43 protein-coding genes and 1 other RNA gene are annotated in these 45,805 nt (G+C 37.5%); 19 read left to right on the forward strand and 25 right to left on the reverse strand.

The annotated features are described in order from the left end of the window. Positions 1–118: 118 nt before the first annotated feature. The 3 genes from ESU54_RS18290 to ffs form a co-directional block, all read right to left on the reverse strand. A complete protein-coding gene (locus ESU54_RS18290; RefSeq protein WP_111845707.1) occupies positions 119–346 on the reverse strand; it encodes a helix-turn-helix domain-containing protein in 228 nt (75 codons plus the stop codon). A 484-nt stretch (positions 347–830) separates the two neighbouring features. Further along, complete coding sequence (locus ESU54_RS16575) at positions 831–1,637, reverse strand: SDR family oxidoreductase (RefSeq protein WP_111845713.1); 807 nt, start codon at positions 1,635–1,637, stop codon at positions 831–833. 181 nt (positions 1,638–1,818) lie between these two features. Beyond that, positions 1,819–1,916, reverse strand: an RNA gene (ffs, locus tag ESU54_RS16580) — signal recognition particle sRNA small type. Positions 1,917–2,002: 86 nt separating this feature from the next. On the opposite strand from ffs, the gene ESU54_RS16585 reads away from it, so the two are divergent. From ESU54_RS16585 to ESU54_RS16595, 3 genes are all read left to right on the forward strand, one after another. Next, positions 2,003–3,049, forward strand: coding sequence for a glutaminyl-peptide cyclotransferase (locus ESU54_RS16585; RefSeq protein ID WP_111845705.1), 1,047 nt, complete (start codon positions 2,003–2,005; stop codon positions 3,047–3,049). A gap of 135 nt (positions 3,050–3,184) precedes the next feature. Next, entirely contained in the window at positions 3,185–4,261 is a 1,077-nt protein-coding gene (locus ESU54_RS16590) for a carboxypeptidase-like regulatory domain-containing protein (protein WP_111845704.1), read from the forward strand. Between the two features lie 124 nt (positions 4,262–4,385). Continuing rightward, positions 4,386–5,900, forward strand: coding sequence for a right-handed parallel beta-helix repeat-containing protein (locus ESU54_RS16595; RefSeq protein ID WP_111845703.1), 1,515 nt, complete (start codon positions 4,386–4,388; stop codon positions 5,898–5,900). A 71-nt stretch (positions 5,901–5,971) separates the two neighbouring features. On the opposite strand, the gene ESU54_RS16600 is transcribed toward ESU54_RS16595, so the two are convergent. The 8 genes from ESU54_RS16600 to glyA all read right to left on the reverse strand — a co-directional run bounded on the left by ESU54_RS16600 (position 5,972) and on the right by glyA (position 12,375). Further along, positions 5,972–6,196 (reverse strand): lipocalin-like domain-containing protein, encoded by a 225-nt coding sequence (locus ESU54_RS16600; RefSeq protein ID WP_111845702.1) that lies wholly within the window; start codon positions 6,194–6,196, stop codon positions 5,972–5,974. Between the two features lie 33 nt (positions 6,197–6,229). Further along, entirely contained in the window at positions 6,230–6,478 is a 249-nt protein-coding gene (locus tag ESU54_RS16605; protein ID WP_146744045.1) for a hypothetical protein, read from the reverse strand. Positions 6,479–6,488: 10 nt separating this feature from the next. Beyond that, on the reverse strand, positions 6,489–6,968 hold the full coding sequence (locus tag ESU54_RS16610; RefSeq protein WP_111845700.1) for a nucleoside deaminase: 480 nt from the start codon (positions 6,966–6,968) through the stop codon (positions 6,489–6,491). Positions 6,969–6,982: 14 nt separating this feature from the next. Continuing rightward, positions 6,983–7,678, reverse strand: a complete 696-nt coding sequence (locus ESU54_RS16615; RefSeq protein WP_160113305.1) for an alpha/beta fold hydrolase — start codon at positions 7,676–7,678, stop codon at positions 6,983–6,985. 21 nt (positions 7,679–7,699) lie between these two features. Further along, on the reverse strand, positions 7,700–8,200 hold the full coding sequence (locus tag ESU54_RS16620) for a GNAT family N-acetyltransferase (protein ID WP_111845698.1): 501 nt from the start codon (positions 8,198–8,200) through the stop codon (positions 7,700–7,702). A gap of 114 nt (positions 8,201–8,314) precedes the next feature. After that, positions 8,315–9,577 carry a membrane lipoprotein lipid attachment site-containing protein gene (locus ESU54_RS16625; RefSeq protein ID WP_146848151.1) on the reverse strand — a complete coding sequence of 421 codons (1,263 nt, stop codon included), beginning with the start codon at positions 9,575–9,577 and terminating at the stop codon, positions 8,315–8,317. Positions 9,578–9,703: 126 nt separating this feature from the next. After that, the gene (locus ESU54_RS16630; RefSeq protein ID WP_146744044.1) at positions 9,704–10,966 is read right to left on the reverse strand and encodes a hypothetical protein; all 1,263 of its coding nucleotides are present in this window, start codon (positions 10,964–10,966) and stop codon (positions 9,704–9,706) included. A gap of 134 nt (positions 10,967–11,100) precedes the next feature. Continuing rightward, positions 11,101–12,375, reverse strand: coding sequence for a serine hydroxymethyltransferase (glyA, locus tag ESU54_RS16635; RefSeq protein ID WP_111845695.1), 1,275 nt, complete (start codon positions 12,373–12,375; stop codon positions 11,101–11,103). 283 nt (positions 12,376–12,658) lie between these two features. Here glyA and fahA point away from each other — a divergent pair, with 283 nt between their 5' ends. After that, positions 12,659–13,939 (forward strand): fumarylacetoacetase, encoded by a 1,281-nt coding sequence (fahA, locus tag ESU54_RS16640; RefSeq protein WP_111845694.1) that lies wholly within the window; start codon positions 12,659–12,661, stop codon positions 13,937–13,939. A 194-nt stretch (positions 13,940–14,133) separates the two neighbouring features. After that, positions 14,134–15,315 carry a hypothetical protein gene (locus ESU54_RS16645; protein ID WP_111845693.1) on the forward strand — a complete coding sequence of 394 codons (1,182 nt, stop codon included), beginning with the start codon at positions 14,134–14,136 and terminating at the stop codon, positions 15,313–15,315. A 3-nt stretch (positions 15,316–15,318) separates the two neighbouring features. On the opposite strand, the gene ytxJ is transcribed toward ESU54_RS16645, so the two are convergent. Continuing rightward, complete coding sequence (gene ytxJ / locus ESU54_RS16650; protein ID WP_111845692.1) at positions 15,319–15,711, reverse strand: bacillithiol system redox-active protein YtxJ; 393 nt, start codon at positions 15,709–15,711, stop codon at positions 15,319–15,321. Between the two features lie 226 nt (positions 15,712–15,937). Here ytxJ and clpB point away from each other — a divergent pair, with 226 nt between their 5' ends. Beyond that, positions 15,938–18,538 (forward strand): ATP-dependent chaperone ClpB, encoded by a 2,601-nt coding sequence (gene clpB / locus ESU54_RS16655; RefSeq protein WP_111845691.1) that lies wholly within the window; start codon positions 15,938–15,940, stop codon positions 18,536–18,538. Between the two features lie 111 nt (positions 18,539–18,649). Here the strand turns inward: clpB and ESU54_RS16660 are convergent, their stop codons facing one another. The 4 genes from ESU54_RS16660 to ESU54_RS16675 all read right to left on the reverse strand — a co-directional run bounded on the left by ESU54_RS16660 (position 18,650) and on the right by ESU54_RS16675 (position 22,055). Then, the gene (locus ESU54_RS16660) at positions 18,650–19,234 is read right to left on the reverse strand and encodes an aspartyl/asparaginyl beta-hydroxylase domain-containing protein (RefSeq protein ID WP_111845690.1); all 585 of its coding nucleotides are present in this window, start codon (positions 19,232–19,234) and stop codon (positions 18,650–18,652) included. Positions 19,235–19,372: 138 nt separating this feature from the next. Beyond that, on the reverse strand, positions 19,373–20,014 hold the full coding sequence (locus tag ESU54_RS16665; RefSeq protein WP_111845688.1) for an alpha/beta hydrolase: 642 nt from the start codon (positions 20,012–20,014) through the stop codon (positions 19,373–19,375). Positions 20,015–20,909: 895 nt separating this feature from the next. Continuing rightward, positions 20,910–21,695 carry a T9SS type A sorting domain-containing protein gene (locus tag ESU54_RS16670; protein WP_146848152.1) on the reverse strand — a complete coding sequence of 262 codons (786 nt, stop codon included), beginning with the start codon at positions 21,693–21,695 and terminating at the stop codon, positions 20,910–20,912. 174 nt (positions 21,696–21,869) lie between these two features. Further along, the gene (locus tag ESU54_RS16675; protein WP_111845684.1) at positions 21,870–22,055 is read right to left on the reverse strand and encodes a CsbD family protein; all 186 of its coding nucleotides are present in this window, start codon (positions 22,053–22,055) and stop codon (positions 21,870–21,872) included. A 156-nt stretch (positions 22,056–22,211) separates the two neighbouring features. Between ESU54_RS16675 and ESU54_RS16680 the strand changes: the two genes are divergently transcribed. The 6 genes from ESU54_RS16680 to ESU54_RS16705 all read left to right on the forward strand — a co-directional run bounded on the left by ESU54_RS16680 (position 22,212) and on the right by ESU54_RS16705 (position 27,645). Beyond that, the gene (locus ESU54_RS16680) at positions 22,212–22,766 is read left to right on the forward strand and encodes a SixA phosphatase family protein (RefSeq protein ID WP_111845712.1); all 555 of its coding nucleotides are present in this window, start codon (positions 22,212–22,214) and stop codon (positions 22,764–22,766) included. A gap of 67 nt (positions 22,767–22,833) precedes the next feature. Continuing rightward, complete coding sequence (smpB, locus tag ESU54_RS16685) at positions 22,834–23,298, forward strand: SsrA-binding protein SmpB (RefSeq protein WP_111845683.1); 465 nt, start codon at positions 22,834–22,836, stop codon at positions 23,296–23,298. A gap of 77 nt (positions 23,299–23,375) precedes the next feature. Then, positions 23,376–25,856: a DUF5686 and carboxypeptidase regulatory-like domain-containing protein gene (locus tag ESU54_RS16690; RefSeq protein ID WP_111845711.1), complete on the forward strand. Its 2,481-nt coding sequence runs from the start codon at positions 23,376–23,378 to the stop codon at positions 25,854–25,856. Between the two features lie 11 nt (positions 25,857–25,867). Continuing rightward, positions 25,868–26,635 carry a dienelactone hydrolase family protein gene (locus ESU54_RS16695; protein WP_111845682.1) on the forward strand — a complete coding sequence of 256 codons (768 nt, stop codon included), beginning with the start codon at positions 25,868–25,870 and terminating at the stop codon, positions 26,633–26,635. A gap of 141 nt (positions 26,636–26,776) precedes the next feature. Then, a complete protein-coding gene (locus tag ESU54_RS16700; RefSeq protein WP_146744043.1) occupies positions 26,777–27,124 on the forward strand; it encodes a hypothetical protein in 348 nt (115 codons plus the stop codon). Between the two features lie 5 nt (positions 27,125–27,129). Continuing rightward, positions 27,130–27,645 carry a GNAT family N-acetyltransferase gene (locus ESU54_RS16705; RefSeq protein ID WP_111845680.1) on the forward strand — a complete coding sequence of 172 codons (516 nt, stop codon included), beginning with the start codon at positions 27,130–27,132 and terminating at the stop codon, positions 27,643–27,645. Here ESU54_RS16705 and ESU54_RS16710 read toward each other — a convergent pair. Then, positions 27,642–28,283 carry a protein-L-isoaspartate(D-aspartate) O-methyltransferase gene (locus ESU54_RS16710; RefSeq protein WP_111845710.1) on the reverse strand — a complete coding sequence of 214 codons (642 nt, stop codon included), beginning with the start codon at positions 28,281–28,283 and terminating at the stop codon, positions 27,642–27,644. The genes ESU54_RS16705 and ESU54_RS16710 overlap by 4 nt on opposite strands. 152 nt (positions 28,284–28,435) lie before the next feature. On the opposite strand from ESU54_RS16710, the gene ESU54_RS16715 reads away from it, so the two are divergent. Genes ESU54_RS16715 through miaA form a run of 7 tightly spaced genes read left to right on the forward strand, consistent with a single transcriptional unit; the run spans position 28,436 to position 35,481 of the window. Further along, positions 28,436–29,404, forward strand: coding sequence for a Gfo/Idh/MocA family protein (locus ESU54_RS16715; protein WP_111845679.1), 969 nt, complete (start codon positions 28,436–28,438; stop codon positions 29,402–29,404). Between the two features lie 20 nt (positions 29,405–29,424). After that, positions 29,425–30,315: a 3-hydroxybutyryl-CoA dehydrogenase gene (locus ESU54_RS16720; protein ID WP_111845678.1), complete on the forward strand. Its 891-nt coding sequence runs from the start codon at positions 29,425–29,427 to the stop codon at positions 30,313–30,315. A 33-nt stretch (positions 30,316–30,348) separates the two neighbouring features. Further along, positions 30,349–31,587, forward strand: a complete 1,239-nt coding sequence (locus tag ESU54_RS16725) for a DUF1015 domain-containing protein (RefSeq protein ID WP_111845677.1) — start codon at positions 30,349–30,351, stop codon at positions 31,585–31,587. Positions 31,588–31,613: 26 nt separating this feature from the next. After that, on the forward strand, positions 31,614–32,276 hold the full coding sequence (locus ESU54_RS16730) for a YggS family pyridoxal phosphate-dependent enzyme (protein WP_111845676.1): 663 nt from the start codon (positions 31,614–31,616) through the stop codon (positions 32,274–32,276). A gap of 21 nt (positions 32,277–32,297) precedes the next feature. Continuing rightward, a complete protein-coding gene (locus tag ESU54_RS16735) occupies positions 32,298–33,677 on the forward strand; it encodes an exonuclease domain-containing protein (RefSeq protein ID WP_111845675.1) in 1,380 nt (459 codons plus the stop codon). A gap of 38 nt (positions 33,678–33,715) precedes the next feature. Next, positions 33,716–34,564: an ion transporter gene (locus ESU54_RS16740; protein ID WP_111845674.1), complete on the forward strand. Its 849-nt coding sequence runs from the start codon at positions 33,716–33,718 to the stop codon at positions 34,562–34,564. Then, positions 34,564–35,481 (forward strand): tRNA (adenosine(37)-N6)-dimethylallyltransferase MiaA, encoded by a 918-nt coding sequence (gene miaA / locus ESU54_RS16745; RefSeq protein ID WP_111845673.1) that lies wholly within the window; start codon positions 34,564–34,566, stop codon positions 35,479–35,481. Before ESU54_RS16740 ends, miaA begins: the two co-directional genes overlap by 1 nt. Before the next feature lie 32 nt (positions 35,482–35,513). On the opposite strand, the gene ESU54_RS16750 is transcribed toward miaA, so the two are convergent. The 8 genes from ESU54_RS16750 to ESU54_RS16785 form a co-directional block, all read right to left on the reverse strand. Then, entirely contained in the window at positions 35,514–36,230 is a 717-nt protein-coding gene (locus tag ESU54_RS16750) for a response regulator transcription factor (RefSeq protein WP_111845672.1), read from the reverse strand. Positions 36,231–36,234: 4 nt separating this feature from the next. Then, the gene (locus ESU54_RS16755) at positions 36,235–37,794 is read right to left on the reverse strand and encodes a sensor histidine kinase (RefSeq protein WP_170253301.1); all 1,560 of its coding nucleotides are present in this window, start codon (positions 37,792–37,794) and stop codon (positions 36,235–36,237) included. A 71-nt stretch (positions 37,795–37,865) separates the two neighbouring features. Then, on the reverse strand, positions 37,866–38,456 hold the full coding sequence (gene coaE / locus ESU54_RS16760; protein WP_111845671.1) for a dephospho-CoA kinase: 591 nt from the start codon (positions 38,454–38,456) through the stop codon (positions 37,866–37,868). 32 nt (positions 38,457–38,488) lie between these two features. Continuing rightward, a complete protein-coding gene (locus ESU54_RS16765; RefSeq protein ID WP_111845670.1) occupies positions 38,489–39,439 on the reverse strand; it encodes a CdaR family protein in 951 nt (316 codons plus the stop codon). Positions 39,440–39,465: 26 nt separating this feature from the next. Next, positions 39,466–40,467, reverse strand: a complete 1,002-nt coding sequence (locus tag ESU54_RS16770) for a glycosyltransferase (RefSeq protein WP_111845669.1) — start codon at positions 40,465–40,467, stop codon at positions 39,466–39,468. A gap of 70 nt (positions 40,468–40,537) precedes the next feature. Continuing rightward, positions 40,538–42,268 (reverse strand): T9SS type A sorting domain-containing protein, encoded by a 1,731-nt coding sequence (locus tag ESU54_RS16775; protein WP_111845668.1) that lies wholly within the window; start codon positions 42,266–42,268, stop codon positions 40,538–40,540. A gap of 147 nt (positions 42,269–42,415) precedes the next feature. After that, positions 42,416–44,065, reverse strand: coding sequence for a T9SS type A sorting domain-containing protein (locus ESU54_RS18135; protein ID WP_235004632.1), 1,650 nt, complete (start codon positions 44,063–44,065; stop codon positions 42,416–42,418). A 199-nt stretch (positions 44,066–44,264) separates the two neighbouring features. Beyond that, positions 44,265–45,805 (reverse strand): T9SS type A sorting domain-containing protein (locus ESU54_RS16785; RefSeq protein ID WP_146848153.1); only part of this gene is annotated, 1,541 nt, incomplete at its 5' end.

Here is a 45,805-nt window from a genome sequence, read left to right on the forward strand (position 1 = left end):
AATCTCTCTGGCCATTTCAATGATCGTACCTTCCTTTTCAAATAGGTCCTTGGCCCGCGATAAACGGCCATAAAAACCTTGTTTTGTTATTCCTGCCATTGCATATATATCGTTCATCTTATGGCAACTTGACGACTTGTTCATCCGGAAAACCTCTATGATAGCCGTTTGGACTTTTTTTCAATATCCATTCCGAGTTCCTCTGAAGCCACTTATAAATGGCAGTAGGACTTAGTCCATAAATTTTGCTTATCTCGGAAACCCGTAATTCACCGCGTTCAATCTGCTTTATCAGATCAAGCTTTAAGGACAAATAAAAAGTGCGTTTTAAATTCTCTTTTTTCATGTTAAATTCAATGATGAAAAAAGGCAACTTATTTTAGGCTTAATCAGTTGCGGGGAGGAGAATGTGAATTTTGGGAGGGAAAATGTTGTTTGCGGGGATGAGAATGTGAAATACGGGAAGTAAAATGCTAGTTCTAATAGTAGTCTTAGTTCTTTGTATTACCATTTTTCTTAACAAGAATATCATCCTTTCTCCATATATAAATGGGCATGGCAACCAAATTCACAAATAGTAATAATACGGTCCAATTACCTTTTGTGCATTTATCAATGTTTTTGAATTTCCATATTCTAAAAATTAAATAAGCTAAAGCTGTTATATACAGTATGCAAACTAGAAGGTTTTGATACTTAAAAGGAATTAGATTATTAGTTATCCAAAGAAATAAATCGACACTCCAAAAGGTGAGGGCATAAATTAAGCTTACTAAATATGATATTGTCAATAATATTTTTAGGTATAGTTTCATAAAATAACTTCCTCTCTACTTCAACCCATAATGCTTCAAAAGCATACGTTCATAAACCTTATCTGGCAAAACACGCTTCAGTACAATGGAGAATTTCTGTAATGGCGCACCCACTTTATAATGAATTTTAGGGTTTTTGTTTTCAATGATTTGGTGAACAACTTTAGCCATTTGTATAGGGTCACCGCCATTATCCACATGCTCGTTCATCATTTTTAGGGTGTTTCCGTAGTCTTTTTTATAGGGTGAATTTTCTAAAACTGGTGCATGATAGCGTCCTGCGGCAATGTTGGTGGCAAAATCGCCTGGAGCAACATTGGTCATTTTTACACCGAATTGCATTGTTTCCATGCGCATAGCTTCAATGGTGATTTCTAAAGCGGCTTTGCTGGCGGAATAAATTCCGCGGTATGGAAGTCCCATATAACCTGCGATTGAAGTGATGTTCAAAATATGCCCAAAACCTTGTTTGCGCATTTGTGGTAATACGGCTTTAATCACATTTATAGGTCCGTGAAAGTTGGTTTGGAAGGCTTTTTTTATTTCACTTTCGGGAGTTTCTTCAATAGGGCCAGTAATTCCAATACCTGCATTGTTTATTACCACATCAATTTTTTCGACCTTACTTAATACTTCAGCAATAGCAGCTGCTATTGAGTCGGTATCGTTAACGTCCATTTTCATTAAGGGAAATAAAGAATCTGTTATATTTTGAGGGTTTCGGCTTGTCCCAAAGACTTGGTAGCCTTTTCCGGAAAGATATTCGCCTATGGCTTTACCAATTCCTGAAGAACCGCCTGTAATGAGTACTGTTTTTGGCATAAAAAGTTGTTGAAAAGCAAAGGTGCGGTTATGCAGCGTGTTTTCCAAATAGTTTTCAAAAAGAATCAAGAAACAAGAGCCAAGAATCAAGACAAGCATAAAAAACCCAAGAAGTCTTGCGTCTTGCAGCAAAGCGGTCTTGGTTCTTGATTCTTAAAAAAAGGAAAGTTTAGCGCACAAAAAATGGCAAGCTACCTACATCACACTGCTCAACCATTTACCTTTGCTGCGTTCCCGCCCTGGAGGATTCAACAGGAGCTAGTTGTGTAGGACTTGCCGCTGCAAAGATAAGGCTTTTTCAAGTTTTTGCAAGTATTTTCACATTTCAATTTTAATAAATACCTTGCAGAAAAATAATTTGTGTTATGAAATTTTATAACGTTTTAGCTCCTACACTTTTAGTGCTTTTGATGGCTAGCTGCGGAAGTAATTCCGAAGAAAAAAAAGATAGTTTTTCGTTGGAAATTAAAAATCCAAAGAAGACTTACACCACCAAAGATGTGCTTTCTGTTTCTTTAAACAACAAAAAAAATATTGAAACCGATTCCGTCATTTACTTTTTGAACAAAGACCGAATAGAAATTTCTGGCAATGAGATTTCCCTTTCGGGAAAAAAACTTGGCGAGAAAGCTCTAATTGCCAAAATTTACAGTGATGGCGAGGAATATGAAGCTTCAAAAACCATCACTATTCTTTCTTCCATCAAACCGAAACTTTACACCTATAAAATTCTTGAAACCTATCCGCACGATATAGAAGCCTACACACAAGGGTTGGAGTTTGAAAACGACACTTTATATGAAAGCACTGGGCAGTATAAAGAATCATCGCTTCGTAAAACAGATTACAAGACTGGGGAAGTATTACAAAAAGTAGCTTTGGCCAATCAATATTTTGGCGAAGGACTTACCATTCTCAACAATAAAATTTACCAACTTACTTATCGTGAAAACACGGGTTTTATTTATAACCTAAAAACGATGGAGCAAACCGGAACCTTTGTTTATGGACAAAGCAGAGAAGGTTGGGGACTTTGCCATGATACGGAAAACAACATCTATAAAAGTGATGGAACAGACAGGATCTGGACGTTGAATTCGAACACCCTTGCAGAAAAAGATTATATCGAGATTTTTACAAATACAAGTAAAATCAATAGTGTAAACGAATTGGAATGGGTAGATGGAAAGATTTACGCTAATGTTTATCAACAAGGTTCCATCGCAATAATAGACCCTTCAAACGGTGCGGTAGAAGGCGTGATTGACTTAACCGATTTAAAAGACAAAGTTACCCAACACCCAGAGCTGGATGTATTAAATGGTATTGCTTATAACGGCGAACCCAACATCCTTTATATAACAGGAAAAAACTGGGACAAACTTTTTAAGATTGAAATAATTCAAAAATAATTAAACTTTAAAAGTCAACAATCGTTAATTAACAATTGTCAATCTCTTTCCCTCAATGAAACGACCGCTTCACTCAAAAGCGGTTTTTTCATGCTTTGATATTTGATTTCTTTGAATCATTAAAACCATCAAATTATGAAAAAATCAATCGTAATCCGTATTCCAGAGCCTTGCCACGAAGACTGGGCAAAAATGACTGCCACTGAAAAAGGGAAATTTTGTAGTGTCTGCACCAAAGAAGTTTTCGACTTTACTTCAAAAACCGATGAGGAATTGGTAAAATTTCTTACCAAAAACAAAAATGCTTGTGGAAAATTGAAAAATTCACAACTCAATCGTGAAGTGAAACTAGAGCGCAAAAGCGGGCAAAGCTTCGCTCCTATCGCGGCGTCAATGCTTCTTCCGCTGACACTTTTTTCAAACAACCCAAAATCTTCAACTGATTCGCTTTCAGAAAAACCGATGATTTCAATGGGTATTGGTCGTTTCAGCAATACTAATAATTTAAGGCTTCATGTTTTCACCCAAGGCATAGTGAAAGATGAAAATGGAAATCCTTTGAAAAATGTTGAAATCTTTTCCAACGAAACAGAAGCACGTACTTGGACCAATAAAAAGGGCGAATATGAAATCTATACGTTGGATAAAGAGATATTAACTTTCACAAAAGCAGGCTATGAAACACAGCTAATTCGTTTGCGGAAAAATGCAATTGAAAACGTTTTTATGGATTCTGGAGTTCGTGCGCAAACTTTTATTGTTGGGAAAATTGCTGCTGACCCAGAAAAGGGTATCGTTGAAAAAGCAGCTGCAATTTATACAAATGGAACTGTTTTCGATGAAACTGGATTACCGCTTCCCGGTGCAAACGCAATCATCAAAGGTACTACCTCCGGAACCCAAACCGATTTTGACGGCAATTACTCGATTGAAACTAAGCCAGGTGATGTTTTGGTTTTTAGTTATGTGGGCTATAATCATACAGAAATAACAGTTTCAAATATTTCAAATAAAATAAATGTAGCCCTTGAACATGATGGTGTTTATTTAGGTGAAATGGTTGTTGGTGGCATATCTTGGGAAGGAACTGAAGATTACCAACCACCAAAAGATGAAGCTTGGCGAGAAAAAGTAAAGCAAGCCAATGAAAACACCCGTGCGTTTGAAAAAATAAAAAGAGAAAGAAAAAAAGCAGAACGTAGAAATAAATAAACAATAGTCAATTGCAATAGGCAGTGTCGCGAAGACTGCCTATTGCAACTGGTTGCTGAAAACTTCTTTACAATACAATAATAACCTTCATAAAAAGTTATATTTTTACCAAAATTATACTTGAATGAGGTATTTATACGGATTGGGCATATTGTGTTGCCTTGTAATGTGGAGTTCCTGCCGCAACGACTTTGAAACTGTTGCCAGCACTGGAAGTCTTGAGTTTTCAAAAGACACGGTTTATTTGGACACGGTTTTTTCAAACATTGGTTCTAGCACCTATAACCTGAAGGTTTACAATAGAAGCAATGAGGATATCAATATTCCTACCGTTCGCTTGGCACAAGGCGAAGCTTCCAATTATCGTTTGAACGTAGATGGAATGCCCGGAAAAGTGTTTGAAAATGTACAGATACTTGCAAAGGATAGTATTTTCATTTTTATTGAAACCACTTTCGATGTTAATAACCTGCCCACCAACCCAAAAGAATTTCTTTACACAGATCAACTTCTTTTTGATAGTGGTGGTAATGAGCAGAAAGTAGAATTGGTAACGCTTGTTAAAGATGCTGTTTTCCTCTTTCCTGAAAAATATGCCGATGGAACTACTGAAATGCTGAACCTTGGCACCGACGAGGACCCATTTTTAGTAAAAGGATTTTTCCTAGATGATAGCGAGCTTACATTCAGCAATGAAAAACCTTATGTTATTTATGGATACGCCGCCGTCCCTAGCAATAAAACACTCACTGTAGAAGCAGGCGCTCGTGTACATTTTCACAACTTCAGTGGAATTATTGTAGAAGAAAACGGAACCTTGAAATCATTGGGGGAGAAGAGCTCCGATCCAGAAGCGATGGAGAACGAAGTGATTTTTGAAGGCGATAGATTGGAGCCAAGCTTTTCTGATACTCCCGGACAATGGTATGGAATTTGGCTAAGAAGTGGCAGCGTTAGCAATGTAGTTAATTTTACCACAATTAAAAATAGTACGTATGGTATTCTTATGGAAAGCAGTCCGCTCACTTTAAGAAATGTTCAAATATACAACAGTACAAATATTGGTTTGTTTGCTATAAATAGTACAATTAACGGCGAGAATATGGTGATAAATAACAGTGGACAATCTGCCTTAGCTATACGAGTGGGTGGAAGTTATGAATTTAGACATTGTACTTTTGCCAATTATTGGACCAGTGGTTTCCGATCATTCCCTACGGTATCCATTGAAAATGTTTTGGAAACTGAAATTGAAATCATAGTGTCAGACCTGGTTAAAGCCAACTTTACGAATTGCATTATCTACGGTAACGAACGCCGTGAATTTTCATTATTCCAAGATCCTCAAGGAGCTTTCAACTTTAAATTCGAGAATTGTTTAATGCGTTTTGAAGATCCAACTGGGGAATTTGCGAATGATCCATTATATGATTTTTTAAACCCAGCATTATATCCTGCAACAAAATTTAATTTTGACCCATTTTTTCAAGATACCGAATTGAATAATTTTAATATTGAATCAGGAACTTCAGGAGCGGACGGCATCGGAAAACCAGGAGTACTTCCTTTAAAAGATTTAAACGGATTCGATAGAAGTAATCAGCCCGATGCTGGTGCATACGAGAGCATCGAATTTTAGATATAAAAAAAAACTGCATTGAAAAACCCGTCCATTGTGACGGGTTTTTTATTGTGAATATTTAAAGGACCTTATTCACCCTTCAACCATTTCAGTTTCAGTTTGGAATTTTTACGCTCTACAGGTTGCATTACCAAAGTATCGCCACTGAAGTAAAACCTTCTTTCAGCAGTCAATCCAAATTCAGAAGGGTTTGAGTGTGAAAGTTTGAAATGCGAAACAATGCTATCCTTTTCAGAAACTTTGTAATTGCCCATATAATAGTAAGATTTAGTAATATGCTTCAAGGCTTCCAAAGGAATGGAATCGTTGAAGTTTGGAAATTCAATTCAAGCTTTTTCATAGCCTTTTTCATATAAATGAAGCGCTACGTGACCAGTTCCATCATAAAGCAAATAGCCGTCCATTCCTCCTTTGTAATCGCTCCAAGTGTTTGTGGTAGTGTCTCGCACTTTCATAATTTCCAGTTTCCAAAGACCTGTGATTGTTGGATTGGTTAGTTTATCGTTGCTACAGGAAAAAGCAAATGCTAAAATCCCAATGGAAACAATAATTTTCAAATTTTCCTTGATTTTCAAATTTTCAAATTTAGTAATCAACCCTTCCCTCCTTCGCTTCCCACTTTTTAAAAACTTTTCGGCCTTCTTCCCTATCCAGGTTTATGAATTTAACATTTCTATTTTCAATTTTTTTATCGATTTCATCGTAAATAAAATGGTCATCGAAACCAATTTCTGCTGCATCCTCTTTAGTGCAGGCATAATAAACCGCTTTTGGACGCGCCCAATAAATAGCCCCCAAACACATAGGGCAAGGTTCACAGGAAGTGTAAATAATGCAATCATCAAGCTGGAAAGAGTTTAGTTTTTCACAAGCTTTTCTAATGGCTACAACCTCAGCATGAGCCGTTGGGTCATTGCTTGAAGTTACTTGGTTGAAGCCTTCAGCAATTATTTCGTCATTTTTAACTATCACTGCGCCAAAAGGTCCTCCAGCATTTGAGTCCATTCCTTTCTCTGACAGTTCGATGGCGCGTTTTATAAATTGTTTGTCTTTTTCGGTAATCATTCAATAAATTTATTTTAGGTTTCTTTAATTAAGAAATTATATATGATAGAAACAATGTTATCTACCGGAGCAATTTCAATCGGGTGTTTTAAATTTTTAATTTCTAGAAATTGACCATTTTGCAACCAGTTTGATACATTTTTTGATTCAACTTGCGTGGACATTGTATCCAATTCGCCTAAGCATATAAGCGTTGGAGTATTTATTTTTTGAAAATCCTCTTCTTTGAAAATTGGATTCTCCCCTAAATCCCGCATCATTTGCGCAGTTTTTAAAACTACATTTTTCCAATTTTCAGTTCCGTGCAGTTGCTTCAATCGCTCTGCAAATACAGGGACTTTCATTTGAATGGTATCGGGGTTGAGCATTTTTACTTCCTTTTCTGCAAACGTTGGCGTCCAGTCAAATTTAGTTCCTAAGGTCATTATTTTCTCAACCAAATTAGGATGCTTCAAAGTTAGATTTAAAGCTACATAACCGCCCATACTATATCCAAAAATATCAACTTTTGAAATTTTCTTTTCCTTTAAAAAATCAACTACATTTTGAGTAAAGAGTTCTATTGAAAAATTAGTTTCGCTCTTTGATTTTCCATGGCCTTCAAAATTCATGATAATTACTTCCCGTTCAGAGGAAAGTCTTTCCTGCAAAGGAACTAATTGTTCCTTGCTTCCTAAAGCGCCATGAAGAAGTAAAATAGGGTTTTTCACTAGAATAGATTTTAAAGATAATTAGTTTGAAAACAACAAAAGTTCTTCTCCATCTTCATATTTATAGGTTCCAGTTTCAGCAAGTCCCAGTTTTTTTAAAAGTTTAATAGATGCTAAATTATCAGGTAATGTAATGCCTACTATTGTTTTTAGTTTCAATTTTTCAGAAGCGTAATTCATTACAGCTTGTGTAGATTCGTAAGCATAGCCTTGATTGGCAAATTCAGACAAAAAAGCAAAACCCACATCGGGATACTCCAAATTGTTTCGTTTATATAAGCCCGAAGAACCAATGGGCTCACCCGTTTCTTTAATTGAAACAAGAAAGGGCCCAAACCCGTGTTTTTCATAACTGCTCAAATAGTTTTTCTGCATATAGGCTTCAGCATCTTCAATTGTTTTGATATTTCTGTCGCCTATGTTTTTGAGCCAGCCCTCGCTATTCATTAACTTATAAATAAAGGGAGCATCTCGTAATGTGTATTCCCTTAATTCCAGTCTTTGGGTTTCTATATTCTGCATTTTAAAAATTCTAAAGAACCAAAGATAATTAATACACTTCTTTTGAAACTGTTCAAAATAAAAAAACCTTCAACTTTTAGCTGAAGGTTCAATCAATATTCCAACAAACTTATGCTAATCGAATTGTTTAGAAAATCCGTCGATAAAACCATTTACCGCTGGAATTTCGTAACGTTTTCCTTCTATTTCATATTTCAAAATATCTTTATAGGAGTTTGTTAAACTGTAATAAAATAAAGCAGCCGACCCTAACGACAATGTTTCAAACCCCGATAAATCTTGATAGGTTTGCTGAATATTCATCCGCAAGTTTTCCTTTGAAAAAGAAATTTCGGGAGTAACTTCACCATAAATACTTTGTCCTAAAAATACCGTTTCATCAATATTTTCTGCTCTAAATGTTACAGTATATACAGTTGCTTCTCCAGTTGTACTCATATTAAAATTCTGTGGAGACGGGTTATTAACTGTAAAGTCTAATGTGGGAGTATTTATTTCCTCTGGAATAGTGGTCGTGAGCATTTGTTTAGAATACCCTATATAATTAGTATAGTAATGGACGTTAAATATGTAATTATCAAAAATATTAGACGGTACAGAAGTTGAAAGCGATGTATTGCCTCCTGCAAAATTTCCATAAGCGATGGAATGATGAATATCATTTACATCATTATTTTTAAGTCCTTCTACTGAAAAGTAGGAAAAATTGTTTGATGGAATTTGCGTATTTACGATGTTCGTAATTTCGGGTAGCGTGGTATAATCAATATTAAAAACAGAACCTTCAGATATAGATTCTCCCCAGTAATACCTATCAAACTGATCATTTGGGCTTTTGAAAGAAGCATAAAAATCACTTGTTGGTGAAACTGCTAAATTTGAACTGAAATTAAAATAGCCGCCATTTTCTGGGCCGCCGCCTCCCTGCCAAGAAAGGCTAGATATAACCTCGAACGGATAGCCCGTATTGTCCAATTTTAGACTAATCTCTTCTTGCGAGTTTTCAATTGAAAGACTTGGGCCAATATTGTATGTTCCCGCTTCTATGTTTGTAAAAGTAACAAGCGAATATGATTTTATACCAAGATCGGTAATATTATTATATACCATATAGCTCAAATCGTAATGCATGGAAGGATCTCCTGAAAAACTTAAGGTTGTAGATTGCCCAATTTTTAAATCATCACTATCTAATATTGTTCCATTTTCATCACTCAGGAAAGCACGCGTACTTACATTAAATCTACCAAAATTATGATTAGTGTCAATATTTAATATAACTGTAAAATCTTGCAATCCAGAATCTCTATCATCTGCATCTTTTGAACAGCTTGTTAATAATGCAGCAAAAACGATAAATAAGAATATTTTTTTCATAATAAAAATGTTTTATAAGTGAGGTACTATAATCTATAGTCTAAAAAATATAAAAAGGTTGCGTGGAAAAACAAAAAACCTTCAGCGGTGAACTGAAGGATTCTGCAAAAAATTAAACAAATTGTTTTAATCGAATTGTTTAGAAATTATATCAAGAAAACCATTAATCTCTGAAATTTTATATTGTTTTCTCGCTATGTAATAATTTAAAACCTCTTCATAAGAGTTTAATAGACTGTTATAAGTTAAAGAAACGGAACCTAACGGCAAAGTTTCAAATCCTACTATATCTGGATAACTTTGCTGAATATTTTTTCGCAAATTTTCTTTTGAAAAGGAAACCTCTGGAGCGACTTTACCATAAATACTGTGAGAGACAAGCACTGATTCATCAGTATTTCCTCCTCTATATGTTACACCATATATAGTTGCTTCTCCGGTTATACTCATATTAAAATTCTGAGCAGATGGATTATTAACTGTAAAGTCTAACACAGGAGTATTGATTAACTCTGGAATAGTAGTAGTGAGCAATTGTTTAGAATAGCCTGTATTACCATTACTGAAATAAACATTAAATAAGTAAGTATCAAAAACATTTGATGGTGCGGAAGTTGAAAGCGAAGAGTTACCGCCTGCAAAATTTCCCAAAGCGATGGTATGATGGATATTATTGACATCATCATTTTTTAACCCTGCTACTGAAAAATAGGAATAATCATTTGATGGAATTTGGGTATTCACAACATTTTGGATTTCTGGCAAGGTGTTATAATCAATATTAAAAACAGAGCCTTCAGCTACATCTTCCAACCATAGGTAGCGGTTTAATGGATCATTTGGGCTTTTGAACGCCATATAGAAATCACTTGTGGGCGAACCCTCCAAATTTGCCTGCCAATTATAATATCCTCCATTTTCAGGACCGAATGTTCCACGACCAGCTGGTGAAACAACAACCTCGCAGGGGTAACCAGTGTTAGTAAGGTAGATATAAATTTCATCATCGGTATTTTCAAGTACAGGACTTGGGCCAAGATTGTATGTTCCCTGCTCTATATTTGTATAGGTAACCAGCGAATATGTTTCAAAATTAAGAGGAATAACATTATCATAACGCATATAGCTCAAATCATAATACATGGAAGGGTTTCCAGAAAAACTTAAAGTTGTTGTTTCTCCCATAATTAATTCACCACTGTCCAAAATTGTTCCATTTTCATCACTCAAGAAGGCGTGTGTGCCTATATGATATTGACTGAAACGATAATTAGGATCAACGTTTAAGATAACCGTAAAGTCCTGCAGTTCAGAAGGCGTATCATCTGCATCCTTTGAACAGCTAAAGAATAATGTAGTAATAACAAAAAGCAAGAATATTTTTTTCATAATAACGGTTTTAAAAGAAGTTAACATTTACGCTATACTCAATAGTCTGAAAACTTTGAAAAAGTTGCGTTGAAAAATAAAAAAACCTTCAGTGTACAGGCTGAAGGTTTTAAATATTTGAAATACTATTTTTTCTAATTTTTAAATAACGGCAACCCAGACATCATTTCGTTTACTTTTTCAGCAATGCTTTCTAGTTTTGCTTCATCTTCACGGTTCATAATTACCTCATCAATTAAATCGACGATCTTTCCCATATCTTTTTCAACCAAACCACGGGTAGTAACAGCCGCAGTCCCAATACGGATTCCACTGGTAACGAAAGGCGATTTGTCGTCAAAAGGAACCATATTTTTGTTTACAGTTATATCAGCTTTGCCTAATGCTTCTTCAGCTTCTTTTCCTGAAATGTTTTTATTGCGAAGATCAATTAACATCATATGATTATCGGTTCCACCAGAAATAATATCGTAGCCTTTTTCTACAAACTTCTGAGCCATTACTGATGCATTTTTCTTTACTTGTACCATATAATGAAGGAAATCGTCCGTCAAAGCTTCTCCAAAAGCTATTGCTTTTGCGGCAATAATGTGTTCTAAAGGACCACCTTGGTTTCCGGGAAAAATAGCACTGTCCAAAAGGCTGCTCATTTTCTTAAGGTTTCCATTCTTCAATTTTTGACCGAAAGGATTGTCAAAATCTTTTCCCATCAAAATCATTCCGCCACGAGGCCCGCGAAGGGTTTTGTGTGTTGTAGTGGTAACAACGTGGCAGTGCGGCAAGGGGTCACCCATAATTCCTTTGGCAATCAAGCCGGCTGGGTGTGCAATATCTGCAAAAAGTAGCGCGCCAACTTTATCGGCAATTTCACGGAAACGCTTATAATCTATCTCTCGAGAATATGCTGAAGCGCCGGCAATAATCATTTTCGGTTTTTCCTTGATGGCTATTTCTTCTACTTTATCATAATCAATACGTCCGGTTTCCTTGTCCACTCCATAAAAAACAGGATTGTAAAGTCTTCCAGAAAAATTTACTGGCGAGCCATGGGTTAAATGTCCACCATGAGAAAGGTCAAACCCTAAATATGTATCACCTGGATTTAAACAAGCTGCAAACACCGCAGTGTTTGCTTGCGAACCACTATGGGGCTGTACGTTTGCATATTCTGCTCCGAACAGAGCTTTTGCGCGGTCAATGGCTATTTGTTCTACTTCATCCACCACTTCGCAACCACCGTAATAGCGTTTGCCAGGATAGCCTTCGGCGTATTTATTTGTTAAAACGGAACCTGCGGCTTCCATCACTTGGTCGCTTACAAAATTTTCTGAAGCAATAAGCTCCAGACCGTTAAGTTGGCGTTGTTTTTCGGCCTCTATTAGTTCAAAAATTTGTTCGTCTCGTTGCATAGTAAAATTTTATTGTTTGGAAATTGGTATTTAGAGTTCAATTTTTTTTAATTATAGACTTTGGAAATGTTAGTCCGAAGCCATAAACTCCTTCAAAAGTTAATTAAAACCAAAAATAACAAATCCATTCGGTAACTATCATGAAATATATATATTTGATGAAGAATTTTACTAACAAAACACAGCTTGTAACCAAAAAACAAAAGTGAATTAATTCTTTGATTTTTAATCTTTTGAATTTTTTTTACTTAGTTTTATTTACAACTACAAAAGAATATTAAAAATGCCCATAACCGCAAACGACCCCACACGCAAAACCTGGCTAGATACCAAACCAGATACAGATTTTCCAATACAAAACATACCATTCGGCGTGTTTTTAACGCGCGATGATATTATAACTATCGGAACCCGTATTGGTGATTACGTCATAGATCTTGGTGGCCTGCATCAATTGGGTTATTTTAAAGGAATTGAATTAACAGATGATATATTTCTTCAAGATACTTTGAACGATTTTATAAGTGATGGAAGAAAAACATGGCGACTCGTAAGAAACCGAATCGCAGATATTTTCGATAAAGAAAACCCTAAACTTCGCGATAATAAAGATCATAGACAGCACATCCTTTTCACGTTGGATGAAGTGGAAATGCAACTTCCTGTACAAGTGGGCGATTATACAGATTTTTATTCCAGTAAGGAACACGCCACGAATGTGGGAACCATGTTCCGTGGAAAGGAAAACGCTTTGATGCCCAACTGGCTTCACATTCCAGTGGGTTACCACGGAAGAAGTTCTTCTATTATCCCAAGCGGAATCAATGCGAGAAGACCTTGGGGACAAACCATGCCTGACGGCGCAACGGAGCCCGTTTTTGGCCCTTCAAAATTGGTAGATTTTGAGCTTGAAATGGCATTTATCACTACGGATGCAAACGTTTTAGGCGAACCCATACCTGTAAACGAAGCTGATGATTATATTTTCGGATTGGTACTTTTCAACGATTGGAGCGCCCGTGATATTCAGAAGTGGGAATATGTGCCGCTGGGCCCCTTCTTGGCTAAAAACTTTGCTTCTTCCATTTCACCGTGGATTGTTACCTTGGATGCTTTGCAACCCTTTAAAGTAGAAGGTCCAAAACCCGAAATGGAGCAACTGCCCTATCTTCAGTATAAAGGAAAGAAAAGCTACGATATAAATCTTGAAGTATACATTACTCCAGAAAATGGAACCGAAACAAAAGTTTCTTCTTCAAACTTTAAATACATGTATTGGAATATGAGCCAACAATTGGCGCATCATACTATCAATGGCTGTAATGTAAACAGTGGCGATATGATGGGAAGTGGAACCATTTCAGGCCCAACACCAGATTCTTACGGATCTATGCTAGAACTTACTTGGCGTGGCGAAAAACCGATAAAACTTTCGGATGGATCTGAGCGTAAATTCATAAACGACAACGATACTGTTATTTTGAAAGGTTTTTGTAAAAACGATAATGTGCGAATTGGTTTCGGCGAATGCCGCACTAAATTGCTACCGGCAATAAAACAATAAGTAGCGATAAGCGATAAGCGATAAGCGATAAGCGATAAGCGATAAGCGATAAGCGAATTTCTAAATTACCACGAATACACGAATTATTATAAAAAAATATTTTTGTGTTCGTGGTTTATTTTTTCCCTTTAACTATTTCAACAAAAATTGGCACTACTATTGTAATTTAGCATTCATAACCAAAACCATTCTTTATGAAGGCTTTTTACATACTACTATTTGCGGCTCTTTTCAGCATTTCTTGCAATAGCGTGAAGCGCTCTCAAAAGTTCATTGCCCAAGGTGATTATAATCAAGCAATTGAGCTTGCCACCAAAAAACTTCAAAAAGATAAAGGCGCAAAAGAATACGATCCGCATATTAGAGTATTGGAAGAAGCATTCTTAAAGGCCAAAGACGAAGATACCCGCCACATCGCTTTTCTGAAAAAAGAAAACAGTCCAGCCGGCGCCAAAGAAATTTACTATACTTACCTCGATCTGCAGGCACGACAAGATTTAATTCGTCCCTTGCTTCCGCTTTACAGCAATGAAATGGGCAGAAAAGCAAACTTCGTGTTTTCAGATTATTCCAGTGATTTGGTCGCTTCAAAAGACGCTTATGTAAAGTCATTGTATCAAGAGGCTCTCGTTTATATGCAGCGCAACACCAAGAAGGATTTCAGAAGCGCTTTCAATGTATTGTGTGAATTAGATGAAGTGCAGCCAAATTATCGCGATGTATCTCAACTTAGGGAAGATGCACATTTCCGAGGAACCGATTTTGTTTTTGTTACCTTGAACAATCACACAGGACAGTTCATACCATACCGACTTGAGCAGGATTTGTTGAATTTCAACACCTATGGTTTGGATGATTTCTGGACGGAGTATCACGGACAACGGGAGAATGGAATTAATTATGATTTGGGAATTGATTTAAATTTTCAAACCATTCAAATTTCACCAGAACGTGTTTCAGATAGACAATATACAAGAACTCAACGCGTAAAAGACGGTTATGATTACAGGCGCGATCGTGCCGGAAATATTGTACGCGACAGCCTTGGCAACCCAATTAAAATTGACAGATTTATTGATGTTTCGGCAGTTATTACCATTACTACCCAACAAAAAAGTGTGTTCGTAGGCGGCACCGTGGTTTATAAAGATTTGAACAAAAGAAGGCAACTAAACAGTTTTCCACTTTCTTCGGAATTTATTTTTGAAAATAGCTTTGCAAAATATCGCGGCGATGAGCGCGCGCTAACTGCTGAAGACCGAAGACTTTTGAGTAATTATTTTTTACCATTCCCAAACAACGAACAAATGGTTTTTGACGCTGGGCAGGATATTAAAGAAAGGTTTAAAGAAATCTTGCGGGATAATTCCTTCTAAATTTTATATAAATCTCTCCAAATGTGAAGCCTCAATGGAATGATGCGAATCGTTGTGAACTACTATCCCATCCTTGATTACAATCATTTGTGGGCTTTCGTGAGGCACTTTAAAGCGCGCTGCAATTTCGTTTGAAATATCGCGGTTTTGAATTAGGTCTAAATAATAAAGCTTTAGTTGTTCGTCCGTTAAATTGTAATTTCTCTCTAACAACTTCATAACTCCGCGACTTATTCCACAGCGGGTGGAATGTTTAAAAATAGCCACTGGTTTTGTTTTGGATTGTTCCACAATTTCATCCATTTGCTCCATGCGAGCCAAAATGTGCCACGGCACTTCCACTATTTCTTCTTTTACTATGTCTTTTGGTGTCTTAAATATATCAAATAATCCCATGGTTTATTTTTTTTACAAAGCTACATGTTATAATAGCAGATTTTCTAAAAGAAACTATAAAAAAGCTCTGTGTTAAAGCAGTCATAATGTCTGTTAAAACTAAGCTTTTAGCGGACATTTTGTCTTAATTTTAACTTGGCTTTGTATTTGCATTTCGACTACCATCAATGACTATCAGTTTCCTGATTGGAGACGAAGGGATAATTTTAAAAAAACTATTTTATATATGAACTTTAACAACTTTACCATTAAAAGCCAAGAGGCCATACAGCAAGCGCAGCAAATTGCACAGGGCTTTGGTCACCAGCAAATTGAAAACGAACATATACTCAAAGCTATTTTTGAGGTGGATGAAAATGTAATTCCTTTTATCCTAAAGAAACTTAACGTAAACCTCGTTACCCTGAAACAAATTCTGGACAAGCAATTGGAAAGCTTCCCAAAGGTTTCTGGAGGTGATATTATGCTTTCGCGTGAAGCAAACAAAACGGTGCTTGAGGCCAGCAATATTGCCAAAAAGATGGGTGATGAATATGTTTCCATAGAACATCTTCTATTGGCAATTCTGAGTTCCAAAAGCGCAATAGCACAAAGTCTAAAAGACCAAGGTGTAACCGAAAAAGGAATGAAAGCCGCTATACAAGAACTACGCGGTGGTGAAAACGTAACCTCACAAAGCGCTGAGGAAACTTATAACTCCTTAAATAAATACGCTAAAAACCTCAACCAACTTGCTCGTGATGGCAAATTGGATCCTGTGATTGGACGTGATGAGGAAATTAGAAGGATTCTTCAAATCCTTACGCGAAGAACCAAAAACAACCCGATGCTGGTCGGTGAACCTGGAACGGGTAAAACCGCAATCGCAGAAGGTTTGGCACATAGAATAGTTGATGGTGATGTACCTGAAAATTTACGCACTAAAGAAATCTATTCCTTAGATATGGGCGCACTGATTGCCGGAGCCAAATACAAAGGTGAATTTGAAGAGCGACTAAAAGCGGTTATTAAAGAAGTTACTTCCAGCGAGGGGGATATCGTTCTTTTCATTGACGAAATACACACGCTTGTGGGTGCTGGTGGCGGCAATGGCGCAATGGACGCCGCAAACATCTTGAAACCAGCACTTGCCCGTGGCGAATTGCGTGCAATTGGCGCAACCACTTTAGATGAATACCAAAAATATTTCGAAAAAGACAAAGCGCTGGAACGTCGTTTCCAAAAAGTGATGGTTGATGAACCAGATACCGAAAGCGCTATCTCAATTCTTCGGGGTATTAAGGAGAAATATGAAACCCACCACAAAGTTCGAATCAAAGACGAAGCGATTATTGCTGCCGTGGAACTTTCAGAAAGGTATATTACAAACCGTTTTCTTCCCGATAAAGCTATTGACTTGATGGACGAAGCTGCAAGTAAGCTTAGAATGGAAATCAATTCCAAGCCAGAAGAACTGGATGTTTTGGACAGAAAAGTTATGCAACTCGAGATTGAAATTGAAGCCATAAAACGAGAAAAAGACGAAACGAAACTAAAGTCGCTTCACGCAGATCTTGCCAATTTAAAGGAAGAGCGCAATGAGCTGAACGCTAGATGGCAGAGCGAAAAAGAGGTGGTGGACAATGTGCAAAACCTAAAAACCCAGATTGAGGATTTTAAACTAGAAGCCGAACGTGCTGAACGCGATGGCGATTTTGGGAAGGTTGCGGAGCTTCGTTACGGAAAAATAAAAGATGCCCAAGCTGCTTTAAGCGAGCTGGAAACCCAATTAGCCGAAAACGACGAAGGTACTTCTATGATTAAAGAAGAGGTAACTCGGGAAGATATTGCCGAAGTGGTTGCAAAATGGACCGGAATTCCCGTTACCAAAATGCTTCAGAGTGACCGTGAAAAACTGTTGACCTTGGAAGACCACCTTCACAAACGTGTGGTTGGACAGGATGAGGCAATTATTGCTGTGAGTGACGCTATTCGCCGTAGTCGCGCGGGCTTACAGGATGAAAAAAAACCTATTGGTAGCTTCCTTTTCCTAGGAACCACCGGTGTAGGTAAAACCGAACTTGCAAAAGCTTTGGCGGAATACTTGTTTGATGATGAAAGCGCAATGACACGTATTGATATGAGCGAATACCAAGAACGCCACAGCGTAAGCCGTTTGGTGGGCGCACCTCCGGGATATGTGGGTTATGAAGAAGGCGGGCAACTCACCGAAGCTGTACGCCGCAAACCATATAGTGTGGTTTTACTGGACGAAATTGAAAAAGCACATCCAGACACCTTCAACATTCTTTTACAGGTTTTGGACGAAGGCCGCTTGACGGATAACAAAGGGCGGGTTGCAGATTTCAAAAATACCATTATTATTATGACCAGTAATATGGGAAGCGAGATAATCCAGGAGCGTTTTGATACCGTAAAAGACCCTGAAACCGCAATGGAAGGTGCTAAAATAGAAGTGCTTGCACTCTTAAAGCAAACCGTGCGCCCCGAGTTTTTGAACCGTATAGACGATATTATTATGTTTGCCCCACTTTCAAAAGCAGACATCCTCAAAATTGTGGGACTGCAACTGAAAAGCGTTTCCAAAATGTTGTTGAAACAGAATATTGTTTTGGATGCTACCCCAGAAGCCATTGCATACCTCGCCAAAAAAGGCTACGACCCACAATACGGTGCAAGACCCGTGAAAAGGGTAATACAACGCGAAGTGCTAAACGAGCTTTCAAAAGAAATACTGGGCGGAAAAATAACTACGGATAGTATTATACTTTTAGATAGTTTTAATGATGCACTGGTGTTTAGAAACCAAGAGAGTTTAGTTGAATAGGCTGTAGGCTTTATATTTAAAGATAAACCCCCAAGCGTTTGCTTGGGGGTTTTTTGATATGGAAGATGATCTATTAGAAGCTGTTATTTCACCCTAAAAAAAACGACCACGCTAAAGCATTTTCCGAACCCATTCGTTGGGTATCATATCTATGGTTAAGTTAATACGTTGTGTTTCTCCTAGATTAGTCACTTCATGAGGATCAGTAAGTCTTAAATACCAACATTCACCAGGCTGCATGGGCACTGGAGTTTTATTCAACAGGAACTTAACTTTATCGTTAATAAGGATTGGAATGGTAAGGCGCAAAACAGACTTATGCACCTCTATAGCAAGTGTAGGATCTGTATGCTCTTTTACTATTGATCCTGGAGCAAGGCGAAGCAATCTCACCAAAGTGACCTCCGTATTTTTTCTAAAGGTGTCAACAACATTCGTTAGGTACGGGCTATTTTCTAGAAAAGGGGTGTCAAGCCAGTCTGTCCAAGAACCATCTGCATAATCTGCTGCTGGTGGCGGAAAAGGTAACGAAGTATCCACAATATGTGCAGGCGCCCGTAGCGAGATTACATCGTAATATTCAAAACCTCCTAGATTTAAGGCTTCAACTTCCGCAAGCATTTTGGCAGCATCAAATGTTAAAGGCAATTTAATACGGTCTTTGTTTTGAGTTTTAGATTCGTCGTTCTGTATCATTGTTTAGTGATTTGATTTGCCATTTTTGGATTAACTTTTTGTTTGGGTGGCTATGCATTGCAAACGTGCGGTAGCGAGGGGAAGAAATTAGTTGTTTTACCTCAGTTTTTTGTTGCGCGTTCGGCTTTATTCTTTTCTTTATAAACTTTGTTTTAATATCCATTTTTTGGTTGGTTTAATCCAAACGTCTAATGGTTTGTATAAAAATCCGTGACCTAAATTTGTTTTCAATTCCAATTGTTCAAATTTCGTGGTATAATTTTCAGAGTTTTTCCAGTAATCATAATTTTTTCCCGCAATACTATCCGACAATTCGTAAATGCATAATACTTGTCCGTGAAATTTCCAATTATTATTCGTTTCTTGATATTCGTTGTTTCCAGCAAGAAACACATAATTAATTGGATTTAGATTTAAGTCAGAAATATTCGAGGCAATTATTGCACCTTTTGATGCTCCAATAACCGTTATATTCGTCGGTTTTATGCCTACATGTATAAGGCTATCTATTTGTTTTGAAATCTTAATGGCATACGCTCTTGGTTCAACATTTTCTTTTCGGATTTCATAATAAACCTTGGATTTTTCAAATTTTAAAGCGGAAATAATGCTGTCTAATTCATAAATACCAAACTCCTCACTAAAAGCATTTTTCCCTTGTTGTTCAATTATTCGACCGTGAATGTAAAAAATTTGTTTTCTACTATTTGTTTCGCTGAAATTTGATTTACAACTAATTTGAATGAATATTATAAGCGCAAATAAGAAAAATTTTTTCATTTTATGATTTTTGTTTTTAGCTGACGCATAACGTTTAGGCTATGGTTTCGTTGCGGAAAATGTCCGAAGGACTTTTCCGCTGTAGCCGAAAGATAGCAAAACGGCGAGACACGAGCAAAGCGAACTGGCGCCAGCAATTTTCGGCAGAAAATTCCGCCGCAATGACTATAGCCGTTGTTACCCAACGTTTTTTTATTCAGCTTTGTTGGATTATCAGTTCGATTAAAATCAGAGTAAAGTCAGTCAATAAAGCTCTTTTTACGGTTATCTTCTTATTTATTAGTTTAAATCCTATTACAATTCCGACAATCGCAAATATGGAATTCATTATTAAAATCCAATTTGGAATATAAAAAGTCGGATGAAATTCTGTGAAATGGTATCTGAACAGAAGGTCAAGACTAAACCAAGTCCAGAATAAATTTACAGTTATTATTATCAGTCCAATTATTTTCCTTTGTTTTAGAAATATCAGACAAGAAATAATTGTCAAAAATAGAATTCCAATTGTTCCGTAATATATTAATCCTATCCACAATTTAATGTCGTGAAATCCCTCCGCAAATTCGTTAATGAAAAATTCGGATGAGAAAAATAAGAGTAATGTCAAAAGTATAAATACAGCTAAATGAATTACTATAATTTTCTTTGTATTCATTTTGTTCAAATGTTGGGTAACATGCGGATAAATGCAACAGTTGCATTTATTCCTTATATATGGTTATATTGTTTCACTTCAAATATAATACAAATCCTCCATCACTTCCCCATCACCCCCATCAACAGCTCCAACCGCCCAAAAAGATTCCGTTTTCATTTAAAAACAAAAAACCTGAAACAAAGCAACTGGGCTTTGTTTCAGGTTTTTCAATTAATCGTTTATAATTTGCCTTATTTACTCAATGATAATTCTTTTGGTAATTGAATTTTCATCTGAAGTAACCTTCACCATATAAACGCCTGGTGCAAGTTGAAGGTTTAAGTTTATGTTTTTATCTGAATAGTTGTTCTGAAAAACTTGTTGTCCAAGTGTGTTGAATATCGCTACGGAAGACTCCACGCTACTTGGCAGACTGATGCTTACATTACCTTTAGAAACTGTTGGATAGATGCTGAAATCAAAAGCAGTTGCTTCTTCAATACCAACAGTACATTGCATTGCAGGTGGCTCAAAACCTTGTGGAAAAGTGTTCTCAAAGGTTTCTATTCCGCTTAGTGGCCAAATGTCTTTGTTCAGCAAAACATTTCCTGGGCCTATCAAGCAAAAAGTAGGATATGCGTTAACCCCAAAATTAGTGTCAACTTCTGGGCCGCCACCTTCATTACTTACTGCAGGCGCATGGTTAAATGGACCTCCAAATTCTTCTTCATACCCTCTAACACGAGCATCATTGTCATTTCCATTATTAATGGAAATAGCAAATACGTCACCTTGGTTACAACCATACTTATCAAAAAACTCATTAAAAATAGGCGCAGATCCTTGGCAAGGAACACAATCCACAAAAAAGAAATCGAGCCAAACATATTTTCCCTCAGCAGTAAGCGTATACAGGTTATACTCGTTTCCTTCCGTATCGGTTACGGTAAAATCATCTACTACATCGCCAACGTTGTAGTTATTTACCTGCGCATTTGCGAAAACGGTAAATAGTAAAAGAATTAATGTAATTTTTTTCATAATAGTTTAAAGTTTTAAGGTTGAATTATGCGAAGTTATGTATTTGCCTTATAAGAAGGCTGTTATCCTTAAAGAAATTACACTTTTTTAAAAAAAAGACCCCTCAAAATTTTAATAGCTGAAATTTTGAGGGGCCAGGCTTCAAATAAAGTGGTACTTAAAGTTTAGAGAAAACTACCACTTGTCAATCTGTTCCTTCAATTTCTCTTTGGTTTGACCCGTTTTCTCTTGAAGGCGACCAAGTAATTCGTCAGATTTACCTTCAGCGTACATCAGGTCATCATCGGTAAGGTCTGCATATTCTTGTTTGAATTTACCTTTTACTTGTTTCCATTTTCCTTTAAACTGATCTTCGTTCATAGCTTTTTGTTTTAAGTTAAATTAATTTTTCGTTTTCGTATTATAAAATTACAACAGCAATCCTTCCATTTATAATAATGAAATACTAAAGGTTAAACAGATTTAGTTATAACTTTGCTAATGATTCTTAAAAACTGTTATTTAAAAAGAAGAACTATGAAACATATCATCATTTTACTAACACTATTGCCATTTTTCACCTTTTGTGGTCAACAAAAAGAAAAGGACGAAGAAAGCAAAACTGCTGAAACAGTAAAAGAAGCACCTACAGCCCATTATAGCGCTACTTATTACCTAATTCGCCACGCCGAAAAGGTGCGTACAGACCCCAAAGACCAAGACCCTACCCTAAACATAGACGGTTTGATGCGTGCCAAACGTTGGGCTACCTATTTTGAACCTATTAAGATTGATGAAATTTACATAACCAAATATATCCGCACCAAGCAGACCATATCTTTTATTGCACAACAAAAACAGGTTTCGCCTAAACGTTACGACCCAAACACCATCTATTCTGAAGAATTTTTAAAAGAAACCAACGGCAAAACAGTGCTTATTGCGGGCCACAGTAACACTACACCGCATTTGGTTAACCAACTTATTGGCGAGGAAAAGTATAAGGATATGGACGACAGCGATAATGCTACCCTTTTTAAAGTAACTATAAACGGCAACGACAAAAAAGTAGAGACCATCACAGTAAAGTAACGCTTATTGATTAAATCTCTGTGCTAATTTCTCCATACTCAATACTAATTATTCTATTTTTGCCTCTATGGCAATCCAGAAAAACGTAAAAATAAAAAACCGCAAAGCTAAGTTTGAGTACGAAATCCTCGATACTTTCACAGCAGGCATCGTGCTGCGCGGTACCGAAATAAAAGCCATCCGTGAGGGTAAGGCTTCTATTGCCGAAAGTTTTTGCGAGTTCAGCAACAGCGAGCTTTTCGTTATAAACATGACCGTGCAGGAATACAGCCACGCCACCCACTTCAGCCACGCCCCAAAGAGCGAACGCAAACTCCTCTTAAACCGCAGCGAGTTGAAAAAGCTGGAAAAAGAAGTGAAAAACAGCGGCCTCACCATTATCCCTTTAGTACTATTTACCAATGACAAAGGCCTTGCGAAAATTGACATCGCCCTTTGTCGCGGTAAAAAAGAATACGACAAACGGGAAGTAATCAAGGACCGCGATTCTAAAAAGCAACTTAGCAGGATTAAGAAGGCTTTTAATAATTAATTCATAAAAATTTTACAGGCACACATCCTTTTGGTATTTTGGTTCGTAAATAACCAAAGTAGCCATTGTTCCTTTTTATGAAAAAATCACTCTTCGTTTTCCTACTCTTTTCAACGTATTTGCTTCAAGCCCAAATAGTCGGAAAAGTAACTGATATCAATGGACAGCCCCTGCCATACGTAAATATTTATCTTCAGAATAGTTACCTAGGAACCACCACAAACGACGATGGAAATTATTCCTTGAATGCTTCAAATAAAAGCGAATACAAAATCATTTTTCAATTTTTGGGGTACAAAACAACTACCAAAACAGTTACACCCAATTCGTTTCCATATATTCTGAATGTTTCCCTAGAAGAAGAAACCACCAGTCTTGATGAAGTGGTTTTAAACACCTCTGAAGATCCCGCCTATCGCATCATCCGCAAAACCATTGCACAGCGAAAGGAAAATCTCGATAAACTAAGCGAATACACCGCAGATTTCTATTCACGAGGACTCTGGAAAGTAAAGGATGTTCCCGAAAAAATAATGGGGCAAGAAGTGGGCGATTTTGACGGAATGTTAGATTCTACGCGTACTGGCATCATTTATCTTTCGGAAACTATTTCAGAAATAGCATACCAAAAACCAGATAAATTCACCGAAAAAATAATTGCCAGCAAAGTGAGCGGCAACGATAATGGTTTCAGTTTCAACAGTGCGCAGAATGCAAATATTTCGTTTTATGAAAATACCGTCGAACTAAATGCCGCGCTGGTTTCGCCCATTGCTAATAATGCATTGAGTTATTACAACTATAAACTAGACGGTGTTTTTTACGAAGGGCCCAAACTCATCAATAAAATTAAGGTAATCCCAAAACGCCCGAATGATAGGGTTTGGCAAGGCTACCTTTATATTGTGGAGGACGATTGGCAACTTTACGGGGTAGAGCTTTCTACTACTGGCGCGGCCATTCAAGTGCCTTTTGTAAGCAATTTAACGGTAAAGCAGAATTACAAACACGACACCAAAAACGATTTTTGGGTAAAACTTTCACAGACCGTCGATTTCGGCTTCGGGTTTTTAGGAATGAAGGGCGACGGACGTTTTATTGCCGTTTACAGCAATTATGATTTCAAACCGGAATTCAACAAAAAAACGTTTACAAACGAAGTGCTTTCCTTTAAACCCGAAGCTAACAAAAAGGACAGCCTCTTCTGGAAAGGCAGTCGCCCTGTGCCCTTAACAAACGAAGAGCTGAAGGATTATATTAAAAAAGACAGTATTCAGCTTTTGAGACATTCCAAACCTTATTTAGATTCTATCGATGCAAAATCCAATAAACCTGGACTTATGAGTTTGCTAGCAGGTTATACTTATAAAAATTCTTTTGAAAAATGGTCTGTGGGTTATGAAGGTCCGTTGCGAAGCATCAATTTCAACACCGTGCAGGGATGGAACAGCAAGGCTGGGCTAAAGTTCAACAAATGGTATGACGATAATCAAACCAACACCCTTTCGGCAGCCGTTCGGGCAGATTACGGCATTTCGGAAGATAGACTTCGGTTTACGGCAGATATTCTTCGGAATTTCAATTGGAAGGACAAACTGCGTCTCTCTCTTTCCGGAGGAAGCACAGTAGCCCAGTTTAACGATACGGAGCCTATTTCGCCCTTGATAAATACATTTGCGACACTTTTCTTTGAACGGAATTATATGAAGCTCTATGAGCTTAATTTCGGGCGAATCGGTTATAGTCAAGAAGTTTTTAATGGCCTCCATCTGTATGCAGCCGTAGCCTATGAAAACCGAAAGCCGTTATTCAACAATACCGATTACGTTATGATTCCTTTTGAGGATGTTAGCTATACGAGCAATAACCCTTTGGCGCCAAACGATTTCAACCATGCCGCAATTGCCGAGCATAATATTGTAAAAAGCAAAATTCGGACGCGCATCAACTTCGCACAAAAGTATTTTTCGAACCCAGATATGAAATTTAATATTGGCGACAACAAATACCCTGAGTTAAACCTTTCTGTAGAAAATGGCACCGCAATCACTGAAAGCCAATATGATTACACCCAGTTTGAAGCTAGTTTGAACCAATCTATCTCTCTAGGGAATAAAGGTCAATTTTATTACAACCTAAAAGGCGGAACCTTTGCAAACGGGGATGGTATTTCATTTATAGATTACAAACATTTTAACGGAAATCAGACGCGGGTAGGCACTTCGCCAAACTACACCAATGTTTTTAACTTGATGCCTTATTATGAGTTCAGTACCAACAAGAGTTATTTTGAAGGGCACTTGGAACACGATTTCCGTGGATGGATTTTAGGGAAAATTCCCGGAATCAATCAGCTGAACCTCAACTTAGTATCGGGCGCTCATTTTTTAAGTACCGAAGAAAGAAAACCATATTCCGAATTTTCCGTAGGTATAGACAACCTTGGCTTCGGAAAATTTAGATTGCTTCGGGTAGATTACGTGAGATCTTATTACAACGGCGGCAGCGATGGCGCCTTTATTTTCGGGCTTAAGTTTTTGGATCTTTTAGGACTTTAATTAAAAAAAACATGAAAATTATACTGAAATTATTACTTGTATTCTCGCTCTTCACAAGCTGCATCCCAATGCAGAAAGTGCCAAAAGACGCGAAGATGGCAGACTTTTTCCACTTTCAAAAAGCAAAAGATTACGATGCCTCAAAATGGACGGTCTTCCTTCCTGGAACCGGTGGTTTGCGAATTTTTAAAGACACAACGCATTATTATGATGTTGCAAAAAAATTGAACGCTGAAGGCATTTCGGTTTTGCTGGTAGATAACGTTGCTGCTTATAAAGCTTCCAAAAGAGACGTTGACGAAGAAGAGCCTGCCCAAATTCTATGGACGCTGGAAGAAGCCTTAAAATGGGCAAAACAGACTGGAAAAATTGACCCTAATTCAGACGGAAGTATTGTAGGTTGGTCACGTGCTGGGCTGGGTTTAATTCCACTTGCCAATGACGCAAAAGAACTCAAGAATCTATATATAAAATCTATCGCACTTTTCTATCCAGCAAATGGTTATGAAATACCACTTAAACCAAAAGTTCCAGTACTTGTAATGACCGGCGGAAAAGACAGAATCGTGAAAGTTGATGATATTTTGAAATATATGGTTGCTGAAAACGCGACCATTCAAGTTTACGATGATGCCTATCACGGTTATGATGTAGAAAGCTTGAAAAAGGGGAAATATTACAGATACATACCCTTCATCAGCAAAAAACATTACCTTTTGAAATATGACGAAGAAGCCGCAAAGGAGTCTATTGAGGAATTGATTAAATTCTTAAATTGAGGGATGAAATTTAACCAAGCTGAGTTTATAGGTAATCAACTCTTTATCAAAGGAAACAAAAGCCCTATTGTAGTTAGGATAACCTTGATTATTGTTTTATTGATTTGTCTTCTTATACCAATAGCTATAACCATAACTTTAATGTCCGAAAGAAAAGGACCTCATTTTGGAATATTTCTGTCTTTCATTTTTTTCTGGGGAATAGGATTTTACATGCTTCGCATAATTCTATGGAATACGTTTGGCCGTGAAGTATTGACGTTTGAAGACGATAAAATATCTTATGAAGCTGATTACCGATATTTTAGAGATGGCAAAACAAGCATTTCAACAAAAGACATTGAAGTAGTTGCCGTTCCAACTATAGACGAAAGCGCTAAACTAGGAATACTTATTTTTACAAATGAAAATCAGCACATAGACACTGTTTTAAGAGTTCCCTTCGACAAGATGACGGAATTAGCAGCAGAAGTAAATAATAGATACTAAGAAATATGGCCACACCCTTCCCAATCATTATTACAAAAAGATTAAATCTTAGAAAAGCTACACCAGCAGACGTGGATAGGGTATTTTACTTCCGTTCAGACAAAGAGATTAACAAATACATAAAAAGAGCACCGCAAACGCGCGAAATGGCAATTGCGCATATTCAACTATTGAACGACAATTTAAAAACGGATAAGGGTATTAGTTGGGGAATCACAACTAAAGACTCTAATGTTTTAATAGGCAACATTTGTCTCTGGAATTTTTCTGAAGATAAAAAAACTGCCGAAGTAGGTTACGACCTCGACCCGGAATTTCAAGGCAAAGGAATTATGAGCGAAGCGTTAAAAGCAGTATTGGATTTTGGGTTCAACCAAAGAGGTTTTGAAATCATCGAAGCCTACACAGATTATAGGAATATCCCCTCAAAAAAGCTATTAAAACTACATGGATTTATTCCAAGTGAAGGTAAAAAAGATACTGATAACCAAGATAATGAAGTGTATTATCTAAACCTTTAATTCTTGTCTTCCAAAAGCGGAACAAATCGGAACTCGCCATACTCCTCTTTCTCAAATTCGGTGTCAGATTTGCGTTTAAAGACCGTCATAATTTGCACATTTTCACCCACAGGAATAACCAACTTCCCCCCAATTTTCAATTGCGCCAATAACGGATTTGGGACAAAAGGCGCTCCTGCGGTCACGATAATTCCATCAAAAGGAGCTTCTTTTTCTAGCCCAATATAACCATCACCAAAAATCAATCTTTTAGGTTTGTAGCCAAGCTTGGGAAGAAATAGTTTTGTTTTTTTGAATAGTTCGTTTTGTCTTTCAATAGTAAAAAGTGTTGCGCCCATCTCCAAAAGCACTGCCGCTTGGTAACCACTCCCCGTTCCTATTTCGAGAATTTTATCGCCTTTCTTAACTTCCAAAAGTTCGGTTTGGCGTGCGACGGTATAAGGTTGCGAAATGGTTTGGTCTGCTGCAATAGGAAAGGCTTTATCAACGTAAGCGTGATCCACAAATCCGGAATCCATGAAAAGGTGTCTCGGAATTTTGCCAATAGCCTGTAGAACATTTTTATCGACAATCCCTTTCTTTTTAAGGGTTTCAACTAATTTTTTCCGCATTCCTTGGTGGGTAAATGTATCTTTCACGGTATCTTTCTTTTGAACCACAAAGTAACCAAATTTGTTCTCAAAGCACAATTTACATTTGGATAAATATCTATTGATAACTTATAAACTCTAAACCCATAACCTTTTCAACTTTCCCCCGAAACACGTACATTTGTGAAAAACACACGCCAATGCTAAAAGCGGGAGTTCTGGGTGCTGGACACTTAGGAAAAATACACTTGAAATTGCTACAACAATCCACAAAATATGAACTTGTGGGTTTCTACGACGCCAACAAAGAAGCTTCTGAACAAATAGAAACTGAATTCGGATACAAAAGCTTTCCATCAATGGAAAGCCTTATAGATGCTAGCGATATGGTGGTTGTGGTAACCCCCACCAGCGCACATTTTGAATGTGCCGAAAAAGTAATTAATGCCGGAAAGCATCTCTTTATTGAAAAACCAATCACGCAAACTGTTGCCCAAGCTGAGCAAATACGAGATTTGGCCAAAGAGAAGAAGGTGCGCGGACAAGTAGGCCAAGTGGAGCGCTTCAACCCTGCCTTCCAGGCAATTAAAGATAAAATCCACAACCCTATGTTTATTGAAACACACCGCTTGGCAGAATTCAATCCGCGCGGAACGGATGTTTCAGTGGTTTTGGACTTGATGATTCACGATATTGATGCAATTTTAAGCGTTGTAAAAAGCCCCGTAAAAGCCGTAAGTGCAAGTGGCGTTTCGGTTATTAGTGAAACACCCGACATTGCCAACGCCCGTATAGAATTTGAAAATGGATGCGTAGCAAACTTAACCGCCAGTCGGATTTCACTTAAGAAAATGCGGAAAGCACGTTTCTTTCAGCGCGATGCCTATATTTCTGTTGATTTTCTGGAGAAGAAATGTGAAGTTGTAAAAATGAAGGATGCACCTAAAGAGCCAGATGATTTCGCAATGGTTTTGACCAATGCGGAAGGCATCAAAAAGCAAATCTATTTCGAAAATCCAAAAATAGAAGCCAACAACGCCATTCTCGACGAGCTGGAAAGTTTTTACGAAGCCATACAAGCTGATAGAACGCCGGAAGTATCACTACGACAAGGCACAGAAGCATTAAGAGTTGCAATGTTGATAATTGAAAATTTCAAAAAAATATAAATCACATAAAGTTCATTTTAATGAAAAATATAGCAGTAATAGGCGCAGGAACGATGGGCAACGGAATTGCCCACACCTTCGCACAATTTGATTATAAAGTACAATTGATTGATATTCACCAAGCATCGCTCGACAAAGGAATAGCGACCATTACCAAAAATTTGGACAGAATGGTTGCCAAGGAAACGATATCGGAAGCCGATAAAAAGCGTACACTAGTCAATATTACTACGTTCACGAGTATTGAAGAAGGCGTAAAATCTGCCAATTTGGTCGTGGAAGCCGCAACAGAAAACGTTGACTTAAAGCTGAAAATTTTCCGCGATTTGGATAAATTTTGTCCAGATAATACAATTCTTGCGAGTAATACCTCCTCTATTTCAATCACGCAGATTGCTTCAGTTACTTCACGGCCTGGAATGGTTATCGGGATGCACTTTATGAATCCAGTGCCAATTATGAAATTGGTCGAAATCATAAAAGGGTACAGCACAAGCGAAGAAACTTTTAAAAACGTTGAAGCACTTTCAAAAAAATTGAACAAAGTCCCAGTTGAAGTAAACGACTACCCTGGCTTCGTAGCAAACCGTATCTTGATGCCAATGATAAACGAAGCCGTTGAAACGCTTTATAACGGTGTTGCAGGCGTTAAAGAAATCGATACTGTTATGATGTTAGGGATGGCGCACCCAATGGGACCACTAGCTCTGGCTGATTTTATTGGTTTAGACGTTTGCCTTTCAATCTTGAAGGTGATGCACGAAGGCTTCAAAAACCCAAAATATGCTCCCTGTCCACTATTGGTAAATATGGTAATGGCCGGAAAACTAGGAGCAAAAAGCGGTGAAGGTTTTTATGATTACAGTGAAAACAGAAAGGCTGAGGTTGTTTCAAAAATGTTTTCAAAATAATTGATCAATTACAACATCCTGAAAACCTAACTAATGGCAAAAATAATCCCCTTTAAAGCCGTCCGCCCTACGCGGGACAAAGTGAGCCTGCTCGCAGCGCGATCTTATGATAGTTATACGGCCTTGCAAGTGGAGTCGCGGTTGCGGGACAATCCGTTTTCGTTTTTACACATTGTGAATCCAGGTTATAAATACCAAAAGGAAATTTCGGGAGAAGAACGCTATGGATTGGTGAAAAACCGCTATCAGGAATTTAAAGAGGATGGCATATTTATACAAGACGAAAAACCTTCTTTATATATTTATAAAATTGTAAACCGTGATGGGCTAGAGTTTAGTGGTATTGTTGCTGCTGCGAGTGTTCAGGATTATGAAAATGACCTGATCAAAAGGCACGAAGACACACTCGAATTTCGTGAACAGATTTTTAAAGAATACCTTAAAACAGTTGGCTTCAATGCTGAATCTGTGCTCCTCACCTATCCCGACAATCTGGAATTGGAAGGAATAATAAATGCTGTGATGCAGCGCCGTCCAGAATATGAATTTACAACAACCTATCGCGACACCCATTATGTTTGGAACGTTGACGACGAAGCACTACTTCAAAAAATTCAGAAAATTTATAGCGAAATGCCTGCGCTCTATATTGCAGATGGTCACCATCGCTCTGCTTCTTCTTATTTATTGGCGAAAGACCTAAAGGAAGAAAACCCGCATCATACCGGTGAAGAAGCTTATAATTTTTTTATGAGCTACCTCATTCCCGAAAGCAATTTAAAAATATATGAATTCAACCGTTTGGTGAAAGACCTAAATGGGCTTGAAAAACAAGAGTTCCTAATAAAATTAGATGAATATTTCCGAATAGAAAACCGTGGGATGGAGTATTACAAACCTTCAAAATTGCACCACTTCAGCATGTATTTGGATGGCGAATTTTACTCTTTATACTTGCGAAAAGCAAAATATGAAATAAAAAATGCACTGGATGCACTGGACACCCACATTTTATTCATGACTATTCTGAAACCACTTCTCGGAATTGAAGACCTCCGTAACGACCAACGCATAGAGTATTCCCACGGAAAAAAGGATTTGGCGTATGTAAAAACAGCCGTCGATTCGGGAAACTTTGCCGTAGGCTTTGGGTTGCTGCCCGTAACCACTGAAGAAATGAAAATGATTGCTGATGAAGGCTTGAAAATGCCTCCAAAGAGTACTTATATCGAGCCGAAGCTTAGAAGTGGGGTTACTATTTATGAATTCTGATTTAGAAAAGAGAGAAAAGAAAAGCGATGAATATTTCAGAAAATTTAAAAAAATTCAATAAAGAATTACCTGATGACGTTACTTTGGTAGCGGTTTCCAAAACCAAACCCGTTAGCGATTTGATGGAGGCCTATAATGCAGGTCAACGTGTCTTTGGAGAGAATAAAATCCAGGAAATGGAGGCCAAATGGCAGGAAATGCCAAAAGATATCCAATGGCATATGATTGGTCATGTGCAACGCAATAAAGTGAAATATATGGCTCCATTTGTGAGTTTGATTCACGCTGTGGACAGCCTGAAACTTTTAAAAGAAATAAATAAGGAAGCTGAAAAAAACGAGCGAACTATTGACTGTCTTCTTCAAATAAAAATTGCTGAAGAAGACAGTAAATTTGGGATTGATGAAACTGATGCCGCATCACTTCTTTCTTCCGAAGAATTTAAAAAACTTCAAAATGTAAAAATCGTTGGCTTGATGGGAATGGCTACATTTACTGATGATGACAAGCAAATTTCTGAAGAATTTCAGAAATTGAAAAATGCATACGACAAATTCAGAGATCAAAATTCAGAGATCAGAATTTTGAGTATGGGAATGAGCGGCGATTACAAGGTTGCAATTGAAAACGGCAGCAATATGGTTCGTGTGGGCAGTGCAATTTTTGGAGAACGGAATTATAATAATTAGAATAGAGAAAGAGAAGTTTTGATGTACGCAATTTTAGATATAGAAACAACGGGCGGCAAATACAATGAGGAAGGAATCACCGAAATTGCAATTTACAAATTTGACGGCCACCAAGTCGTGGACCAGTTTTCAAGCTTGGTCAACCCTGAAAAACCTATCCAACCATTTGTTATAAACCTGACAGGCATTAACAATGAAATGCTTCGGCACGCGCCAAAGTTTTACGAAATAGCCAAACGCGTCATCGAAATAACCGATGGCTGTATTATGGTTGCCCACAATGCACTTTTTGACAACAGAATTCTCACCACTGAGTTTGACCGATTGGGTTATCAATTTGAAAAAGAGACCCTTTGTACGGTTGAACTTTCAAAAAAGTTGATTCCCGATATGCCTTCTTACAGTTTGGGGAAATTGGTGCGCTCTTTAGGAATTCCCCTAAGTGATCGTCATCGCGCACAGGGCGATGCAAAGGCAACAGTAGCGCTTTTTAAAATGTTGCTCGCCAAAGACATTTCAAAAGAAATAATTACTGAAACACTCCGGAAAGACCCAAAACGACAATTGGAACCGAAGTTGCTCGATATTATTGAAAAGACTCCTTCGGAAACCGGTGTTTATTATATGCACAACGAAGCGGGAAATGTAATCTACATCGGCAAAAGCAAAAACATCAAAAAAAGGTTGATGCAACACTTTACAAACGACAATCGGAAGTCAAAAAAAATACAGCTGGAAGTAAAGTCGGTTACCTATGAAAAAACGGGAAGCGAACTGATTGCGCTTTTAAAGGAGTCTGAAGAAATAAAACAGAATAAACCCTTATTCAATCGAGCGCTACGTCGAACCCTTTTTACACATCAGCTTACTTCTTTTGTGGACGAAAACGGATACGAAAATCTAAAAATTGAAAAAGCAGATGGTAGGAAGAAAGCAATTACCACTTTCAGCAATTATCAGCAGGCAAGGTCTGCACTATTCAAAATAACGGAGGAAAACCAGCTTTGCCAAAAACTGACTGGGCTTTACGATACCAAAAAACAATGTTTCAACTATACTATAAAAGAATGTTTCGGTGCTTGCATATGCAAGGAACCTATTGCCGAATATAACAACCGTGTAAAAGTATTTTTGGAAAAGCGCAGTTATGAAAACCAAAACATGCTGGTTATTGACCGTGGTAGGGAAATTGAAGAGCGCTCGGTGATTTTAATTGAAAACGGAGTTTATAGAGGATATGGGTTTTATAACTTGAATTACCAGATCAACAATCCGGAAATTCTAAAATCCATTATCAACCCTATGCAGAACAACCGCGATGCACAGCACATTATTCAAAGCTATCTTCGAAGAAAAAAAGTGCTGAAAATAGTAAACCTTTCAACAAATACGGTCAATTAGCTTAAAGTTGCTTATTTTAGACTTCCAAAAATTTCATATTGAAACCAACCAATAAAAATTCCTGGCGTTACCGACTTCACGAGATAATCTATGAAGCAGACACGCCTATGGGAAAGCTTTTCGATATTATCCTTCTTATATTGATCTTGCTGAGCGTTGTAATTGTGATGCTGGAAAGTGTACGATCCATAGATCTAGAATACCATAAGCTATTTTATGTTATTGAATGGATCATAACTATTTTTTTTAGCATTGAATATATAGCTAGAATAATTACTGTAAAAAAACCTAAGAACTATATTTTTAGTTTTTACGGAATTATCGATCTGCTTTCAACTATACCTTTGTACCTCTCCTTTATTTTGGTCGGAAGCAATTATTTGCTCACTGTGCGAGCATTGCGGTTACTGCGTGTTTTCAGGATTTTAAAGATAACGCGGTACATTGGCGAAGGCAACAAACTGAGGAAGGCGCTTGTGGAAAGCAGGGCTAAAATATTTATTTTCATTTTTGCCGTACTCATCGTCGCAATCATTGCCGGAACACTTATGTACCTCATTGAAGGAGAAGAAAGTGGTTTTAACAGTATTCCCGTGAGCGTTTATTGGTGTATTGTTACCCTTACCACTGTTGGTTTTGGAGATATTGCTCCTATTACACCTGCTGGTCAGTTTTTGGCAACCATCATCATGATTCTTGGTTATGGCGTTATAGCTGTGCCAACAGGAATTGTAAGCGCACAGTACGTGAGAAAGGCAAGTGATGATTATGTTCATGTAAATACTCAGTCTTGCAGTAATTGCGGTGAGCCTAAACATAGAGACGATGCAAAGTTTTGTCACAAATGTGGTGAAGAATTACACCCAGAAAATAACCCTGAAGCCTAATGTCTTCAAAAAAACCATTGCTTATCTGCGTTGTAGGTGCTACCGCCATTGGCAAAACTTCATTGGCTATAAAGCTTGCAAAGGCTTTTTCTACAGAAATAATTTCGGCAGATTCACGGCAATTTTTTAAGGAAATGTCACTTGGCACAGCTGTTCCAAGTGAAAAGGAATTAAGTGCTGCGCCGCACCATTTCATTCAAAACAAAAGCATTTTTGATGAGTACTCCGTAGGAGATTTTGAAAGGGATGCCATCGCCTTTTTGAATACCTATTTCAAAAAAAACAATGTACTAGTTATGGTTGGTGGCTCTGGTCTATATGTAGATGCTGTAGTGAAAGGTTTGGATACTTTTCCAGAAGTGCCTTCGGAAATTAGAGAACAGTTAAATATTGAATTAAACGAAAAGGGCATCGAAACACTTCAAGATGAATTGAAGAAAGCAGACCCAACTTATTTTGAAAAAGTTGACATTCAAAACCCACACAGATTGATTCGTGCTTTAGAAATCTATCGTGCCACAGGAAAACCGTATTCGTCTTTTTTAAATAAAGAAACTATCCATAGAGATTTTGAAACCCTCTTCATTGGATTATCGGCTGAAAGAGAAACAATTTACAGTCGAATAAATCAGCGTGTGGACCAAATGATTGAAGCTGGATTAATTGATGAAGCAAAATCGCTACTTCCATACAAAGAGAAAAATGCGCTTCAAACAGTGGGTTATCGCGAACTCTTTGAATATTTTGATGAAAAAATTTCAAAGGAAGATGCCATTTCAGAAATTAAAAAAAATACGCGACGATTTGCTAAAAGGCAAAACACTTGGTTCAAGAAAAATGAGCACATCCACTGGTTCAATTATCAAACGGATGCCTCCTCGATTATAGATTTCATAAATGAAAAAAACGCCCTTTAGAGGCGTTTTTTTACACTTATCTTAATCTGTAATTAATTGTCTACTTCGCTCTTCACAACCAATCGGAAACCTTCACCATGAATGTTGACTATTTCTACGCCATCATCTTTGCTTAAGTATTTACGAAGCTTCGCGATGTAAACGTCCATGCTTCTGGATGTGAAATAGTTATCATCTCTCCAGATTTTGGTAAGAGCAAGTTCACGAGGCATCAAATCGTTCTTGTGAAGTGCCAAAAGACGCAACAATTCGTTCTCTTTTGGAGATAGTTTGATTGGGGTTTCTTTGTTATAAGTTAAAAACCTCAATTTGGAATTCAAGTGGAAATTACCAACTTGAAATTCGAATTGTTTGCTATCTGCAATGGAGTCTGTAGCCTTTCTTTGAATGATAGCTTTAATTTTCATTAAAAGCACTTCGCTGTCAAAGGGTTTGTTTAGGTAATCATCTGCTCCTACTTTATAGCCTTTCATCACATCTTCTTTCATCGCCTTTGCGGTAAGAAATATGATTGGCACATCTTCGTTTTTCTCACGAATTTCTTTTGCCAAAGTGAAACCATCTTTATAGGGCATCATTACATCAAGGATACAAAGATCGAAATCATCCTTTTTAAATTTTTCGAAACCTTCCATTCCGTTTTTTGCATGTGTAACGTTATAATCGTTCATGGCAAGGTAATCTTTTAGTACTGTCCCAAAGTTGGGATCATCTTCAACAAGAAGGATTTTTTTGTTTTCTGTTTCCATAATTTTAAGATATTAAGTGTAGTTTTATTATAAATGTGCTGCCTTTTCCTTTTTCGCTTTCTACGTATATTTCGGCATCGTGGTCGTCCAAAATGCGCTTTACGTAAGCAAGGCCAAGGCCGTGACCTTTTATGTTGTGAATATCACCGGTATGTTCCCGATAAAATTTTTCAAATATTTTTTTCTGAACTAGTTTGGTCATTCCCATGCCTTGGTCGCGTATTTTGAGAATAACACTGTTTTTTACATTTTCTGAATAAATATCAATTTTTGGTTCGTCTTCAGAATACTTTATGGCGTTATCAAGCAAGTTTACGATCACATTGCTCAAATGCGATTCATTGGCCAAAACAGCAGATTGGAGCGCTCCGTAATGGGTTTTAATATAGCCTCCCCTATCTTCCACAATCAAACTCACGTGCGAGATAGCTTCTTCAACAACTTCCTGCAAACTGACACGTTCTTTAGACAAATCCAATTCATTCTTTTCTAGTTTTGAAATTTGCAATACATTTTCAACCTGTGCGTGCATGCGTTTGTTCTCTTCCCTTATCATTCCCAGATAGCGGTCCAAAAACTCCTTATTGTCCTTAACCTTGGGATTCTTAAGGGAATCCAACGCAAGATTGATGGTCGCAATTGGGGTTTTGAACTCGTGGGTCATATTGTTTATAAAATCACTCTTAATTTGAGAAATTTGTCTTTGTTTATATATCTGTGAAATAGCGCTAGAATAGGCAAGTATTATAACTGCCGTAAAAACCAATGATAGTATTGCCATCCCCAAAATACTGTTCAGCACCAATTTTTCTTTTTCCGAAAAATTTACATATAACTCATAATTGGTCTCATTTTCAGTATCAAAAAGAGGGACTACATAGGTGCTTCCTTCATCATATTTAAAATTCTTTGACCTTACTTTAGTTTCAATATTATGGCTATAAACTGCAAATTCAAACTTTGAATTTAATCCTCTACCTATTAATTCATCATCAATTAATTCTGTTACCTCATTTACATTCACCCTTTTGTATATTGGAGTAAGTGCAGTAACATTGCTCACAAAGCTTTCAAACTGTTTTTGTTCATAATCCTTCATCCGTGAGAAAGATTCCACAACTGTCCCTGGCTTTGAAATGCCGTCAATTCCTTCAGAAATTACGGTCTTGGTCTTTCGGTTTGTCAGTTTCTTGAATTGGATACTATCCGCATCGGCATCAATAAGGCCAGCCGAAAGTTTATAATCCTGTTCTAAAATTCCATCAGTGAAAATATAGGTTTCATTGGTGGCTTTATTCTGATATTTATATGCCAACTCTGTAAAACTCACATTATCTGGAACTTGAATGCTATCAACATATGGAATATAAAGCTGATAATAGGCTTCGGTCTCCCTCAGTTTAATTTCCTTCGCAACGGACAAAAGCACTTGTTTGGCGTTTATGGTAAATTGGTCATTCTTGGTCCGGTATGCGTTTGAAATCCAATATCCTTGAACAAACACTATTCCCAATAATGAGAGGCTCATGAGCGCTATGAGCAATACGAAAAGCTTTTTGTTCATAAATCAAAAGTAAGATTTTAACATTTAGCTATTCGTTCATTTAACCAAATGTTAACAAAAGATAGGAATAGTTACAATGAAGGCAATTTGCTTAACGAATTGTGAATTGTTTCAACTTTTTCACGGGTAGTTTTTAAATCAATATTTTCAATAATTATGTCTGCAAGTTTTTGCTTTTCCTCATCGCTCCATTGATTTTTCATTCGTTGTTCAATCTCTATTGAAGATGCATTATCTCTGGCCCTAACACGGGCAATACGAACTGCTTTAGGGGCAGTTACTAATATAACCAAATCACAGTTTTTGTAACCGCCGTTTTCGAAGAGTATTGCGGCCTCCTTTATTACATAAGTAGCTTTCTGTTTTGAAACCCATTTTATGAAATGAGCCGCAACCTTTGGATGTATCACGGCGTTCACACCTTCCAAAAGTGTTTTGTCATTAAAAATTTTATCTGCAACAAACTTACGGTTGAGTTTCGGTCCCTTATAAGCTTCTTCACCAAGTAGCGAAATAAGTTTACGGCGAATCACTTTTGAGGTATCGGTTAGTTTTTTTGCCTCAATATCCGCAATATAAATAGGCACGCCCAATTCGGAAAACAACTGCGCCACCGTAGTTTTTCCGCTACCAATTCCCCCAGTTAGTCCGATTATTTTCACTTGGATTTTTATTGCTTTTTAAAGTTGAAGAATTATTTGAATTTAAAAAAATCGATCTTCTTTGGCTCGAAGACTACATTGTAAATGTTCTGAGGTTTTTTCTCAAGAAATGGCAACATAAAGTTTTCCTCTTTGTTTCTTTGTGAATAGTCGCAGACCAGCCTGAAGCTATCTTTAGAAATATTAGCGAAATCATTTACAGATACGTCAAAAGTAATAGTTACCGCTTGCGGCACCATTTTAATATCTATATCTGGCGGTAGATTAATCACCTCAACAGAAAAAGTGTATTGACCTTGAGAAAACTCTGCAATAACAAGTTCAACCTTAACTTTATTAGGTTTAATTGAAACTATCTCACTTCCCGGACTAACGATTTTTGCCGTTTCGGAAATATTTTTTTCAACATCATTGATGGAAATCAATTCTGTTTCAATAGTATGCTTGTTCTTCAGACTTCCCGAAGGGCCAGATATTGTGACTGAATCTGGAATAACCTTTATACTATCTACTGGTTTAAAACCGTTTTTAAATGAAATAGCCATCTTTGCAATAACCCGAACTTTTTTTAGTACAATAGGGTCTAAATGAACATTCAGTTCTTCAACAGAAAGGTTCTTTATGGCTAAATTTCTGTTGAAATTAGAGGATACCATTCGCAATAGTTCATTTTTTGAAATCTTAAATCCATCTTTTTCATTTGAATAATACTTGCCTACAGGTACCGTAATTGTCGGTTGTTTAAATTTATAGAAAAGTATTTCAAAACCGTTTGCCGCAAGGTCAAAAGTAATAAATTGTGTGTTGTTCTTTGAGAGTGCCGCAGTTTCGGGAATATTTTCATAATTAATTTTGGCAGTCATTGTAGAAGTAAACTCCCTACTAAACTTGGTTAAAACCCAAAAGATTGTAGCAAGCAACAGAAAGAGCAGAAAGCGGTTCACTTTTGCATTTTTACTGTTTTTAAAAAATCCCTTCGACATAGTGGTTTGTTTGAATGTTACTAAAATTAACTAAAAAATAAGGAGGGAAATTGTTTCTGTGGATCTTTCTTTATAAGATTTATAAAAAAACTGGACTTTATAAAAGCAATTCCATATCCAAAAAATTGAATAAAAACAGCCGCTATGGAAAGCAATCCAATATAAACGTTTTTGTTTTTTATGGAAGAATCAATCAATATCAACATTAAATATAAAAGCAACGGAATTAAAAATAAAGGATTGAAGAAGATGGAAAATAAAATAGACCCGACAACAAACATCACAAAGATTGTTGGAAACCAAAACGTAATTTTAGCTGCGGAAGGATGCCATTGATTTAAAATTGGCCTAACGAGTCCAAATTTTCTTACTTGTATATAAAACTTCTTCCAAGAAATTCGTCTTTTATGGTATACAAAAGCATTGGGTAGAAACGTTGTTTTGTAGCCCGCTTTCAAAATACGCTGGGAAAGATCTGGATCTTCTCCTGGGTGGATTTTTGCATAACCACCTGTTTTTTCAAACACTTCTTTTGAGATTCCCATGTTGAAACTTCTAGGTTCAAAACGATTGATACTCGCTTTACTGCCACGAATACCGCCAGTGGTAAAAAAAGAGGTCATTGTGTAATTTATAGCTTTTTGTAAAGGAGTGAAACTTTCGTGTGCAGCATCTGCACCCCCAAAACAATGATAAAATGTTTCGCTTAGGAATGAATCAACGGTTTTCAAATAGTGTGGAGGCAACAAACAATCGGAATCGAGAATTATAAAATAGTTTCCTTTCGCCTGCTTCATTCCAAAATTTCGTGAATCTCCTGGGCCAGAATTTTGCTTGAAATAATATGAAATGGAAAGATTTTCTGAAAACTGGTTCACTACTTTTTCAGAGGTTTCCGTAGAGCCATCTTCCACCAAAACAATCTCAAAATCTTCGTGAAAATCAAGTTTTGCAAAACTTTCCAAAAGCTCCATCACTTCCTGAGGACGATTATAGACTGGGATTATAAAGGAGTACTTTCGTTGCATTGCACAAAGTTAGTTAAATAAAAAAAGCCACCCACTTTCGTGGATGGCTTTTCATATTCAATTATGAAATTTAGTTTTTCAATACTCTGTAAGTACCAGTCTGGCCTTGAACAGTAACCTTCATAAGGTAGGTTCCAGTTGTTAAGCCTGAAATATCAAGATCAGAAGTAGTAGCTCCAATTTTAGAACTTAAAACACTTTGACCTAAAATATTGTAGATAGCTACTGTATCAATATTATTGATAGATTTCAAAGAAAGAACTCCGCTAGTTGGGTTTGGATAGTAAGCAAAACCTTCCAATGCATTTTCAGAAACTCCAAGAATTTCTCCTTTTGCAGAAGTCCAAGCTACTTGGTCAGCCCCACCGTTGAAAAGACCAATTACAGTTGAAGCACCAGTAAGCACATCAACTCTTCTCCACTGTCCTTGAAATGCACCACCGTCAAAAGCAGAAAGATAAACAAATCCTGCATCGCCTTTAATGTAAGTTCCACCTTGACCGAAGTTTGCGTCAAAACCTAATGAGCCAATAATAGAAGCTGTACCAGTTCCAAGATCTACATAGTAAAAGTTATCATCAACGATATCATGGCTATAGCCATCACCGTTCTCGTCGATCATTAAGGAAATACCACCTGCCATACCAGTCACACCTACTGTAGTAGCGGTAGCCGCTCCAATATCAATAGTAGAAAGTGTAGAGGTTGTAATGTTTGTAGAAAGTGCATATAATGTTCCACTTGTAGGGTCAAATTCTGCACCTGCCCAAGATTCTCCACCTGGAGCAGCAATGCTACCAAGAGAAGTGTAAGCACCAGATGCAAGATCTACACTGTAGAAAGCACCGCCATTGTCAAGAACATAAGCAGTTCCGTCATCGTTAGGATCTATTGCACCAGCATTTTCAAAATTAGCAGCTGGAGAAGCTCCAACAGTTGTAAAAGCAGCTGGATCAGCTGGATCAAATGTTATCAAGCTAGCAGTTGAGTTATTAATACCGAATACAACGGCTGGATCTGCACCGCCTCCTGGCTCATCATCACCAAGAACATTCCATACTAAACCTTGGCTCAAACCTAGGTCGAAAAAAGGAGTAGGTACAGTCGCTCCACAATCAGCAGCCATAATATAACTTGGTCCAGTTTCGCCAGCGTTGTTACAGCCAAAACGCATAAAGTTAGTATCAGTACCATCATCTACCAATACAAGTTCCATTACCATTGCTTCCCCTGCAGGAACCATAGCCGTAAGAGGCAAAGTAATCATAGTTTCAAAATCTGCGTTGGTTGCATTATAAACAGCAGTACCTTGAAGAGTCAAAGTTCCACCAGGAAATGACCCAGGTGTTGTTGAATAGATATTAGCTGTAATAGGAAAACCTGCTGGAGTTGTAATAGTTCCAATTGCAAATTCTACAGCTGAAACTTCCAAGCCGTTCATAATACCAAAATCTCCAGGAAGATCAAAGTGTCTGTACATATTATTGTTTCGGAAGCTTGTTGGTGATGCACAAGCAATCTCAGTACCTGATTCAATTGTTTGTGAATTGCTTTGCGTGATAACAACGGGAGCTAAATTCTGAATTCCATTGAAGTGTACGTTTAGCATACGTTGTTCCTGAGGCGTAAAATAAGCATTAACGTCTCCGGCAACATCTCCAATACTCTGAAGTCTGGTTATCAAACTTTCAACAGTCACTGGAGTTTGCGTACCAGTATTTGTTCCTGTAAAAGAGCTTTGTGCATTCATTAGGCCAATAGACCCAATAAAACAAGCTAATAGTAATGTAATTTTTTTCATAATAAAATTTGATTTAAAGGTTAAAATTTTTCAATATTAGAAGCTAAGATATTCAAAATAAGATTAACCCCAAAAATAATATGCTAAAAATAAAAAAAGCCACCCACTTTCGTGGATGGCTTTTAAAATAATATCAATTATATAAATTTAATTTTTCAATACTTTGTATGTACCTGTCTGGCCATCAACAGTAACCTTCATAATGTAGGTTCCAGTTGTTAAACCTGAAATATCAAGATTAGAAGTGGTGGCACCAATTTTGGAATTCAAAACACTTTGACCTAACAAGTTATAGATAGCTACTGTATCAATATTTTTAACAGCTTTCAATGAAAGAGCACCGTTAGTTGGGTTTGGATAGAAAGTAAAACCTCCAAGTGTGTTATCAGCAACACTCAATGGATCACAATCACCTTCAAAATTATACACTAAATCGTCAGCACCTGTGGCAACTAACCAAGTTACTCCCCCATCAGGTGAATAGACAGAAGGATAACCTACAATACTTGCAGTTGTTGTCTCCCAATATCCTGGACCTCCCGTACCTGAAGTAGTGGTAACATATACACTTACCCAATAGGTAGTAGGAAAGGCACCTTGACCAGCTAATGCAATAGGAGCAAGATCAAATACAATCTCAGAAACATCAAGAGATGGAGCTGCTGGGAAATCGCCTAACACTGTTTGTGAACTTGGAACAACGCCAGTTTGAGAAGCTATGATATTTCCTGGGTCTGGAAGGCCTCCAAAATCATCAGCATATACAATAATATCAGCAGATACAACTGCATCACCATCAGGCATTATAAAGTTGACGGTTGCTTTATTAAAGCTCATATTCTCATTAATTGCTACTGTTAAATCAGTAGCTATCATCTGAGCAGTATCAACAGAAGAAGTATAACCGTTTTCAAACCCGTTTGATGGATTCGACTCATTACAAGCGGTACCACCACCAACAAGGTCACCGTACATTACAAAAGGCATACCTTGGGGAGTTAATGAACCGCTGTCTTCAGCTATAACCCATAAACCAGCTTGATTTTGAAGTGCATTTCCTGTTGTAGCATTTCCTGTAATTACAATAGGAGGAGCCCAAGGACCAGAAGCACCAGTACCCGCAAAGGAATATTCAATCCAGTAAGTACCAGCAGTCAATGAAAGTCCTGTAGTAAGCCCAGTGACTCTTTGAATTTCTCTTGAAGTATCACCAGGTGCACTTTCCAATTGTCTAAAAGCATCGGTTGCAGTAGCAGTATCAAGGATATCTGTAGTAAGATCTCCCCAAATTACACTAGCACCACCACCACTTGGATCACCATCCCAAACTTGCATATATAATGCATTGATAGATGGAGCAGAAGATCCTGTTTGATAAGCAAAAACGTCAATAGAAGTAATATCATAATCAGCAGCAAGTACAACATCATCAGCCATACTGTTGCCAGCAGTGAATTGAGCTCCAAAACCATATAAACCCATACTTAATGAGGCATCCTGCAAGAAGCTGATGTCTGGAGGGCCTGCTACATTAAAGTAAGGGCCATTGTCATAAACAATGGCATCTGGAGATTGGAAATAATAGGTTCCAGTAAAAGGAACGCGTAAGTTATCATCTCTCTCTATAGTGGAAATTACTCCAGTAGTTTCACCAATTGCTGTCCCCGTGGAATTATAATAAGCCGCAGGAAGTTGGACAGTTTGCGAATTTTGATCCGCAGGTTCATTAGTTGCCTTGTTTTGGCTAAATCCCATAGCACAAAAGCTCAGAAAAATTAACATTGTAATTTTTTTCATAATAAAATGTGATTTAAAAGTTAATATTAGAATTTTTACTTAAATAGGTTAAAGATATTCACAAAAGACTAGGTTAAAGATATTCAAAAAAGACACTAAAACAAAAAAAAACATAAAATACTTAAGGCAACTTTACTTACCATTAAAAAAGCCGCCCACGAATGTGGGCGGCCTTAATTACAGTTAAAAAATTAAAGAGTTATTGTTTCAACACTTTATAAGTACCTGTCTCACCGTTTACGGTAACCTTCATCAAGTAAGTACCGGTGCTAAGACCTGATATATCAACCTGTGAAGCAGTAGCGTTCACACGGTTGTCAACCACTAGTTGACCCAAAAGGTTGTATATCGATACATGCTCGATGTTGTCAACACTCTTAAGGTTCAGGATACCATTGGTTGGGTTCGGGTAATAACTGAAACCAGCAATTGTATTGTCTGAAACACCAAGGTTGGTACCGTCTATTACGATGTCCGTAATGGCTCCAGTGTTCATCACAAACACATAATATGCTTGACCGCCCAATGTAAATATGGACGCAGAAGTGCCAGGAGCACACTGGTTACTCTGCTGTGGCACAAGTGTAAGGTCTGTTTCCACAGCGTTCTCATCAGGTGCAGTATAGAACGTTACTGAACTGGCTCCACCAGGAGTTACGATCATTGCAGTAGCAGTACCGTCGCCAGCAGGAACAAAGTTGTACCAAACACCGTTGGCTCCAGTAAGATCACAATTCACCGGGTTACCGTCCTCAGTAGTCGCCGCAGGCATTGCTACAGAAGGGTCAGTATAAGGGAACCCTATCTCATCAACATCTATCGAGTTCACGATCATATCGTTCGGCGGAGGTGTTGGGGTACAAGTAACGTCCATAGTGAAGTTACCGGTAGCACCACCAAAGCTGTGGATAAGGATGTAGTATTTTGTGTTTCCATCACTTGCAAAAGTAATTTCGGACTGAAGTCCACAGGCATCATCGTTTCCGCCAACACAAACAAGCGCTGGGCAAGTTCCGCTATAAACCGAAATCTTTGAATCGAAGTCTGTTCCGTTACACAATGATAAGGTGATATCACCAGGTAGACCACTATTGTCGTCCAAGGAATACCAAACCCCAGGAGAGGTTATAGGCGTACCGCAGGTAGGTGCGTTATCTATAGTTGCACCAACATTAGAACCGGTAACAGAATCACCGCAGTTTACTGCAATAGCACCGCTACAATCATCGTTTGGCAATGGATCCTCACAAGTTACATCAAGACTGAAGTTACCAGAGGCACTACCAAATCCTTCTACCATAATATAATAAGTAGATGTACCATCAGAAACAAAGGTTACCTCGGACTGAAGACCACAAGAGTCATCATTGAAAGCAAGCTCGTTAAGAAGGTCGCAATCGTCAAATACACGAAGCAATGAGTCATAGTCAGTACCGCCTCCACAAAGTGAAATGGTAACTAATTGTGAAGTACCGCTACCAGTGAACTTATAGAATACGTCTGGAGCAGCGTTTCCGCCAGAATCAGTCGCAGTCAAAGTTTCTCCTACTACACTGTCGCCACAAGCAAGAGCAATGGCTCCAGAGCAATCGTCATAGTTGCCACCACCGCCAATTGGCTCGCAGTTTCCTTCCCAAATATAAACACCATCTAAAAGTGGGTCAAAATAAGCCCAACCTGCGTCAAACAACGCTGTTGGATTGCCAATAGAACTGGAAGAGGTAACAACCCAGTAAACAG

It is taken from the genome of Aequorivita antarctica, from assembly GCF_007997155.1.
Classification (GTDB): domain Bacteria; phylum Bacteroidota; class Bacteroidia; order Flavobacteriales; family Flavobacteriaceae; genus Aequorivita; species Aequorivita antarctica.

Bases quoted from the DNA above. Each gene is read 5' to 3' on its own strand.
- ESU54_RS16590 (WP_111845704.1), top strand. From the start codon at position 3,185: ATGAAAAAATCAATCGTAATCCGTATTCCAGAGCCTTGCCACGAAGAC.
- ESU54_RS16720 (WP_111845678.1), top strand. From the start codon at position 29,425: ATGAAAAATATAGCAGTAATAGGCGCAGGAACGATGGGCAACGGAATT.
- ESU54_RS16670 (WP_146848152.1), bottom strand. From the start codon at position 21,695: ATGAAAAAAATTACATTAATTCTTTTACTATTTACCGTTTTCGCAAAT.
- ESU54_RS16775 (WP_111845668.1), bottom strand. From the start codon at position 42,268: ATGAAAAAAATTACATTACTATTAGCTTGTTTTATTGGGTCTATTGGC.
- ESU54_RS16680 (WP_111845712.1), top strand. From the start codon at position 22,212: ATGAAACATATCATCATTTTACTAACACTATTGCCATTTTTCACCTTT.
- ESU54_RS16665 (WP_111845688.1), bottom strand. From the start codon at position 20,014: ATGAAAAAATTTTTCTTATTTGCGCTTATAATATTCATTCAAATTAGT.
- ESU54_RS16735 (WP_111845675.1), top strand. From the start codon at position 32,298: ATGTACGCAATTTTAGATATAGAAACAACGGGCGGCAAATACAATGAG.
- ESU54_RS16770 (WP_111845669.1), bottom strand. From the start codon at position 40,467: ATGCAACGAAAGTACTCCTTTATAATCCCAGTCTATAATCGTCCTCAG.
- clpB (WP_111845691.1), top strand. From the start codon at position 15,938: ATGAACTTTAACAACTTTACCATTAAAAGCCAAGAGGCCATACAGCAA.
- ESU54_RS18290 (WP_111845707.1), bottom strand. From the start codon at position 346: ATGAAAAAAGAGAATTTAAAACGCACTTTTTATTTGTCCTTAAAGCTT.
- ESU54_RS18135 (WP_235004632.1), bottom strand. From the start codon at position 44,065: ATGAAAAAAATTACAATGTTAATTTTTCTGAGCTTTTGTGCTATGGGA.
- fahA (WP_111845694.1), top strand. From the start codon at position 12,659: ATGCCCATAACCGCAAACGACCCCACACGCAAAACCTGGCTAGATACC.
- ESU54_RS16595 (WP_111845703.1), top strand. From the start codon at position 4,386: ATGAGGTATTTATACGGATTGGGCATATTGTGTTGCCTTGTAATGTGG.
- ESU54_RS16625 (WP_146848151.1), bottom strand. From the start codon at position 9,577: ATGAAAAAAATATTCTTATTTATCGTTTTTGCTGCATTATTAACAAGC.
- ESU54_RS16750 (WP_111845672.1), bottom strand. From the start codon at position 36,230: ATGGAAACAGAAAACAAAAAAATCCTTCTTGTTGAAGATGATCCCAAC.
- ESU54_RS16620 (WP_111845698.1), bottom strand. From the start codon at position 8,200: ATGCAGAATATAGAAACCCAAAGACTGGAATTAAGGGAATACACATTA.
- ESU54_RS16705 (WP_111845680.1), top strand. From the start codon at position 27,130: ATGGCCACACCCTTCCCAATCATTATTACAAAAAGATTAAATCTTAGA.
- ESU54_RS16725 (WP_111845677.1), top strand. From the start codon at position 30,349: ATGGCAAAAATAATCCCCTTTAAAGCCGTCCGCCCTACGCGGGACAAA.
- ESU54_RS16585 (WP_111845705.1), top strand. From the start codon at position 2,003: ATGAAATTTTATAACGTTTTAGCTCCTACACTTTTAGTGCTTTTGATG.
- ESU54_RS16730 (WP_111845676.1), top strand. From the start codon at position 31,614: ATGAATATTTCAGAAAATTTAAAAAAATTCAATAAAGAATTACCTGAT.
- ESU54_RS16695 (WP_111845682.1), top strand. From the start codon at position 25,868: ATGAAAATTATACTGAAATTATTACTTGTATTCTCGCTCTTCACAAGC.
- ESU54_RS16765 (WP_111845670.1), bottom strand. From the start codon at position 39,439: ATGTCGAAGGGATTTTTTAAAAACAGTAAAAATGCAAAAGTGAACCGC.
- ESU54_RS16700 (WP_146744043.1), top strand. From the start codon at position 26,777: ATGTCCGAAAGAAAAGGACCTCATTTTGGAATATTTCTGTCTTTCATT.
- ytxJ (WP_111845692.1), bottom strand. From the start codon at position 15,711: ATGGGATTATTTGATATATTTAAGACACCAAAAGACATAGTAAAAGAA.
- ESU54_RS16755 (WP_170253301.1), bottom strand. From the start codon at position 37,794: ATGAACAAAAAGCTTTTCGTATTGCTCATAGCGCTCATGAGCCTCTCA.
- ESU54_RS16690 (WP_111845711.1), top strand. From the start codon at position 23,376: ATGAAAAAATCACTCTTCGTTTTCCTACTCTTTTCAACGTATTTGCTT.
- ESU54_RS16575 (WP_111845713.1), bottom strand. From the start codon at position 1,637: ATGCCAAAAACAGTACTCATTACAGGCGGTTCTTCAGGAATTGGTAAA.
- ESU54_RS16645 (WP_111845693.1), top strand. From the start codon at position 14,134: ATGAAGGCTTTTTACATACTACTATTTGCGGCTCTTTTCAGCATTTCT.
- ESU54_RS16630 (WP_146744044.1), bottom strand. From the start codon at position 10,966: ATGAAAAAAATATTCTTGCTTTTTGTTATTACTACATTATTCTTTAGC.
- ESU54_RS16610 (WP_111845700.1), bottom strand. From the start codon at position 6,968: ATGATTACCGAAAAAGACAAACAATTTATAAAACGCGCCATCGAACTG.
- ESU54_RS16660 (WP_111845690.1), bottom strand. From the start codon at position 19,234: ATGATACAGAACGACGAATCTAAAACTCAAAACAAAGACCGTATTAAA.
- smpB (WP_111845683.1), top strand. From the start codon at position 22,834: ATGGCAATCCAGAAAAACGTAAAAATAAAAAACCGCAAAGCTAAGTTT.
- miaA (WP_111845673.1), top strand. From the start codon at position 34,564: ATGTCTTCAAAAAAACCATTGCTTATCTGCGTTGTAGGTGCTACCGCC.
- ESU54_RS16715 (WP_111845679.1), top strand. From the start codon at position 28,436: ATGCTAAAAGCGGGAGTTCTGGGTGCTGGACACTTAGGAAAAATACAC.
- glyA (WP_111845695.1), bottom strand. From the start codon at position 12,375: ATGCAACGAGACGAACAAATTTTTGAACTAATAGAGGCCGAAAAACAA.
- ESU54_RS16675 (WP_111845684.1), bottom strand. From the start codon at position 22,055: ATGAACGAAGATCAGTTTAAAGGAAAATGGAAACAAGTAAAAGGTAAA.